41 protein-coding genes and 3 pseudogenes (1 of these 44 running past the window's edge) are annotated in these 57671 nt (G+C 58.6%); 11 read left to right on the top strand and 33 right to left on the bottom strand.

Annotated features, from left to right (window positions below; genetic code table 11):
* From Lysil_RS07840 to Lysil_RS07785, 12 genes and pseudogenes are all read right to left on the bottom strand, one after another.
* A protein-coding gene (locus tag Lysil_RS07840; protein ID WP_103075080.1) for a dicarboxylate/amino acid:cation symporter crosses the window boundary here: on the bottom strand, positions 1 to 937 show its 5' portion. Its footprint begins 398 nt before the window's first position; 937 of the gene's 1335 nt are visible here — the first part of the coding sequence; its start codon is at positions 935 to 937; the stop codon falls past the left edge of the window.
* Positions 938 to 986: 49 nt separating this feature from the next.
* Positions 987 to 2672, bottom strand: coding sequence for a BatD family protein (locus Lysil_RS07835; protein ID WP_103075079.1), 1686 nt, complete (start codon positions 2670 to 2672; stop codon positions 987 to 989).
* Positions 2669 to 4462 carry a VWA domain-containing protein gene (locus Lysil_RS07830; protein WP_165782436.1) on the bottom strand — a complete coding sequence of 598 codons (1794 nt, stop codon included), beginning with the start codon at positions 4460 to 4462 and terminating at the stop codon, positions 2669 to 2671. The genes Lysil_RS07835 and Lysil_RS07830 overlap by 4 nt, the downstream gene beginning before the upstream one ends.
* Positions 4459 to 5478, bottom strand: a complete 1020-nt coding sequence (locus Lysil_RS07825; protein ID WP_103075966.1) for a vWA domain-containing protein — start codon at positions 5476 to 5478, stop codon at positions 4459 to 4461. Before Lysil_RS07825 ends, Lysil_RS07830 begins: the two co-directional genes overlap by 4 nt.
* Positions 5475 to 5924, bottom strand: a complete 450-nt coding sequence (locus Lysil_RS07820; protein WP_103075077.1) for a DUF4381 domain-containing protein — start codon at positions 5922 to 5924, stop codon at positions 5475 to 5477. The genes Lysil_RS07825 and Lysil_RS07820 overlap by 4 nt, the downstream gene beginning before the upstream one ends.
* Positions 5925 to 6286: 362 nt before the next feature.
* Positions 6287 to 6685, bottom strand: a pseudogene (locus tag Lysil_RS13740) (DUF58 domain-containing protein); the annotation flags it as partial.
* 162 nt (positions 6686 to 6847) lie between these two features.
* Positions 6848 to 7882, bottom strand: coding sequence for an AAA family ATPase (locus Lysil_RS07810; RefSeq protein ID WP_103075965.1), 1035 nt, complete (start codon positions 7880 to 7882; stop codon positions 6848 to 6850).
* 134 nt (positions 7883 to 8016) lie between these two features.
* Positions 8017 to 9894 (bottom strand): type IV pilus secretin PilQ, encoded by a 1878-nt coding sequence (locus tag Lysil_RS07805; protein WP_103075075.1) that lies wholly within the window; start codon positions 9892 to 9894, stop codon positions 8017 to 8019.
* 14 nt (positions 9895 to 9908) lie between these two features.
* The gene (locus Lysil_RS07800) at positions 9909 to 10433 is read right to left on the bottom strand and encodes a pilus assembly protein PilP (RefSeq protein WP_103075074.1); all 525 of its coding nucleotides are present in this window, start codon (positions 10431 to 10433) and stop codon (positions 9909 to 9911) included.
* Between the two features lie 11 nt (positions 10434 to 10444).
* A complete protein-coding gene (locus Lysil_RS07795) occupies positions 10445 to 11107 on the bottom strand; it encodes a type IV pilus inner membrane component PilO (RefSeq protein WP_103075073.1) in 663 nt (220 codons plus the stop codon).
* 1 nt (position 11108) lies between these two features.
* Positions 11109 to 11951, bottom strand: coding sequence for a PilN domain-containing protein (locus tag Lysil_RS07790; protein ID WP_103075072.1), 843 nt, complete (start codon positions 11949 to 11951; stop codon positions 11109 to 11111).
* Positions 11951 to 13006, bottom strand: a complete 1056-nt coding sequence (locus Lysil_RS07785) for a pilus assembly protein PilM (protein ID WP_165782435.1) — start codon at positions 13004 to 13006, stop codon at positions 11951 to 11953. The genes Lysil_RS07790 and Lysil_RS07785 overlap by 1 nt, the downstream gene beginning before the upstream one ends.
* Before the next feature lie 188 nt (positions 13007 to 13194).
* Between Lysil_RS07785 and Lysil_RS07780 the strand changes: the two genes are divergently transcribed.
* Positions 13195 to 15675, top strand: coding sequence for a penicillin-binding protein 1A (locus Lysil_RS07780; protein WP_103075070.1), 2481 nt, complete (start codon positions 13195 to 13197; stop codon positions 15673 to 15675).
* A 207-nt stretch (positions 15676 to 15882) separates the two neighbouring features.
* On the top strand, positions 15883 to 16533 hold the full coding sequence (locus Lysil_RS07775) for a hypothetical protein (protein ID WP_103075069.1): 651 nt from the start codon (positions 15883 to 15885) through the stop codon (positions 16531 to 16533).
* 68 nt (positions 16534 to 16601) lie between these two features.
* On the opposite strand, the gene Lysil_RS07770 is transcribed toward Lysil_RS07775, so the two are convergent.
* The 4 genes from Lysil_RS07770 to Lysil_RS07755 form a co-directional block, all read right to left on the bottom strand.
* Positions 16602 to 17891 carry a citrate synthase gene (locus tag Lysil_RS07770; RefSeq protein ID WP_240600422.1) on the bottom strand — a complete coding sequence of 430 codons (1290 nt, stop codon included), beginning with the start codon at positions 17889 to 17891 and terminating at the stop codon, positions 16602 to 16604.
* Positions 17892 to 18119: 228 nt separating this feature from the next.
* The gene (locus tag Lysil_RS07765) at positions 18120 to 18362 is read right to left on the bottom strand and encodes a type B 50S ribosomal protein L31 (protein WP_103075068.1); all 243 of its coding nucleotides are present in this window, start codon (positions 18360 to 18362) and stop codon (positions 18120 to 18122) included.
* A 60-nt stretch (positions 18363 to 18422) separates the two neighbouring features.
* Entirely contained in the window at positions 18423 to 19361 is a 939-nt protein-coding gene (locus Lysil_RS07760) for a nucleoside hydrolase (RefSeq protein WP_103075963.1), read from the bottom strand.
* 16 nt (positions 19362 to 19377) lie between these two features.
* Positions 19378 to 19878: a helicase-related protein gene (locus Lysil_RS07755; protein WP_425477154.1), complete on the bottom strand. Its 501-nt coding sequence runs from the start codon at positions 19876 to 19878 to the stop codon at positions 19378 to 19380.
* A gap of 53 nt (positions 19879 to 19931) precedes the next feature.
* Between Lysil_RS07755 and Lysil_RS07750 the strand changes: the two genes are divergently transcribed.
* The 6 genes from Lysil_RS07750 to Lysil_RS07725 all read left to right on the top strand — a co-directional run bounded on the left by Lysil_RS07750 (position 19932) and on the right by Lysil_RS07725 (position 30094).
* Positions 19932 to 21965: a hypothetical protein gene (locus Lysil_RS07750; protein ID WP_129588414.1), complete on the top strand. Its 2034-nt coding sequence runs from the start codon at positions 19932 to 19934 to the stop codon at positions 21963 to 21965.
* Positions 21966 to 21970: 5 nt separating this feature from the next.
* Positions 21971 to 24271: a hypothetical protein gene (locus tag Lysil_RS13255; RefSeq protein WP_129588413.1), complete on the top strand. Its 2301-nt coding sequence runs from the start codon at positions 21971 to 21973 to the stop codon at positions 24269 to 24271.
* 560 nt (positions 24272 to 24831) lie between these two features.
* Positions 24832 to 26229: a tyrosine-type recombinase/integrase gene (locus tag Lysil_RS13625; RefSeq protein WP_103075065.1), complete on the top strand. Its 1398-nt coding sequence runs from the start codon at positions 24832 to 24834 to the stop codon at positions 26227 to 26229.
* Positions 26230 to 26519: 290 nt separating this feature from the next.
* On the top strand, positions 26520 to 28178 hold the full coding sequence (locus Lysil_RS07735) for an L-tyrosine/L-tryptophan isonitrile synthase family protein (RefSeq protein WP_165782433.1): 1659 nt from the start codon (positions 26520 to 26522) through the stop codon (positions 28176 to 28178).
* Between the two features lie 23 nt (positions 28179 to 28201).
* Positions 28202 to 28816: a GNAT family N-acetyltransferase gene (locus tag Lysil_RS07730; protein ID WP_165782432.1), complete on the top strand. Its 615-nt coding sequence runs from the start codon at positions 28202 to 28204 to the stop codon at positions 28814 to 28816.
* 21 nt (positions 28817 to 28837) lie between these two features.
* Positions 28838 to 30094, top strand: a complete 1257-nt coding sequence (locus tag Lysil_RS07725) for a DegT/DnrJ/EryC1/StrS family aminotransferase (RefSeq protein ID WP_205756921.1) — start codon at positions 28838 to 28840, stop codon at positions 30092 to 30094.
* Positions 30095 to 30252: 158 nt separating this feature from the next.
* On the opposite strand, the gene Lysil_RS13620 is transcribed toward Lysil_RS07725, so the two are convergent.
* The 7 genes from Lysil_RS13620 to Lysil_RS07690 all read right to left on the bottom strand — a co-directional run bounded on the left by Lysil_RS13620 (position 30253) and on the right by Lysil_RS07690 (position 41965).
* Entirely contained in the window at positions 30253 to 30453 is a 201-nt protein-coding gene (locus Lysil_RS13620; protein ID WP_103075061.1) for an ATP-binding protein, read from the bottom strand.
* Positions 30454 to 30901: 448 nt separating this feature from the next.
* Complete coding sequence (locus Lysil_RS07715; protein ID WP_165782431.1) at positions 30902 to 32020, bottom strand: alpha-hydroxy acid oxidase; 1119 nt, start codon at positions 32018 to 32020, stop codon at positions 30902 to 30904.
* A 24-nt stretch (positions 32021 to 32044) separates the two neighbouring features.
* Positions 32045 to 33265, bottom strand: coding sequence for a hypothetical protein (locus Lysil_RS07710; RefSeq protein WP_129588412.1), 1221 nt, complete (start codon positions 33263 to 33265; stop codon positions 32045 to 32047).
* Positions 33266 to 33311: 46 nt separating this feature from the next.
* Positions 33312 to 36431: an efflux RND transporter permease subunit gene (locus Lysil_RS07705; RefSeq protein ID WP_240600419.1), complete on the bottom strand. Its 3120-nt coding sequence runs from the start codon at positions 36429 to 36431 to the stop codon at positions 33312 to 33314.
* Positions 36428 to 39613, bottom strand: coding sequence for an efflux RND transporter permease subunit (locus Lysil_RS07700; RefSeq protein WP_103075058.1), 3186 nt, complete (start codon positions 39611 to 39613; stop codon positions 36428 to 36430). The genes Lysil_RS07705 and Lysil_RS07700 overlap by 4 nt, the downstream gene beginning before the upstream one ends.
* 215 nt (positions 39614 to 39828) lie before the next feature.
* Positions 39829 to 40782: a hypothetical protein gene (locus Lysil_RS07695; RefSeq protein ID WP_103075057.1), complete on the bottom strand. Its 954-nt coding sequence runs from the start codon at positions 40780 to 40782 to the stop codon at positions 39829 to 39831.
* A gap of 97 nt (positions 40783 to 40879) precedes the next feature.
* Positions 40880 to 41965: a glycosyl transferase family 90 gene (locus Lysil_RS07690; protein ID WP_103075056.1), complete on the bottom strand. Its 1086-nt coding sequence runs from the start codon at positions 41963 to 41965 to the stop codon at positions 40880 to 40882.
* A 621-nt stretch (positions 41966 to 42586) separates the two neighbouring features.
* Between Lysil_RS07690 and Lysil_RS07685 the strand changes: the two genes are divergently transcribed.
* A complete protein-coding gene (locus Lysil_RS07685) occupies positions 42587 to 43546 on the top strand; it encodes a UDP-glucuronic acid decarboxylase family protein (protein ID WP_103075055.1) in 960 nt (319 codons plus the stop codon).
* Between the two features lie 128 nt (positions 43547 to 43674).
* On the opposite strand, the pseudogene tnpA reads toward Lysil_RS07685, so the two are convergent.
* Positions 43675 to 44110: pseudogene (tnpA, locus tag Lysil_RS07680) on the bottom strand (IS200/IS605 family transposase).
* A 314-nt stretch (positions 44111 to 44424) separates the two neighbouring features.
* Positions 44425 to 45144 carry a 4'-phosphopantetheinyl transferase family protein gene (locus Lysil_RS07675; RefSeq protein WP_103075961.1) on the bottom strand — a complete coding sequence of 240 codons (720 nt, stop codon included), beginning with the start codon at positions 45142 to 45144 and terminating at the stop codon, positions 44425 to 44427.
* Positions 45145 to 45534: 390 nt separating this feature from the next.
* Between Lysil_RS07675 and Lysil_RS07670 the strand changes: the two genes are divergently transcribed.
* Both Lysil_RS07670 and Lysil_RS07665 read left to right on the top strand, forming a co-directional pair.
* Complete coding sequence (locus Lysil_RS07670) at positions 45535 to 46503, top strand: sulfotransferase domain-containing protein (protein WP_103075054.1); 969 nt, start codon at positions 45535 to 45537, stop codon at positions 46501 to 46503.
* A gap of 498 nt (positions 46504 to 47001) precedes the next feature.
* The gene (locus tag Lysil_RS07665) at positions 47002 to 48903 is read left to right on the top strand and encodes an ATP-binding cassette domain-containing protein (protein WP_103075053.1); all 1902 of its coding nucleotides are present in this window, start codon (positions 47002 to 47004) and stop codon (positions 48901 to 48903) included.
* 136 nt (positions 48904 to 49039) lie between these two features.
* On the opposite strand, the gene Lysil_RS07660 is transcribed toward Lysil_RS07665, so the two are convergent.
* The 8 genes and pseudogenes from Lysil_RS07660 to Lysil_RS13560 form a co-directional block, all read right to left on the bottom strand.
* Positions 49040 to 49261, bottom strand: a complete 222-nt coding sequence (locus Lysil_RS07660; RefSeq protein WP_103075052.1) for a hypothetical protein — start codon at positions 49259 to 49261, stop codon at positions 49040 to 49042.
* Positions 49262 to 49520: 259 nt separating this feature from the next.
* Positions 49521 to 50696, bottom strand: coding sequence for a hypothetical protein (locus tag Lysil_RS07655; protein ID WP_103075051.1), 1176 nt, complete (start codon positions 50694 to 50696; stop codon positions 49521 to 49523).
* 2 nt (positions 50697 to 50698) lie between these two features.
* Complete coding sequence (locus tag Lysil_RS07650; protein WP_103075050.1) at positions 50699 to 52606, bottom strand: ORC-CDC6 family AAA ATPase; 1908 nt, start codon at positions 52604 to 52606, stop codon at positions 50699 to 50701.
* Positions 52606 to 53709: a phosphoribosyltransferase-like protein gene (locus Lysil_RS07645; RefSeq protein ID WP_103075049.1), complete on the bottom strand. Its 1104-nt coding sequence runs from the start codon at positions 53707 to 53709 to the stop codon at positions 52606 to 52608. Before Lysil_RS07645 ends, Lysil_RS07650 begins: the two co-directional genes overlap by 1 nt.
* 2 nt (positions 53710 to 53711) lie before the next feature.
* The gene (locus Lysil_RS07640) at positions 53712 to 55664 is read right to left on the bottom strand and encodes an HAD-IIB family hydrolase (protein WP_103075048.1); all 1953 of its coding nucleotides are present in this window, start codon (positions 55662 to 55664) and stop codon (positions 53712 to 53714) included.
* An 8-nt stretch (positions 55665 to 55672) separates the two neighbouring features.
* Positions 55673 to 56254 (bottom strand): riboflavin biosynthesis intermediates N-glycosidase, encoded by a 582-nt coding sequence (gene ybiA / locus Lysil_RS07635; RefSeq protein ID WP_103075047.1) that lies wholly within the window; start codon positions 56252 to 56254, stop codon positions 55673 to 55675.
* The gene (locus Lysil_RS07630) at positions 56251 to 56409 is read right to left on the bottom strand and encodes a hypothetical protein (RefSeq protein WP_205756919.1); all 159 of its coding nucleotides are present in this window, start codon (positions 56407 to 56409) and stop codon (positions 56251 to 56253) included. Before Lysil_RS07630 ends, ybiA begins: the two co-directional genes overlap by 4 nt.
* A gap of 830 nt (positions 56410 to 57239) precedes the next feature.
* A pseudogene (locus Lysil_RS13560) lies at positions 57240 to 57510 on the bottom strand (transposase); the annotation flags it as partial.
* Positions 57511 to 57671 lie beyond the last annotated feature (161 nt).

The raw sequence follows: 57671 nt of genomic DNA, 5'->3' as shown, positions 1-57671 counted from the left end.
AGACCTTGCGCGGCAGCTTGAGGTTTTCCTCGGCCACGCGCAGTGTCACCGGCAGCGTCGCGGTGGACGATGCGGTGGCGAACGCTGTCAGGATCGCTTCCTGGGTGCCGCGGAAGAACACGCGCGGCGACATCCCGCCCATGAAGCGCACCCACAGCGGCAACACCACGAAGCCGTGGATCGCCAGCGCCACCACCACGGTGACGACGAACCAGATCAGCGCGCGGATGGCGTCGAAGCCGAGTTGCGCGGTGAGGTTGAACATGAAGGCCGCGACCGCATATGGCGCGAGGCGAATGAACAGGCCGATCAGCGTCATCGAAATGTCGAACACGCCCTGCAGGGTGTTCTTGAACGCTTGCGTGCCGGCACTGGGATGCATCACCAGGCCGACGCCGAACATCAGCGCGAAGAAGACGATGCCGAGCTTCTGCTTGTCATCGCCCATCGCTCCGACGATGTTGTGCGGCACGATGTTGATGATCAGGTCCATGAAATTGAGACCCTTGCCCTGCTCGATGATCTGGTCGGCCTTGCCGAGGTTGCTGCCGACCACCTTGTCGATCAGCGCGGGATCGAGATGCGTGCCGGGCTGGAACACATTGGCGCACAGCAGGCCGATGCCGACTGCCGCGCAGGTCACCACCGCGGTATACATCAGCGTGCGCCAACCGAGCCGTCCCAGCGATGCGATGTCGCCGAGTTCGGCCACGCCCAGCACCAGCGCCGAGAACATCAGCGGCACCACCAGCATGAACAACAGGTTGAGGAAGATCTTGCCGAACGGCTGGGTGCCGTAGGTGATCAACGTATGCACCCACGGCGCATCGCCGATGAAGGAATGGATCGCCAATCCCGCCAGCGTGCCGAGCACGAAACCGATCAACACCTTGTAATGCAAGGCCAATCCCTTGCCGCCTGTCTGTCCTGGGGTCATGCCCTGCTCCACGCTCGATAACCGGGGGAGCTTAGCAAAACAGCGTTTTTCAGCGCTCGGGATACAGCGGTGGCAGCAGGGATTCGGCGTTTTCCGTGGCGGCGGACGCGCTCCACCGCGGCCCATCGCGAAAGGCCTGTCGCAACGATGCCAGCGCCGCATCCGGCGCGACGCGTCCATTGCCCCACAACGCCGCCTGCAACGATTCGATCGCTTCGACCTGCTGCGTCGATCCCAGTCGCGTTTTCAGCGCATCGAGATCGGCAGCGGGTGGATTCACCATGCGCTGCAAAGCATGGGCGATGCGCGCGAGATCGTCCGACTTCAACGCTTCCTGCAGATCGTCGTTGCGCAATGGTGCAGGATTGGGAGATGGCGCTTCCGCCTGCGGCGCTCGTGTCGCATCGGCGGGTACATGGCGACGGCGCGACAGCAATGCCAGCGTGACGATCCACAACAATCCGAACACTGCGGCGACGATGCTCCAGACGAAGCCGGAATGCAGCCAGCGCGGCCAGCGTGTCTCCGATGGCGAAGCCGCCGCGTCTGCCGCGGTTGGCACTGCGAAAGCGCCGCTGCCCGGAGCGACATTCAATGTCAGCGCTTGCGTCTCCGCGGTCGCCGCTTGATCGGTTACGACGTTCCACCACTGGATCGGCGTCGCGCGCAGCTGCAATGCGCCGGGATGCGCCGGCACCACCGAGAAGCGCCGCGTCACTACCGTCTGCGGCCGCCCGTGATCGTCGCGATCCTCCACCGTCGGCGCTTCCGGATACACCTGCGCATCGTTGTCGGCCGTCAGCATCAACTCGGGCAATTGCGCGGCATTGGCGCCATCGGCCTGCGCGCGCAAGGTCACCACCGTGGTCTGGCCGGCGGTCGCACTGTTCGGCGCAGCGAGCGCCTGCACATCGAGACGATGCAATGGCAGCCACGGCTGCGCGGCATTCGCCGGCGTCGCGCGCACCTGCAACGCCTGTGGTTGTCCATTGGCGCGCAAGTTCTCGCGGCCATCGCCAAACACGTCATCGATGAAACCACCTTGGCCGTGACCACTGAAATGCGCGGCGGGTAGCGTCAATGTGCCGCGGCGGTCGGGCACCAGGATGTAATGACGTTCAATCACCGAATAGGTGCGGCCAGCGATGTCCTGGGTTCCCTGCACGTCCTCGCCGACCCGGCGCAAGGACGCACCGGAAGGGGCCTCGAGATCGAGCGCGCCATCCACCATCTGCGTGGCGTAGAACAAGCGCACCACGATGCCGACCGCTTGCTGCACGTAGGGATGGCGATCGTCCACCTGTGCCTGGATGAAGACCGGACCCTGCCCCGTTGCTGCGGGTTCCGACTGCGATTGCTGCAAATCACCGGGAGACGACGATGCCGCGGTGTTGGCGATCACTTCGAGTTGCAACGGCTGGGTGCGATCGTGCCCGACCGCGAGCGCGGGGATGGTCTGCACGCCCGCTTGCAACGCGAGCAGGCGCACGCGGTAGCGCAGATCCACCGAGAGCGAACCGTTGGCGAAATGCACCGATCGCTCGCTGGACACGCCTTGCATGCGGAAACGCGATTGCAACGCCGAATAATCCGGTGCGCCGACCTGGTCGGTGGCGATGGTCAGCACCACCGCTTCGCCCTGCGTCACCTGCGTGCGATCCAGCGTGGCCGAGGTCCTCGCCCACGCCGGCGCGACCAGCAGCCACAACGCGATCACTGCAACGAGATGTCTCATTCACCACCTCCGCGTCGGCGCCCACGTTCGATCTGGAACTTGCTGCGCAACAACGCGCCGGGATCATCGGGAATGCGTCGCAACCACGCATCGACCTGCTGCTGGCGCTCGCGTTCGGCGGGAGTTTCCTGCTGCGTTCCGCCGCCGGGGCGTTGGCCTCGCGCATCCCTGCCCTGTTTCAACGCTTCGCGCATGCGTTCGCGCTGTGCGGCATCGGCGGCTTGCTGTCCGGCGCGATCCTCCGGCTTGGGATTGGCGGATTGCCCGTTCGCCGACAATTGTCCGTTCTGTTGATCGTTGCGTTGCTGTTGGTTGCGTTGCTGCGAATTGTCTTGCTGCTGGCCACCCTGCTGCTGGCCACCCTGTTGCCGGCTGTTTTGTTGCGAACGGTTCTGTTGCGAATCGCCCTGCTGCTGGTTGGCCTGCGATTGCTGCCCGTTCTGTTGCTGATTGCCTTGCTGATTGCCCTGTTGCTTGTTCTTGCCGGACTGCTGCCCACCCGCTGGCTGGCGCATCGCCTTGAGCACGGCCTCGCGATTGGCTTTGGCATCGGCCATGCCGGGATTGCGCATCAGGGCATCGTCGTACGCCTGCACCGCTTCGCGATAGCGTTCGAGTCGCGCCAGCGCGTTGCCGCGGTTGTAGTCGGCTTCGGCGGAATGCACCTTGGTGTACTCCGCCTCGGCGCGCGCGAAATCACCCTTGCGATACGCACGCTGCGCCGATTCCATGTGGTCGTAGGCCTGCTGGTCGGGGCGCCGCCACAGGTCGCCGGCATGTCCGCTTTGCGGTGCCAGCGCAAATCCGATGACCAGCATCGCCGCCAGCGCACCGCCGCGACGGAATGCCGGCAACAGCAGCAATATCAATGGCAGCAGCAACCACGCGCCATCATCCTGCCACTGGCTGCCGGCATGGCCGCGCGCATTGCCGACGCTGTCGCCGACAGTCGGCGCATCCGCGCCAAGCTGGGCGATGTCGACGGTCGTCGCTTGCATCGTGGCGGCACGGCCACCGCCGGCAGCTGCCATCGCCGTCAACGATGCGAGATCGAGGCGCGCCATCGAGACATCGCCATTGCCATCGCGAACGGGCCGCCCGATCGCATTTCCGACGCCCAGTGCCGAGACGCGGAAGCCGTCGCTGCGTGCCGCACCAGCCATGCGGATCGCCGCGGCATCGGCGTGATCCGTCATCACCACGATGTCGCCTTGCGTGTTTCCGGATTGCTGCAACAGGTCGCGGGCAAGCCCGATCGCACGATCCGCGTTCTGGCCATCATCGGGCATCACGTCCGGCGCCAGCGCGTCGATGAACACCGCGACATTCGCCGGATCATCGGTGAGTGGTGCGACGGTGTAGGCATCCCTGGCAAACGCGACCAGCGCGACCTGACCATCGGGACGCGTCTTCAACCATTGCTGCAGTTTCGCCCGCATCAGCAACAGCCGCGATGGCGCGACGTCGTCCGCCAGGCTTGTCGATGACAGGTCGATCGCGATCACCAACGGCGATTTCGATTGCAGCAACGGCGCTTCGCTGCGATGCCATGACGGCCCTGCAAGCGCCAACACCCCACATGTCACCAGCGCTGCGGCCCACAACGGCGACCAACTTCCGCGCGCGATCGCACTGCCCTGGTCGAGGACATGCGGCCGCAATACCGGATCAATCACGCCTGCCCATGGATCGCGCCCATTGCGCAAACGCCAGGCCAGCCACGCCACTACCGGCACCGCGAGCAGGCCCCACAGCCATTCCGGTCGCAACCAGTGCAGCGACGACATCATCCGCGTCGCCTCCATGCATTGATGGCAAATGCCAACACGAACAATCCACATGCCGCCAGCAGCAATGGGAAGTAATGTTCGATGCGTGGGCGTATCGCCTTGCCCTGCGTTTTCACCGGCTCCAGTCGTTCGATTTCGCCATAGATGCCGGACAGTTGCCGGGCGTCACGCGCGCGGTAATAGCGACCGCCGGTCAGCTGCGCGACTTTCTGCAACGTCGCCTCGTCCACTTCGTCATCGCCACCCGATGTCGACACCGGGATGCCGAAGAAACTCTGTTGCAATTCGCCGCCCCCAACGCCGATGGTGTAGACGCGCACGCCAGCAATCTGCGCCAGCTCCGCCGCTTTCAGCGGTTCGATCACGCCAGCGGTCGCCACGCCATCGGTGAGCAGGATCAGCACGCGTTCCTGTGCCGGCACCGCGCGCAAACGCTTCACCGCCAGCGCGATGGCATCGCCCAATGCCGTCGATGTGCCGGGCAACCCGACCACGCTGTCGCGCAATTGCTGGCGCACGGTGGCGAGATCGGCGGTGATCGGCGCAAGCACGAAGGCGCGGTCGCCGAACACGATCAGGCCAACACGATCGCCGCCGCGACGATCGAGAAAATCGGACATCACCGCCTTGGCCGCGGTCAGTCGATCCACCGTCTCGTTGCCCAGCGCCATGTCCGGCGTTTCCATGCTGCCGGAGAGATCGACCGCCAGCATCATCCCGCGCCCACTGCTTGGCGGCAACACTGCAGGGCCGAGGCTTTGTGGACGTGCGGCGGCGATGCACAACAGTGTCCACGCCAGCCATGCCAGCCATGGCGCGCCTCGATGCACGATGCCCGCAGCACCATCTTCCACGCGTGCGAGTGCTTCGGCGTCCGGGAACTTCAACGCCGCCGCTTGTGACTGGCGCACAGGCAACAATATCCATGCCAGCCACGCCAACGGGATCGCCCACAGCAGCCACGGCCATGCCAGCGACCAGTCATGCGGCCACAGGTGATGCAACCACGCCGTCATCGCTGCATCCATTCGATGAAGCGCCTGCGCGCGATATCGCGCAAGGCGCGGACATCGGTCTCGTCCACCCCTGGACGGAACGCGCCATCCACCAGCAGGCGCCCGGCATCGCTGTCGAACACCGGCGCCTTGTAGCCGCCATCGAGAAAGCGCAACCAGGTTTCGCCCTCGAAGGTATCGGCCTCGCGTTGTCGGCGGCGCGCGGCGCGACGCAACAGTTCCGACATCGCCCGCACTTGCGCGGCCGGCGTCGGCGCGGCGTCGACGGCATCATCGAACATCGCCTCAAGCTTGCGGATCCGGCGGATCTTGCGACGACGCAGGAACCACGCCAATGCGATGATCGCCACCACCACCGCAATGACGATCCACCAGCCCGGCGCCAACGGCCACCACGATGGTGCCGTAGCCTGATGGATATCGCGCAAAGCGATCTGTGGCGCCATCACGCCACCTCGGCCTGCGCGGCGCGAAACCCCGTCAGCCACTCCGACGCCGACGCTTCGGTCGCGACCGCCTGCGCTTCGCCACCGGCATCGCGGATCACCGTCAACGCCTGCTGCAATGTCCCGGCGAAACACGCCTGCCAGCGCCGATACGCATCCGCTCCACCGAGATCGACTTCACTGCGCATGTCTGCGGACAGGAAACGCAGCCGTCGTCGTGGCGGCGATTGTTCGAAGGCATCGCTCGGCATCAGCACATGCAATGCGCCGGTCTTCGCCAGCGCGCGCCATTGCGCGACATCGATCGCGACGACGCTCGCGGGATCGGCCAACACCACGATCCGCGAACCCGGCCGTGCCATGCGCCGCAGCTGCAGCAACGTGCGTTCGAAGGAATGGGCTTGGTCCGCCTGCGAATACCAGCGCACCAGCGCTTCCAGCACCGGCAACACGCCGCGCATCCCGCTGGCAGGCATTCGTGGCGGCTCGCTGGCGCTTCCGCAGACGGCGCCGATGCGATCGCCGTCATTCAGCGCCGACCATGCCGCGCTCGCGCCCAGGCGCGCCGCCTGCACCGATTTGTAGCGAACCCTGGTGCCGAAATACAACGCTGGCGCGCGGTCCGCGACGATCCACGTGGCGCGCTCGCGTTCCGGCTGGAACAGCTTGGTATGCGGCCGCCCGCTGCGCGCGGTGACGCGCCAATCCATGTGCCGTGCGTCATCGCCGATCGCATACTCGCGCGATTCCGCGTACTCCATGCCACGTCCGCGCAAGGGCGACAGTGCGGCGCCGCTCGCGCCTTCGCGCGCACGTTTCGGCGGTCGCCGCACGGAGGCTTCGCCGCGCAGCGCCAGCAACATCGACAGGGAAGGAGCGATCGCGTCGTTCACGGCTTGTTCGTACCTGATGACGGCCGCGCGTCAGGGCAGCGGCACCACGGCCAGCAACGCCTCCACCAGGCGATCGCCCGTCCAGCCTTCCGCCAGCGCCTCGTAACTCGGCAGAATGCGATGACGCAACACGTCCGGTGCGATCGCGCGCACGTCTTCCGGCGTGGCGTAATCGCGCCCGTGCAGCCACGCGCGCGCACGTGCGCAACGTTCCAGTGCGATCGAGCCGCGCGGACTCGCGCCCCAGGCGATGCGTTTCGCCAGATCGCGGTCGTAACGCGCCGCATCGCGCGAGGCCAGCACCAGCTCGATCAGATAACGTTCCAGCGCAGGCGCGACGTGGACATCGAGCACGGCCGCGCGTGCCGCGAACAGATCGTCAAGCGAGACCGGGACCGGCGCGTCCGCAGCCTGCCCGAGCACCGCGCCACGGGCGGCATCGCGGGCGATGCGCAGGATCTCGCCTTCGACCTGCGCATCGGGATAACCGATCCGCACGTGCATCAGGAAACGATCAAGCTGCGCTTCCGGCAGCGGGAACGTGCCTTCCTGCTCGATCGGATTCTGCGTCGCCATCACCAGGAACAGTTTCGGCAACATGTACGTGCGTCGCCCCACCGTGACCTGGCGTTCACCCATCGCCTCCAGCAGCGCCGACTGCACCTTTGCCGGCGCGCGATTGATTTCGTCGGCCAGCAACAACGAATGGAAGATCGGACCGGGTTGGAATTCGAAGCTGCCGTCCTGCGGCCGCCACACTTCGGTGCCGGTAAGATCGGCGGGCAGCAGATCCGGGGTGAACTGCACGCGCGCGAACTGCGCGTCCAGGCGTGCGGCCAGGGCGCGAATCGCGGTGGTCTTGGCCAGTCCCGGCGCGCCCTCCACCAGCAGATGACCATCGGCCAGCAACGCGATCAACAGGCGCTCGATCAGCCGCGACTGCCCGACCACCTGCGCCGACAAGTCATCCGCCAACGCACGGAAGGTGGCGTGCAACCGTTCATCAACCACGGCGTGCGATGTCCGCACCGGCACGGGAAGTTCGGGAGGAAGTGTCTGGTTCATCATTGCGTCGTGGGGGGAGACGAGCGCAGTTTGACCGATCTTCCGTCGATTGGTTCCTCACGCCGGAGCGCGCCTGAAAATGGAAACGGGAGCCGTGGCTCCCGTTTCGCGTTGCTGCCGGCAGAGCCGCCCGATCAGTGCAGGGTCTGCTTGACGCGGATGATGCGCGGCGTCAGGAACACCAGCAATTCGGCCTTGGAGTTGCTCTTGCTCTTCTGGCGGAACAGGTTGCCGATCACCGGCAGGTCGCCGAGGAACGGCACCTTGTGCAGGGTGTCGGTGTTCTTGAACTCGTAGACGCCACCGATCACAACAGTCTGTCCGTTGTCCATCAGCACGGCGGTATCAACCGCGCGCTTGGCGATGATCGGCACGTTGCCGATCGGCGTCTGCAGCCAGCTGTCGAGATCGTCCTTGGTCACCTTGACGATGAGGAAGACGCGATCGTCGTTGGTGATGGTCGGGGTGACGCGCAGTTCCAGCAGCACGTCCTTGAACTGGACCTGCGGCAGCACCGCGCCACCGCTGCTCGACGTCACCGTGACATAGCCGATCTGGCTGCCCTGCTGGATCACCGATTCGCGCTGGTTGGTGGTGAAGATACGCGGGTTGGCGAGGATTTCGCCACGGCCTTCCGCCTGCATCGCCGACAGTTCCAGATCCAGCGAGAAATTGGCACCAAGGATGGAATAGCCGATAGACGCGGCGGTGGCATCGGAGGCTGCCGGCAGGTTGAAGTTGAGGCCGCTGCCGCTGTTGCTGGTGACACCACCGATATTGGCTTGGGACCCGGCATTGGTGCCGCCAACGCCGTATTTGTAGCCATTGTGGTTGAACGTGCCGCCCATGCCGATGCCGAACTTGGCACCCAGGTCACGCGCGAAGGTTTCGGTCGCGATGACGATGCGCGATTCGATCACCACCTGGTCGACCGGGCGATCGATCTCGTTGATCAGGGCGCGCATTGCCGCGAGTTTCTTCGGGATGTCGCTGACCATCAACGTGTTGGTGCGGCCATCGGCGACGATGCGACCACGCGGCGACAGGAAGCCGTTGTCGTTCTGGGACTGGTTGTTCCCACCACCGCCACTACCACCATTGCTGCTATTACCGATGCCCTTGGCTTCAGTGATCGCCTTGTAGATCTCGTTGGCGTTGTGATAGTTGATGCGGAAGTATTCCGTGGTCAGGTCCTGGCGGTTTTCCAGGGCGATGCGCGCGTCTTCCTTTTCCTGCTCGCCCTTGGCGATCTCGGCCTGCGGCGCCACCCAGATCACGTTGCCGTCGCGGCGCTTGTCGAGGCCCTTGGTCTTGAGGATCACGTCCAGCGCCTTGTCCCACGGCACGTTCTGCAGGCGCAGGGTGATGTTGCCCTGCACGGTATCCGACGCCACCACGTTGAGACCGGCAGTTTCGGCGATCAGCTGCAGCACGGTGCGCACCGGCACGTCCTGGAAGTTGAAGTTCACCGGGCGGCCGCTGTAGGTCGACGCATCGCTCTTCGCGCGCGCGCTTACTGCTGCCGTCGCGACCATGGAACTCATCATGCCGCCAACGGCGTTCGCACTGGCCTTGGGCGAGATCTCGACGATGTATTCGCGGCCGTGCTGGTAGGCCATCGATGCGAACGGCGCACGGGTGCTCAGCACCAGACGATTGCCGGCGGCATCGACGCGATCGACCGGCGTCGCAAAGTCACTGACGTTCATGATCTTCTGCAGGCTGGCCGGCAGGCGCGCGCTGCCGAGATCGATGATCACGGTGTCGCCCTGGTTGCGCAGGTCGGGCATGGCACCGTCACCGCTGAAGCCGAGGATCAGCTTGCCGGAACCGTCTTCGCCGCGCTTGAAGTCGACCTTGTCGATCGACAACGCCTGCGTCGATGCTGCCGCGCCGGCGGCAGGCTTGGCGACCTGTGCCTGCGCGCAAGCCGCGGTACCCAGCAGTCCTGCGAGGAGCGCAATGCGACCGGCCTGGAGTGCGCCGCTGCATTTCGTGTGGTTGAACTGCATGTGCTTTCCCCTAATCAAGGACTATTGAGTGCGATGGAAGCCGGGCGCTGCAACCAGCCGCCGGCGCCGTCGGACGTCAGTTCGACGATATCGATGCGGTTTTCGGTGACAGTCCTGACGCGCCCTTCGGACTGGCCGATGTACATGCCTGGACCAACCCGGTAGGTGACCTTGTCCGGCGTCATCACCAGACCCACCATGCCGGCGCCCTTGCCGATGGTGCCTACCATCTTCAGCGCGTCCAGCGGGTAATGCTCCAGCGGCTGCTTGCGGCGCACGGCATCGGGATGGAGGCCGGCGGACGTCACGCCCGCGGCGGCCGATGCCATGTCGAACGGATCACGCAAACCCTGCGCATCGTAGTTGAAGGTTGCAAACGGCGTGATCGGCGGCAGCGGCTGCAACGGCGGACCCGGCTTCGCACGGGTCTCCTTGGCCCACTTGGCCAGATCGGACGGATCGTTGGGAGAATGCTCGACGCTGCGGCCGCAACCGGCCACCAGCACCGAAGCCGCGAACAACCAGGCGATGCGTGTCATCGGGCGGGCGCTCACTTGGCACCTCCGTCGGGCTTGGCCGGGGCCGGGACGGGCTTGCCATCCTTGCCCTTCACCGGCGGCGGCGCGCGCTCGCTTTCATCAAGATAGCGATAGGTCTTGACCGTGCCGGCCATCTGCAATCCGGAATTCTTGTCGCGCGGTGTCAGCGCGATGTTGTTCATGGTCATGATCACCACGCGTGGCAGCGACGCCACCGAACTCATGAAGGCACCGAACTGATGGAAACCGCCGGCGAAACGCAGGTCGATCGGCTTCTCCGCGTAGATGTCCTTCTTGACCTCGGCCTGCGGCTTGAACAGCTCCACGCGCAGGCCGCTGGCCAGCGCCGACTGCGAGATGTCGGTGATGACGTCCGGCATTTCGGTCTTGCTCGGCAACTGCCGCAGCATTTCCTGCAGGTCCTTTTCCATCGTCGCCAGTTGCTGCTTGAGCGGCTCGAGGTTGGCGGCCTTGCCGGCCTTGGTCTCGAGATCCTGGCGCAACGACGTTTCGGTGCCTTCCAGCCCCGTCAGTTCTTCGCGCTGGCCGCGGAACACCAGCAGCCATGCCAGCAGCAGGATCACCGCTGCGATCACGGCGGCGGCGACCGCCTGGTAAGCAGCCGGCCAGCTACCCATATTGTTGATGTTGAGGCTCGTACCCTTGCGCGCCATCTCAGCGTCCCTCCGCCTGTCCAGCGCTTGCAGGCGCCTGGGCTTGTGTCTGTGGTGCGGCGGCGGGCTGCTGTCCCTGCGCGGCCGGAGCGACCGGTGCAGGCGCGGCGGGTGCCGCGGCCGGCTGCCCATTGGCCGGAGCAGGTGTCGGCATCGGCGCAGTCGTGCCTTGCGGCGACGCCGGTTGCAGCGGCGCATTCGCCGGCGCTGCCGTGGTGGTGATGGTGCCCGGAGTCGCGTTGGGATCCTTCGCGGCGTTCGGGTTGCTCAGCTTCACCTTCATCGTGAACTGATACGGCAGCACCGAGGCCGGCGTGTTCATCACCGAGGACCCAGGTGTGGGTGCCGGTGCAGTCGAAGGCGCGTTTTCAATGACGTTGATGTCGGGACTGATCATCCAGCCCGAGCCTTCGATGTTGCGCATGTACATGGCCACGCGCGCGTTCGATTCGGATCGCCCGTCGATGGTCAGCATGTCGCCTTCCTGCTTGAGCTGGGTCAGGACGATGCCATCGGGCAGCGTGCGCACCACGGAATCGAACAGGTGCACCATCTGGAAGCGGTTCGACTGCAGTTCCTCGATCGCCTGCTTGCGACGCAACAGGTCGGCCTTCTTCTCGTCGAGTTCCTTGATCTCGGCGATCTGGCGATCGAGTTCGGAGATCTGGCCTTGCAGGTAGGTGTTGCGATCCTGCTGGCCGGAAATCTGCCCGTTGTAGTAGATCCAGATCAAGCCGCTCAGCAGCAGGCCAGCGAGCGCGGCAACGCCGAGCATCATGGTGAACTGCTGTTTGCGCTGGCGCCGGCGTTCCGCGCGCCACGGTAACAGGTTGATGCGCGCCATCAGTCGAAACTCCTCAGGGCGAGACCGCAGGCGATCATCAGGGCCGGGGCATCGAGCGCCAACGCCTGCGCCTGCACACGACGATCCAGCGTCATCTGCGCCAGCGGGTTGGCGACGATGGTCGGCACGCCGAGGTTCTCCTCGATCACTTGTGCAATGCCCGGGATCGATGCACAACCACCCGCGAGCACGACCTGGTCGACGCGGTTGTATTCACTGCTGGCGTAATAGAACTGCAGCAGGCGCCCGACCTGTTGCGCCAGCGAGTCCTTGAACGGCTCGAGCACTTCGACTTCGTACTGCTCGGGCAAGCCGCCAAGGCGCTTGGCGCGACCGGCTTCCTCGTAGCTCAAGCCGTAGCGGCGCATGATTTCCTCGGTGAGCTGGCGCCCGCCGAACATCTGTTCGCGCAGGTACTGGCCGCGACCGTTGCGCAACACGTTCAACGTGGTGGTGGTGGCGCCGACATCGACCAGCGCGACCAGGCCATCCTTGGGCACGGTGAGCTGCGGCGCGATCAGGGCGAACGCGCTTTCGATCGCGAACGCCTCGACATCCATCACCTTGGCATCGAGGCCGCCGATCTCGAGTGCGGCCTGGCGCGCCTCGACGTTCTCGGAGCGCGACGCGACCAGCAGCACCTGCAGCGTGTCCGCCGCATTCGGCATCGGCCCCAGTACCGAGAAGTCGTAGTTCACTTCCTCGATCGGATACGGGATGTAGTTGCCGGCTTCGAGTTCGACCTGGGCTTCCATGTCGTCCTCGCTGAGTCCGGCCGCCATCGGGATCACTTTCGAGATCACCGAAGCGCCCGGTACCGCCGCGGCTGCGCCCTTCGAACGCACGCCGGCACGATCGGCTGCGCGCCGGATCGCCGCACCCACCGCATCCACGTCGGCGATGTTCTTCTCGATCACTGCATTCGCAGGCAATGGTTCGACCGCGTAGTGCTCAACACGATAGCCGCCGCCGGAACGCGACAACTGCAGCAGCTTGACTGCGGTCGAACTGATGTCGACGCCCACTAGGGGCGCACTGGCTTTTTTGAAACCCACCGTGTCTCCCCCTTTTGGAGAACTTGAGACGACCGTCATCCCAACGGAAGTTAAATAACGAACTTTTCACGACAATGCAAGACTTTACTTTAGGTTTCGATGACAAGACCACCGCACCCCACCCCCGAATGGTCGCCCACGGTGGGGGCTTCGTATACTGGCCGGCCGTTCTCCCGCTCCTCTGGCCCATGCCCCCTGTCGTTCGTCGCCTCCTGAAGTGGGCCGTGCTGGCCTGTGTCGCGCTTGCCTTGATTGGCGGGCTGGTCTTTGCCGGGTTCTATATCACCGTCAGCCGGGGCCTGCCCGACGTCACCACTCTGCGCGATGTGCAGTCGCAGCAACCTTTGGCGGTGTATTCGGCCGACGGCAAGCTGATGGCAGTGTTCGGCGAGATCCGGCGCATCCCGGTGGGCATCGACAAGGTGCCCAAGCAGGTCAAGGATGCTTTCATCGCCACCGAGGACGCCGACTTCTACACGCATGGCGGCCTCGACTACAAGGGCATCGCCCGCGCGCTATGGCTGATGGCGACCACCAGCGACAAACGCGTGCCCGGCGGCTCGACCATCACCCAGCAGGTGGCCCGCCAGTTCTTCCTCACCCCGGAGCGCAGCTTCACGCGCAAATTCCGCGAGATGCTGCTGGCGCGCAAGATCGAGCAGAACCTCAGCAAGAACCAGATCCTGGAGCTGTATCTCAACAAGAGTTTCTTCGGCAATCGCAGCTACGGTATCGCCGCGGCGGCGCAGTTCTATTACGGCAAATCGCTTGACCAGCTGACGTTGGGTGAAACCGCAACGCTGGCCGGGACGCCGAAATTCCCGTCCACCGGCAATCCGATGGACGATCCCGATCGCAACCGCGACCGTCGCAACAACTACATCCTGCCGCGCATGGCCCAGCTCGGGATGGTGAGCAAGGCCGATGCCGATGCCGCCGCCGCCGAGCCGATGCACGCCGCGCCACACGAACGGCCAGTCGAGGTCTACGCGCCCTACGTCGCCGAAATGGTGCGCCAGGACATGCTGACCCGCTACGGCGCGCAGGCGCTGGAACAGGGCCTTGAGGTCACCACCACGATCGATTCGAAGATGCAGCTGGCCGCCGACATTGCCGTGCGCCACGGCCTGCGCACCTACGACCATCGCCATGGCTGGCGCGGCCCGGAAAAACACTTCGACCTGCCTGCCGGGGAAACGCCGGAGCAGACAGCGAAGCGCCTGGCGCCGTTCCCGGTGCAGGCGGCGCTGGTGCCGGTGATCGTGCTCTCGACCGAAGACAACGGCAGCGCGCAGGTGGTCAACGCCCAGGGCAAGATCCTCACGCTGCCGGCATCGCTGGCGTCGAGCTGGCCCGGGCGCACGCCGGCATCACTGTTCAAGCGCGGTGACGTCGCGCGCATCACCGAAACCAAGGAAAACATCTGGGCGATCGAGCAGCTGCCGCGCGCGCAATCGGCGCTGGTGTCGATCGATTCCGACAACGGCGCGCTGAAGGCGCTGATCGGCGGACTCAGCTTCAACGGCAACTCGTTCAACCGCGCGACGCAGGCCCGCCGCCAGCCGGGTTCCAGCTTCAAGCCGTTCGTGTACGCGGCGGCATTCGAGCGCGGCTACAACCCGTCGTCGATCGTGCTCGACGCGCCGGTGGTGTTCCGCGATCGCAGCAACCACATCTGGCGTCCGCAGAACGACGGCGGCGGTTTCGCCGGACCGATCAAGCTGCGCGAGGCGCTGGTGCAATCGCGCAACCTGGTGTCGGTGCGACTGCTCGACGCGATCGGCGTCGATTACGCGATCCGCTTCATCACCCACTTCGGTTTCAACGAGAAGGAACTGCCGCGCAACCTGTCGATGTCGCTGGGCGCCGCCTCGTTGCGCCCGATCGACATGGCGCGCGGATACGCCGCGTTCGCAAACGGCGGCTTCCGCGTCAACATCTGGTTCGTCGATACCGTCAAGGACGCCAGCGGCAAACTGCTGTTCAAGGAAAACCCGGCCACCGCCTGCCGCGGCTGCGCCGGCACCAGCCTGCCGCCTTCGGTCGATGCATCCTCTTCCGCACCATCCACCGCCAGCCAGCAACCCGACGTGGTCGATGGCTTCAACCTCGGCGGCCCGCAGGCGGAAAAACCCAAGCCGGCGGCAACCGCCGAAGCGAAGAAGGAAACCCCCAAGCCGGTGACGCCAGCGGCGGGGTCGACCATCGCTCCCCGCGCCATCGACGAGCGCATCGCCTACCAGCTCGTCACGATGATGCAGGACGTGGTCAAGCGCGGCACCGCCACCGCCGCACGCGTGCTCGAGCGCGACGACATCGGCGGCAAGACCGGCTCCACCAACGATCATCGCGACGCGTGGTTCTCCGGCTTCGGCGGCAACCTGGTCACCGTGGTCTGGGTCGGCCGCGACGACGACGATTCACTGGGCTATGGCGAATACGGTGGCAAGGCCGCATTGCCGATCTGGATCGACTACATGCGCGATGCGCTCAAGGACACGCCGCTGGTCAAGCGCGAGGTTCCCAACGGCATGGTCCAGGTCAACGGCGAATGGCTGAAGGAAGAAGACCTGCAGAACAACCCGGACATCGTCGATTACAGCCAGGCACCCAAGGATGACCAGACCACGCAGGAAGCGCCCAAGGAAGATGCTTACGATATTTTCTGAGAACCTGTTCCCGATCCAACTGCGCTCGTCCTGCGGTCCGCGTGCGGTGCTCGCAATGCTCACGTATCAGCACATACGCTGCGCTTGCTCCGCTCCGCCACGAACCGCAGGCCTTCGCTCGTAACGGACCGTAAACAGGTTCTGGTTGTGGTGGCGACGTCACCGATGCTGCGCTAGAGTCCGGTGAACCTCGCAAGGGAGTCCGCCATGCATCGCGCGCAACAGCATGCCGAGGCCCGCACTCGCGAACGGCGCCAGCGACTGGCGCATGAAGCCGCCCGCCTGATGTCGGAAAGCGGCATCCGCGATTTCCACCAGGCCAAGCTCAAGGCGGCCGAGCGCCTCGGCTTCCACGACGACGCCTCGCTGCCGCGCAACCGCGAGATCGAGGAAGCATTGCGCGGTTACCAGCGCCTGTTCCATGGCGATGAACTGGAGGACCGCCTGCGTGCTCGGCGCGAAGCCGCGTTGCGCGCGCTCGACTTCTTCGCGCCATTCGAGCCGCGGCTGGTCGGTCCGGTGCTGGAAGGCACCGCCGACGCCAACACGCCGGTACTGCTGCACCTGTTCTGCGACGATCCGCGCGACGTCATCGTCTGGCTGCAGGAACATGACATCCCCGCCGACGCGCGCACGCGCCGCCTGCGCCTGGATCGCGAACGCAGCGACGATTTCGACGTCTGGGTGTTCAACGCCGACGACGCCACCTTCGACCTCACCGTGCTGCCGCGCGACGCCTTGCGCCAGGCGCCGCTGTCGCCGGTCACCGAAAAGCCGATGGCGCGCGCATCCGCCAACCAATTGCGTGCACTGCTGGCGCAAGACGAGATCGCCGGTTACGAAGCACAGGCACGCTGAGTCATCCCGCCCCGAACGAAAACGCCCCGCACATGGCGGGGCGTTTCGCGAATCAGTCGAAGTGAAACTCAGCGCTTGTCGATGGCGACGTAATCACGCTTGTCGTGGCCGACGTAGATCTGGCGCGGACGACCGATCTTCTGCTCCGGATCGGCCTGTTGTTCGAGCCAATGCGCGACCCAGCCGGAGGTGCGCGCGATCGCGAACATCACCGTGAACATGTCGGTCGGGATCTTCAGCGCCTTGTAGATGATGCCGCTGTAGAAATCGACGTTCGGGTAGAGCTTGCGCTGGATGAAGTAATCGTCCTTGAGCGCGGCTTCTTCCAGCTTCATCGCGACATCGAGCAGCGGATCGTTGACGCCGAGCTCGTTCAGCACCTTGTAGGTCATCTCGCGGATGATCTTGGCGCGCGGATCGAAGTTCTTGTAGACGCGGTGGCCGAAGCCCATCAGGCGGAAACCGGACTCCTTGTCCTTGGCCTTGTCGATCGCGTTCTGGACGTTGGCCGGCGAACCGATCTCGTTGAGCATCTTGAGCACGGCTTCGTTGGCGCCACCATGCGCCGGCCCCCACAACGCTGCCACGCCCGAGGCGATGCAGGCGTAAGGGTTGGCGCCGGTCGAGCCGACCATGCGCACGGTCGAGGTCGAGGCGTTCTGCTCGTGGTCGGCGTGGAGGATGAACAACAGGTCGAGCGCCTTGGCGGCCACCGGGTTCATCTGCAGCGGCTCGGACGGCACCTCGAACATCATGTGCAGGAAGCGCGTCACGTACTCGAGGTTGTTACGCGGGAAGCGCAGCGGCCAGCCCATGCTGTAGCGATAGCAGGCGGCGGCGATCGTCGGCACCTTGGCGATCAGGCGGATCGCGGCGAGGTGGCGCTGTTCCGGATCGTCGTAATCGTGGTTGTTGTGATAGAAGCTCGCCATCGAACCGAGCATGCCCATCAGCATCGCCATCGGGTGGGCGTCGTGGCGGAAGCCGCCGATGAACTGCTTGAACGCTTCGTGCAGCATCGTGTGGTGGGCAATGTCGTCGGCGAACGAGGCGAACTTCTGCTCGGTCGGCAGCTCGCCGTTCATCAGCAGATAGGCCACTTCCAGGAAGCTGGAGTGCTCGGCCAGTTGCTCGATCGGATAGCCGCGATACATCAGCACGCCGGCATCGCCGTCGATATAGGTGATCGCCGATTTGCACGACGCCGTCGCGGTGAAACCGTTGTCGTAGGTGAAGCAGCCGGTGTCTTTCGGCAGCTTGGCGATATCGATGCAGGGCTGGCCCAGCACCGGGTCGATCACGGGGAGGGTGCTGCTCTTGTCGGCAACGGCAATCGTCGCGGTCTTGGCTTCGGTCACGGCGGGAGTCTCCTGTTCGTCCACCGGTCTGCACTCGCGTCGAACCGGTTTTGCATTGCGTCAATTATCGCACAACGACTGTTTGAACATTCACATGCGCATGGAGCACACGGCGCCCGGCGGACATGATCCCGGAGAGATTTCGGAAACACGAACGGCCGCACATGGCGGCCGTCGGCGCTTCGGTCAAGCGGCGCGGAATGCGACCGCGCGACCATCAACCAGATCTTACTTGGCGTAGCGCTTCTTGAACTTGTCGATGCGACCGCTGGTGTCCATCACCTTGTTCTGACCGGTGTAGAACGGGTGCGAGGCCGAAGAGATTTCGACCTTGATCAGCGGGTAGTCGTTGCCGTCCTCCCACTTGATCGTTTCCTTGGACGCCATGGTGGAGCGCGTCAGGAACTTGAAATCGGAGGTGACGTCCTGGAAGACGACATCGCGGTAATTGGGGTGAAGATCGGCCTTCATTGCGGCACCGACAGTAGGTTCAGAGTGAGCCGAACATGATAGCGGCACAGCCCGGCTTGGTCAACCGGCTGCCAAAGCCGCCCGGATCATGGCCTGGTAGCGCTCGCCGTCGTAGGTCTGGACGATGCGGGCGTTGTCCGGCCGGCCGCTCATCCGGTTCCAGTCGACGATGCTGAGGCCGCGGGCCAGCCCCTGCCCCAGCTGCACCGCCAGCGGGCGCGCTTCGGTGGCCTCGATGCCCTCGGGGGCCAAGGCGCAGGCCATGGCATAGCCGTCGGCGGAGTGCCAGTACGAGCCCCGTTTCTCGCGGGACCAGCGTCGGGTATGGGCGGAAATGGCGTCATAGAAGCGGGCGCGCGGCGAATCGACCTGCAACCACTGGTCCATCGCCTCGTGCGGGAAGCCGTGGCGCAGATTGGCCTCCCAGTCGCAGAGGTCGAACTGCGGGAAGGCCTCGAAAACGATGTGCGCCGCCTCGGGATCGAAGCCGGTGTTGAACTCGGCGCTCGGGGTGATATTGCCGTGGCCTGTCACCGCACCGCCCATCACCACCAGGCGCGTCACCCGCTGCGGCAAGGTCGGATCGAGCTTGAGCGCCAGCGCGATGTTGGTCAGCGGCCCCAGCGCGACGATCATCAAGCGTCCGGCATGTTCGTGCGAGAGACGCAGGATGGCGAGCGCGGCGTGTTCGGCTTCGGGCTGGCGCGCGGCCGGTGCGTAGCCGATGTCGCCGAAGCCGTCGCGGCCGTGGACGAAAGCGGCATCCTCGGAGCGATGCAGCAGCGGCTGCGGCGCGCCGGCGAAGACCGGCACGTCGGCGCGCTCGGCGACTTCGCACAGCTTCAATGCATTGCGCACGGTGTAATCGAGGCCGACATTGCCAGCGGCGATGGTCAGTCCCACGACGTCGTGATCGGGCGAGTTGAATGCCATCAGGATGGCGAGGGCGTCATCGACGCCGGGATCGGTATCGATGAGGAGGGGGATCTTGTTGGTCATGCGGTCTTCCTTGCAGTCAAGCCGAAGCATAACGCGCGGCGCCGCCGACCCAGCGCTGGACGATGCGATCGGCGCGGGTCGCATCTTCCTTCAACAACCGTTCGGCGATGCGCTGCACCTGCGGCAGCAGGTCGGCGTCGCGGGCGAGATCGGCGATGCGGAACGCGGCAAGGCCGGTCTGGCGGGTGCCGAGCAATTCGCCGGGGCCGCGCAGTTCCAGATCCTTTTCGGCGATGCGGAAACCGTCATTGGTTTCGCGCATGGTTTCCAGGCGCTGGCGCGCGATCTGTCCCAGCGGCGACTGGTACATCAACACGCAGGCCGATGCGGTGGCACCGCGCCCCACCCGCCCGCGCAACTGGTGCAACTGCGCGAGGCCGAGGCGCTCGGCGTTCTCGATGATCATCAACGATGCATTGGGCACGTCGACGCCGACTTCAACGATTTCCCTAGAAAGTATATTTGTCATTATTATTCTATCTATTTGTTTTATATACTTTATTTTGATATATATCATATTGACAATTGTCATAGTATGCTTCTGTAGGCGTCATAGCAGCGAGGTTCCACATGACGAGGGCTCAGCGGGCCGACCACGCTCAACTAAGCGTCGCCTTGTCATGCAAGGACGGTCATAGAAAGGTCAATGTCAACCTGTCGCCGCTCCTCATTTTTGGGTGGCCATTTGCTGAACAACTCGCAAGGGAGCTTGGCCATTTCTCCCAAGGCCGAGCTATTCCCGCCGGCACTACCGCATACGCACTCAATCGTTGGGGGATGTGTATTGCAGATCTGGAAATAGACTTATCGAAGTTCGACCTTTCCGATGCGGGTTCACTTGACGAACTCCACCTAATTTTTCTTGAATGGTTCTTCACTCGAAACCCCTCGGTTACAAAGGCACGTCTGCAAACACTCCGACTTGACTGGAACAGGATCGGAAATTTCATTCGGTTCTGCCAGAGACGCAACACACTTCCCCTATGGAATTGGTTTGCGCTCCCTACAGAGGACGCAAACTCAGCCCGTGAGGCCTATGTTCGAGCGCATCCACGGGAATTTATTGGTCAGCCAAAACTTGAGCTCGACCATTCTGACTTTCTCGCACGAGTTGTATCCGCACGACCCTTGGCAATCAGCACGGACGAGTGCCTCAAACAACTTTCCAACGAGCTCAAATCGAACCTCAAGCGCATCGAAGAAGCATGCTACAAGAATATTGACGCCATCCGTAATTCTTTCGCGGAGGGAAATCGCCTCGCTGCTCAGGCAGATGTTGAACTATTGAATGCGCTCACGACGGAGAGCCCGCGTGAGTCATTTCTGGTCTATATCAGTCGCGATGTGAGCACAGCGAAAGGCAAGTACGTTGCACAGTTCAAGCATCACGTCTTTTCTCCCAACCACCCAAATGGTCTTGCTAACCTGATTTGGTGGATAAAGAACCGACATGGAGGCTGTCTTGATCGAGTCGTCCTCGAAAAATTCGATCCAAACATGATCTCGTCAATGACCAAGCATGATCCTTTCGATCTAAGAAGATACTTGGGGGCACTTAGATTCGACGATTTGTCATGGTTTATCACTGCAATTGCGTGCCGTTGCCCCGAGGTAAGCAATCTCTCAACAATCCTCAATATTGGAATTGACGAACTAACTTGGGCTGAGGACGGATCTCTGCGCATCACTTCCGTCAAGAACAGAGCCGGAGAGGAACGCAGCAGTCTTGTCGATACCAGGCTTCAAGCAGCACTACTGTTGCTCCGAGATTTGACCGCTAGCTGTCGGCACGCCGCCAAACTGCACCCGTTCTATGCAAATGCTTTGTTCTTGGGATGGCGCTCCCATCAGCAGCGCGGACTCCCCCACAGATTGATTGAAAGTAACGTCGTTGGAAAACTGCTTCGCGCGAATTTATCCGCTGACCCAGAACTAGTCGACCTGCGTTTCACGACGTACTCAATGATTCGCAATAGCCACGCTATCATTGAGTTCATTCGCAGCAATGGCGACTGGAACTCTGTCTCCAGAACCTTGGGCAACTCAGTTTCAATATCAATGCGTCACTATGTCCCTCCCGAAATTAAGAACTTGCTTCGCGAGAGAAGAGTTAGGCAGCACCAGAACGAGATGCTCTATGTAGCAAGCGTCGGCCAAGATTTCGACCCACTCTTATCCATGGACCTTTCGAGTCGTGAAGAAATCGAAAGTTTTCTAGCAAACTCGATAAAACTGGATGCTACCAAGACAAATGTTCTCTTGCATGCTCTCGCCAAAAAGATCGAGGGCTGTTCGGGAACTCAGGACACCGCCAGCACTGCAGAGATACACAGCGCGATATTCTCACTCTCCGAGCGCAGTCTGGCCTTGCTCTTTCGATATGAGGAATGCCTAAGCGCTTCGAGTTTGCCACAAGATGTCTACGCTCGACCAAGCGAAATTACAGGAGTTGCGCCAAACTTCTGGTGCAGCCTTGCCACCTATATTCGTGCACTCTTTTCAGCAGATCACTACGATAACTTCGAGCATCAAGCAATCCTGAAGCATTCCTTGGAGTTGCTGCCATCATTGCGCGCTTCCATTGTGTTCGATGCCCCGTGGTGAGCCCAGTGAACGCAGAAAAGATCATTGGTGTCGACGAGCTTCCTTCATTTCTACGTGCCTTGAGGGTCAACTGGGACGACCCGCATCCATCGGCACCGTGGCTCTTGAATGACTTTTTTGACAACGTATGGGAGCTTCGCACAAATGATGGAGCATGCGTTCGGATGAATTGGCATCGAATGATGGCCACCGGCGTTTGCTTGACAAGCAATGGATATGAATCACGCAGTGCTAGCAGTTTACTTACAACATCGCCCGCCAAAGTTTCAGGAAACCCATATCAGGCAGAGCTTGATTATCGACATGCCCTGAATCGGGTGAAACGGATCGTATTTTTCTATCGCCATCCGCGAATCAGTCGACGGTGTGGAACGACTCACTATTGTCAGTTCTTTCAGTGGATAATGACCCTTACAGAGTGGGTGTTCTTACACTCGGAACGGTTTAAACCCCAGCTTCATCTCTTCGAGAATATCGATACTACTGATCTTGACCACGAATTTCTGTTCAAGTGGGCGTCGGGAGGAAAAACAGAACTACTGGATCTAGAAAGCCGAATAGAAAAAGCACTCATCAACGTGCTCGCTTCCATAGAAGGGGATCCTGAGCTAGCCGAACAAATCGATTCGTCGCTGGCTGACCTTCCCGGCTTAACGCTCCCAGACCATCGGGTTAGTGAATGGCTAATGTTCCCCCCAGCGCAAACTACGCGACTGAGAGCATGGCTTGAACTGAAAGGCTATTTTCGCGCGAATGGTGCCTCTCGCGGGCGTCTCGCCATACAGCCACTGTTTCGTGACCTAATTAATCAAGACGTCAAAGCTGACCATCTTTCGCCACCCCTGCTCTTGAGGCTTGGGACCTTAAATCAAGCTGATGCTCCACAACAAGCCGGCTTTACGTCAAGGCATTCACGAGAAAAGCCTTCCATCAACATTGAGCAAGTTGATCAGGGAGTCCGAGATCAAACTCCACCACTTCGAATGGAGTTCGTAGATATGAGCCGCCTCCATATTCGCAAACTATCCCTACTTTCCGCAAATTGTGACGCCGGCCTACCGCCAAGTACTGTTTGGTCCCAAGTCACCTTTGCGCCCACGCTTACTTTAGACCTTGAACCCAAAGGCAGCACGCCGACCGCCCCACCAGAAGTCGCCCTGCACTGTCTTGGGCATGCCATTCGATTTGTCCTCAGTTATGGCGATGACCTCGTGGACTATGCAATAAAGGTCAAGAACCGTTTGCATGCGGAGCAGGTTCGCCGCGCCCCACTGGGCATCTCACGGCACGTCTCATATCTAGACAAACTACCAACTCTTTCGCTGCGGTCGGATATTCCGACGTCTCTTGCGCCTCTTCGAATAGACCGAATTCACAGTATCTTTCGTGGGAAATCGACTCCAATCTTCTCTAACGATGGAGGAAAACCAATAGCCGGCACCATCCGCGAGCATATGGGCTTGGTGGACGCTCTGCATCTTCTAGAAGCTTGCATGTTTGTCATCGTTGGCACAACCGCTGCTCGTCGCCAAATCGAGTTGCGAAAGCTCGAAGATGATTGTCTCGCCAAGATCGTTGGAACAGGCTGGTATCTGAAATTCGGTCTGGGAAAGGACATCTTAGGAAACGCACAGGGTCAGCTGACGCGATGCATTCCCAACTTGGCAGCCACGGCAGTTGGCCAAATTCGACGCCTGAATCGAGCTTGGCGCTCTTTGCACCAAGCAGCATCTAAGAAGTTGCTGTATGGAGTCACTGGTAATTTTGATGCATGTGGGAACACTACAGGCATGCAAATCAACCAGCGACTTGATCTATTCTGCGACTATATCGAGGTTCCACTTGATGAAAATGGGCACCGTTGGTATTTGCGCACGCACGAAATGAGACGTTTCTGGGCTTACTCCTTCTTTTATAAGTTTGGTCTAGGCGAACTTCATACTATCGGCTGGTTTCTTGGGCACCGCGAATCGGAACAAACATGGGCTTATATCCGTGAAAGTTTTGATGGTCGCGACAATGAAATGCGTCAAATAAAGGCGGCTTATGCCTCGTCCATTCTTGGCGGAAGGCACTTGGCACACGATGAAAGCGGCCAAGCCGTTACAAAAATTCGCGAGGTTGTCCTTAAACATTTTGGCTGTAGCCAACTTACGCTCATTGATAGTGGTGATCTTCAAGCTTACCTTGAGAACATTCTTGAAGACGGTATTTTGGAGATTGAGCCAAAGTTCATTCGCGACGTAAATGGCGCTGACTACGAGATTATGTGGATTGTGCGACCTAAGGATGCATTCAATGACTAAGGCTTCACGCACCGAGAGATCTTTCCGTTACATTCAATCTGTACGTGCTCTTCATGACCTACTTTTGGCGCATTCAAGCGACCTAGCAGTGATTGACAGCCGCATCATGAAGAGTTGCCAAAGTCAGGGAATGTTGGCAAAACTTGATGCGCCTGACTTGTCTATCCACGGGATGTCGCTCAATACGCTCAAGACAGTCAGCGACAATCATTTGAGCGGAGGTTTTCTAGAGTTGGACAGGTTGCGCCGATTGGTCGCTAGAAATCGCAAATCAAGAAAGCCAATCGTACGCGACGGCGATGCACCTTCTGCTACCCCAGCCAGGTCTGAAATGGCAGATTTACGAAATCAGCGACAGAGCCTAATTAACAGTTGCGCATTCATGGCAGACCAGTACAACGACCTTCTCTCCATATATCGGCGAACTCTCGACCGACTGGAAAGGGGGCGGGCTGAGCCAGCCAATGAACGAAGGTTGCTCGAAGGCCATCTGAGTCGCTTCAGAGGCCCCAAAGGACAACCGATGGTTCTAGTTGACACCACCGATAAGCTGGATTCCGATGATGCCACCTAGCCTACATAGAGACGCCGATGCCCGTTACGATCGTTCACCTCAGGTGACTCTTTCAAGACTTGATCGGAATCGATTGCAACACGATGTGCCAGTAAGCCTTTGGCCCGATGGGACTGTTTGCTGGCCGACGACCTTATACCTCAATGTTCAATTTCGCGAGGGAAAAAGCACTCGCACCCGAGGCGGAACATTGGGAACTTACGCTAAGCAGCTTGGTCATCTTCTACGCGTTTGCTACCAGCTACGTTGCGACTTCCGTCAAATCGATGACGTAATCTTTGGTCAGTGGATTCACGAACTTGGAGCCGAGCAAGCCGTCAACTCGCAAGGTCGCGCCAATCGTGCGAGAAGTGCAAATCAGGTGAACGCGATTGGTCGTAGAGCGCTGCACTTCCTCCTATGGTTTCAGTCGACGCTAGCGCCAGGCGCTGGGTTGATAGGACAGTGTGGTGAAGGCTGCAGAATCACTGTGGAATTCAAAACATTCATAAAAGATGGTAGATCGTATCGTTACGTACATCACAGCTCGTTCCCCCACCGCGACGCCGTTCGACGCAGAACGCCCGTTACCGGCGATCAGATTGAACGGATGTTTGCAGCCAATCTTGCCAGCACTCAGTCAGCGTATGTAAAACGTCGTAGGTCAACCATGATGCATTTGGCGCTGGCCCTAGGCAGCAGGCGCTTTGAGTTAGCGACCGTTACCGTCAAACAAGTTCGCGATGCTAAGGAAACTGGGCTAATTGCCGTTCAAGTAGTGAAGACCAAAAAGCGCAAAATCCGCGAGATTCCGGTAGTACGATCTCGACTCGAGCCCATTCTTGGCTTTGTCGATGGGCATCGCAGCAAGCTCATCAGATCAACTGTTGGGGTTTCCGGTGATACCGGCCATCTGTTTCTTACATCCCAGGGGAAGCCCCTCTCGGAAAATACCCTTACCAATGACATGCACGACTTGGCCACGTTGGCAAAGCTTGAGGTAAGAGCGTGTCTTCACATGTTTAGGCACCGGTATTTTACCGATATGGCCTACAACTTCCTCCTCGGGGTTAGAGAGTTCGCGGAACGAGGTGAGCTGACCGTACCATCTGAGCTGATCGTGCTACAAGAGATGCGGAATTTATCTCAGCACGCGAGTGATGCCTCGCTCGTGCGTTATATTCATTCTGCCTATCGCGAAGCTAGCGCATGGTCTTCTAGTGAAGGGCACTGGAGGATGAGCCAGCTCCAACGCTCGATGTCCGATTGTCTCGTCGAATTGGATGGTCAACTTCTAGAGGGTTCAATTTCGTCATCGAGGGCTAAGGCATTGCTACAGCATTGGATAGCTCTATGGAAGAATGAGCTAACCGCCATCGTCAGCGAACCGGATAGCGACAGATAACATTCCTACCAAACTCACCGCATAGCTGAATACAAATTTATTAGTGCGCAGGTCATCCTTTAGATCGGTTTGAGTGGCACAGTGAGACCTGTACTCTTCAGGTACGCCCTTCGAGGGGAAGATGCTGTAACCAATACGTGAAGCCGTCAAATCCGGCGATCCGCCGCGACCGGTCCGGACTGGCCGGTGGTTGGCTTTTTAAGAGGAACACACCCAATATCGCGGTTCGACATATGCTTGCGCTGTATGCTTCCTAATACCATCATCGGGCGATTGCCATGGCTCTTCGGATGAAGACCTATTCGATGGGAGCTGTAGCCAAGTCATTTTCAACGGGTTGTCACAATCCCAGAAAATGGGAATTAATGAGGAACACTTGGAAGGTGAAGATGGAACGGCTGCCGAGTCGACTTGGGTACCGGGTCGGCCTCAATAGGATTCAAGAGAGCGTGATCAGCTCTCATTTCATGCATACGATGTCACAGGATCCGACGCTCCGTCTTTATGAGCGGCATGATTTCCATGCAAGGCTTCTTACAATCGACCAAAGGCAGGTCCTCAATGGACTAATCCCCATCCTAACGACGGCCAGCACCCGGTTCTGCGAGGAACGGGCCAAGGCTGCGCGCGCTCGCGCATTGGACAGGCGGGAGGAATATGGCCATGGCAACACGAGCACGATAGGCGCGTCTGAATCGATCACGGAAGCGATACTCGACAAGGAATTCTCCCGGAGCGGCGCTCGTTACAACGAAAGGGCCCTGCTTAACCAGCGAATCAAGGAAGCGATCGATCAGAGGCTTCCGATCGACATGGTCATTCCGGCTCTACCGTTCAAGATTCCCTCTCCCCTCAAGTCACGCGGGCCGCTGCCCGACCTAGGCGAAGCTAACTTTCTCCTCAGTCTCTACGAGATCGTCAGGACCGTAGAAATCATCTACCGGACGGAACACCCTAACCATGAAGGGCTGTCGGCTAGGTTCACTGTCGTTGCAGACGGCTCTCGCTTCAACGAAGCGGTGAATAAGTCCAGCCCGGAGATCGTGTCGTACCAAGCAGAACTGTCTCGCTGGACGAAGATTCTCGGACTAGATGAATACGTCCGCGTCGTCGATTACCGGTCGCTTATGCAAGAAGGCCTACCCCAAGAGATATTGAGTTCGAAGCAGGAAGTGCTCCACCAGGCGAAGACCGGCTACTCGGATGCACTCTGGCCAATTTTCGACCCTGGTGACATGAACGCCACATTTCAGTCTGCGACCGAGGCGGAGCTGGACCCCGAGCTTGGCAATTCAGAGGGTCGCTTCGTCTCGCTGCTCAAATCGCTTGTCTATACAATGAACTATCGGTCGCTGCAGAGCCTGCACGGGCTGAACGATGAAGCCCGGTCGGACCTGTATCGCGAACTGACCGCACACATCTTCCATCCCTATACCGAGGATACGGCCCTCGGAAGTCTCGACACCTCGCGCAGACAAGGCGCGGGCCAAGCATCGGGATTTCCACCCGAATTCAAAGAAGAACTGCGTCGTGCGATGTTAAACGAGGTATGGGGTGCCGCGATCCACTACATCGCCGAAATAAAAAGCGATCGTGACCTCGACGAAGATCCCATCCTCACCTGTCTTCCGGGCTACTTGCGTTGGACGATCCACGCCAAGCAGGGCCAGATTGCGATCGCTACGCCTCCCATACTGGGCGTGAGTGTCCAGGCATGGGCGGGCAGCGCCGTATTCCGGCCAACAAGCAAGGGGAAGGTACGTCTGTGCAGCCTTCCGGTGCTTCTGCTTGAGGCCATGGGCGCGATTCCCGTTGCCGTGAGGTTGAATGATAGGAGAGGCACACCGTCGCAGCCGCTTTTCTATATCGACAAGGAGATTGGCGTGGGCAACATGGATGGCCTTCTGGCTGTCCTTCGCGATACATTCACCCGTCGCCGCTTCAGTTGATGCCATTCGTGAGCGAGCCAGAGATGACTTTCACACGCCCCGAAACGCTTGCAGGCCCCTTCATCACGCTCGAACCACTCGACGCGGGACACCGGGAACCGCTTCGGGAAGCTTCGGCAGGCGACGAGGCCATATGGACCTATTTCCCCCGCACCTTCAACGGCGCCTGCGAGGATTTCGACCCATGGTTCGACTACGCACTGTCGCGCTCCGCTGAAGGCACCCACTATCCTTTCGCCGTGAGGAGGAAAAACGACGGGAGAGTCATCGGCACCACTCGCTTCTATGACATGTCCTACGACCATCGTAGGCTAGCCATAGGATCCACCTGGTATTGCCGGGAGGCACGCGGCACCCTCGTTAACGCCGAAGTCAGGCTCCTGACCCTCAGTCACGCCTTCGAGCGGCTCGACGTCAATCGGGTCGAGCTGATCACTGACCCGCGTAACTTGAGTTCGCGTGCGGCCATGAAAATTCTCGGCGCCGTGCAGGAAGGGGTGATTCGGAACCACCTCATCTACAAGGATGGGCGCATCCGTGACTCACTCCTCTTCAGCATCATCAGGAGCGAATGGCCAGCGGTGCGGGAACGTCTGCTTGAAGGGCTCGGTTACGACGACAAACAATTGCACTACTGATGTGGCACCATTCCGTCAAACATGATGGATAACCGCCTAGGAGACGGCTTCCAGAGAAAAGAAAACCGCACGTCTTTAGCTATATCCCGAGTAACCCAGAGTCAAATCGTTTTGGTTCCATATTTCTTTTCAGCGATTCAACCTAGGGGGCAAATAAATACTATGGAAGTTACGTCTTCATACCTCCCAAGCCTACAAAAGTATGTTGGCTATCTTGAGGGTATCTATGCCCGATGCCGTCTGACAAACAACGGTCCCCTCGCCTGCGAGCTGGCGGCGCGCCTAGAGGACTACCTCGGCGTTCGAAACCTCATCCTCGTTAGCAATGGCAGCGCCGCACTCGAACTTGCTTATCATGCTCTCGATATCTCAGGCAGTGTTGTAACGACGCCCTTCAGTTTCCCGGCGAGCAGCAGCGTACCCGCTTGGAACGGGATCGATCCGTCCTTCGCCGATATCGACCCACACACATGGAATATCGATCCGGACCAAATCGAATCAGCAATCCGATCTGATACCACGGCGATCTCACCTGTCCACGTTTATGGCAACCCCGTCGATGATGTTCGCGTGAGCGCGATCGCACGACGGCACGGCCTCCGGGTGATCTACGACGCAGCCCATTGCTTTGGGACGCGAAAGGCTGGGCGCAGCATTCTGGATCAGGGCGACGCCTCAGCAATCAGCTTTCACGCGACTAAGACCTTCCACACAATAGAAGGGGGCGCAGTCATCTTCCGCGACGATGCTATCTGCGAACGCGCACGCCGCATGATCAACTTCGGATTTGATGCGGTCACGGGCGACATCGTAGACCTTGGAACCAACCTCAAGATGAGCGAGGTGCACGCGGCCATGGGACTGGCCGTCCTCGACGACGTGGATTACATTCTGAGCCATCGTCGGCACCTCTTGGCCCTCTACATGCACAAACTGGGGGATTACGTGCAATGCCAGCGCATTGACGCTGAAGTCACGAATGGCGGGGGCTATATGCCCATCGCGCTTGCCGATACGGCTACGTGTGAGAGGGTCTACCAACACCTCGGCAATTTGGGGATTGCTACGCGGCGCTACTTCCATCCCTCGTTGGATACCACCGTCCCGTACGCTCGCTTCGGCACTACTCGCTATTCTAGAGACATCGCCGACCGCGTCCTTTGCCTACCGTTGCACACGAAGCTCTCACCTAACGACGTGGAGACGGTCTGTACTGCTGTTCTGGCTGGGATAAGAGACACGGCGCCTAGGCTGGTCTCATTAGCCGGCATTGTCTAACGAAGGGCTTCGACATAGGCAGAAATCACAAGCCTGTGGGATGGTTTCAAGCTGGGAATAGAGACGTGACCCAAGGGTGGGCAGGAAGTTGGACCCAGCGGGCACGTGATCCAAGGTAGGACGTTGACTTCCGTTTTAAACTGAGCCGGGATTTTCTACTAAATTTGAGCCGCCGGTTGGGTGTAGTCTAGGTCATCCGCGTCTTTCGGATTTCCCGCTTTTTGCATTGGCGGTGTTGTTGCAGCGGTATTGTTGCTGAAGCGATAGCTATCGTTCCCGGTTTCGATGATCTGGCAGTGATGGGTATGACGGGCTAGCAGCGCGGTCGTCAGCTCGGCGTCGCGAAGACGCTGAGCCATTCGGCGAAGCTCAGGTTGGTGGTGATGGCGATCTTCCGGCCAGCATGCCCCGCTTATCCTTCGCTTTCTCCTGTCCCAGTTGGTTGACCAGTTCGATGGTGGTGAAGAAGCACACGCGGCGTTGCCGGTAGGCAATGGCTTGACCCCCAAGCGCGACCGCCAGATTCTTCCCGGGCCAGGACCGCAGACGAAGATGAAGATAAGGTTGTGGCGCCATTGCAGGAGATCGCCACGATCTTATCCCGCCCGAACAATCAACGGGAGGCAGTGGTGGGAAGTGTGGCTCAAAATTCGACGGAAACCCCAGCTGAAGTGGCTCAGTTTTAGGTGGCAATCAACAGGTCAGTTCAGAGTGAAACTTCAACACGTGCATGAATCGGCAGCCGCTAGGACAATAGAAACGGCGAGCTAGGATGAACGGTCCTCAACGGCAGCATCCCGTGAAAGCCTATATCCAGCGAAGAAGCGAACCAACCTTGCGTCTAGCCTCCGCAGGACTAGCGCAACCCGACAGTTGCATAGCAAGGCGGGCTTCATCCGCCAGCAGCTTTACCATCGCCATAACGCCCTGCGTACCACCGGCGCTGAGTGCCCATAGCACTGGACGACCGAGGAATACCGCATCCGCCCCAAGTGCTACCGCCTTGAGCACGTCCGTCCCGCGGCGAACACCGCCGTCGAGGAAGATAGGAACGCGACCTGACACGGCTTCCGCGATTTCAGGAAGCGCCCGGATCGTTGAAAGGCTGCCATCCAGCTGCCGGCCTCCGTGGTTGGAAACCATCAGCGCGGACAGCCCAGCATCCATCGCAGGGAGTGCATCGCAGGCATTCATAATGCCCTTACCGATCACCGACAATCTGGTGGCCCCGCACAGCGACTCTACATCCCTCCAACTAGCGGAGGGGTCGAGCTCCGCGTCTGCCAATGCGTAGATCGGGTTGTTGAAATCGGTTGTATTGCGGCGTGCGAAGTTGGCCGCGCTTACGCCTTCGGGCAGAGTGAAACGGTTACGCAAGTTAGCGGGGCGTTTCCCCAACGCCGGGCAACCCAAGCCAAGCGAGATCGCCTCGAACCCGGCGGCCTCCGCACGACCGATGAGTTCCCGTGTCACCGCCCTATCCCTGAACAGATAAACGTGCAGCCACAGCCGCGCGCCTTTCGCAAGCTTGGCGATATCCTCAAGCGGCAGGCTGGACATTGCGGAGACGATCATTGGAATGTCGTTGGCATGGGCAGCTTGTACGGTGGCCGCTTCGCCGGACGGATGTGCCAGCTGATGAAAGGCCGAGGGGCTGAAGCCGATAGGAAGGGCCGATGTCCGTCCCAAGTAAGTCGCGGCGAGGTCGACATGTGATACGTCGCGCATGACGAAAGGAGCCAGCAACAGGCGATCAAAATCCGTGCGATTGTTCTGATACGTCAAGCCATCGCCAGCCCAGCCCTCGATATAGTCGAACACGGGCCCGGGCAGCGCTGCCCGGGCCTGTTCTCGATAGTCGTCGAGCAGCACTGGGACCGACTCGTCCGTTGCGAACGAAGACGTGCCATGCGCTTCGTTGTTCATACTCACGTCTCCCGTTGCCCTCATTCAATGCCCGGCGAACTGCGCGTCTAGGCATCTCTCCAAATCGTCCTGAACCATCCGGGCGATACGGACAGCGCCGTCGGTGCGCAACTCAGTTCGACCGTCTTTTACTGAACCCTCCCTGCAGTCGTTGATCGCTGCTTGGAGCAACATACCAAGTTCCCCGATCTCCGTGGCCATCCGCAAATCGATGTACGGTTGCAATAGCGTAGCGTGATGGAAAGGCTCGTCCCGACGATCTTTGCGGTAGGGGATGCAGAGGATACGCGCCTGCCCCTGTATCGCCTCCAGCAACGTGTTATAGCCGCCAGCCGTGATCACCACGTCGCTCGCGGCATGCAGGTCGGCGAGGTCCGCACAATTGGCGTGCAGCCTGATGCGCCCTGCTGCGTGGGCTTCCGGCCGGGCCAACCGCGAACGGGGCCCAATGACAATATCGAAATGCACATCGGGGTGATCGCCAGCAAGGGCGATACACGCCTCGATCAATGGCTCTCCCCATTGACCGCTACCGACAGAAGCCACAACCCACGGCGTAGCGTCGTCAATACCTCGCGAAGACCTTATCGATGCGCGCCGCCCCGCCAGCGCCGCGGGCGCCACGTATCCGGTCGAAAGAATCTTGCTGACCACTTCAGGTGGAAGGTTGTAATGCTTCGCCAAGTTGAAGATTTTGGGATCGATTGCGGAAAGGATCCGGTGATAGTCTTTACCCAAGGCTGAGAGAGCGGCCCCACCTAGTATCAGGCGATGCAGATCCTCCGTTTCGTTCTGGATGCCACGGGTAATGAGATACTTACGGCAAGGCGCGGTACGCAGCACGGCCACCAGTTCCGCGTGCGCGCCCAGCGGTAGGTGATCCACCAACATCACGTCTGGTTGGAATCCCTCGACGATGCCGAGCAAAATGGCACTACGCAATCTGACGGCCTCGTCCAACGGCACGTCCAGGAACGGTACGCGCCCCCAATAGGCGGACTTAGCCGCGATCAGGTTGTCCCAAGAAGGCAGACGAACGTACTCGCATCCTTGGGGCACCATCCACTGCAGTCCGACATCATGCCCAGTAACGATCAAGCAAGAGAAATCCTTCCTCATAGCTTCGGCTATGCGTGCCAGCCTGCGCAGGTGACCGATGCCACTCCCCCCGTCGAAGACATAAAACAGCGCCCTGCGACGGACAGCCGGCGAAGAATGTGAAATGTTAGGAGGCGAGAGTTTCATCATTGCTCCACTACCCGTTATGACGATCCATTCGCTGCCGACGCGATCATGCCCCCGGCGCGAAATCCTGCGCTGCAGGAGAAATTACGCGAAACTTGCGTTTGCACCATAATCGGAAACGATCCATGTACAGGTAGACCACCGGCGTCGAATACAGGGTCAACACTTGGCTGACGAACAGTCCACCGATAATCGAGATGCCCAGCGGCTGACGCATCTCCCATCCCTCTCCGCCCCCAAAGGCAAGTGGCAGCGCGCCGAGCATTGCTGCGAAGGTCGTCATCATGATCGGGCGGAATCGAAGCAAGCATGCCTGGAAAACGGCGTCAGACGAGCTAAGGCCCAAGTTCTTCTCTGCATCCAGGGCGAAGTCGATCATCATGATGGCGTTCTTCTGAACGATGCCGATCAGCAGGAGGATCCCGATGAAGGCAATCAGGGATAGCTCGATGTCGAATAAGCGCAGGGCCAGAAGTGTGCCGACGCCCGCGGAAGGAAGAGTCGAGAGTATTGTCAGCGGATGTACGAAGCTTTCATAGAGAATGCCGAGGACAATGTAGACGGTCAACAGGGCAGCAAGGATCAGCCAAGGCAGGCTGCTGAAGGTCTTCTGCGCTTCGAGCGCATTGCCCTGAAAACCACCATGTACCGAAACCGGCACATGAAGTAGCGCCATTGTCCGCTCGATGGACTCCCTCGCTTGGCTCAGGGTCACGCCTTTCGCCAGTCCAAACGAAATGGTGCTGGCGACGAACTGGTTCTGGTGATTGACGGAGAATGGGTCGAGCCCGGAGTGATATCGAGCAAATGCCATGAGCGGCACCATATCTCCGCTGGTGCCCCGAACGTAAATGTCCTTGAGGGCTTCCGGAGTCTGCAGATACTTCTGCCCCACACCCATAATCACATGCTGCTGGTTCCACGGTCCGTAGATTGTAGATACTTGGCGTTGGCTGAAGGAATCATTGAGGGTGTCGTCGATCGCTTCCATAGTTACGCCGAGCCGCGAGGCTCTTGCCCGATCGACTTCCAGAGTCACCGCCAGGCCCTCTGTCTCTTGGTCGCCGCTGACGTCGGCTAGTTCTGGCAGATTCTCGAGCGCCGCGGTGACCTTCGGCGCCCACTCGTGCAGCGCGTCCAAGTTGTCGCTCTGTAGGGTGTACTGGTAGCTCCCATTGCCCATCCGCGCCCCGATACGAATGTCCTGTGCAGGGACCATCGAAAGGCGCGCACCAGCGACGTCATTGGCTTTGGATTTCAGCCTATCAACTACGTCATCCGTGGAGATCCCTCGGACATTCCAAGGCTTGAGTGCGGCGAACATGCCGCCACCAGTACTGCCCACCGAATAAGTAGCGACTGCGTCCACTGCCGGATCGCCCCTGATGACGTCCATGAATTCGACCACCTTTTCCGAATAGGCCTTGAAGGAAATGGCTTGGTCGGCTTCGACACTCGCATACAACCGACCGGTATCCTCGGGCGGGAAGAAGCCCTTGTCGATCTTGATATATAGATAGAGGTTCAGGCCAATCGTCACCAACAAGATGAACATCACCAACGGCGACTTAGACAGGGCGAACCGCAGAGTACGTTCGTAGAACCGCAGCACGAATCCGAACACCTTCTTTCCCCAGCGGGATACGGGCCCTTGCTTCCGATCCCTACGCGCTAGCACTTGCGCACAGATCATCGGCGCCGTAGTCAGCGACATGACCAAAGACACGACGACAGCGATGGACAAGGTGATTGAGAACTCCCGAAAATAGCGCCCCACCATTCCGGGGAAGAAGAGGATGGGAATGAAAACCGCAATGAGCGACAAGCTCATCGAAACAACCGTGAAGCTCACTTCACGTGTACCCAAAAGCACAGCCTCCAGGCGTGACATGCCCGCCTCTATGTGCCTTGATATGTTCTCCAGCACGACCACCGTATCGTCGATGACGAAGCCCGTGGCAATAGTCAGCGCCATTAGCGTGAAAGTGTTGAGGCTGTAGTCGAGTAGATACATCGCGGCAAATGTCGTCATCAGTGACATTGGCACGACGATGGTAGGCACCAGCATCGCTCGCCAACTCCGAATAAACAGGAATACGACTGTGATGACGAGAAGAGTCGATACGATCAAGGTACGCTCGGCATCATGCAACGAAGCACGGATGGAACTCGTCCGCTCGATCGCCACATCGATTGCTATGCCCGACGAGACCGAAGCCCGCAGTTGTGGCAGCAAGGCGAGGACGCGATCGACGGTACCTATGATGTTGGCATCCGGCTGCTTGCTGACCACGACAAGCACGGCCCTGTCGCCGTTGTAGAAGCCCTCATTGCGAATGTCCTCGACCGAGTCGGTCACCTCGGCGATATCTGATAGCTGCACGTCGGCACCATTCTTCGAATCGATAACGACATCACGGTACTGGGCGGCCACCGACAGTTGGTCATTGGCAAGAATCTGCCAGTGTGTCGTGTCGCTCTCGATGAAGCCCAATGGCCGGTTCGCGTTGTTGTTCTGCAGAGCTGCGCGAACCGTGTCAAAGTCAATGCCATATTTATTCAGTGCAGTGGGGTTGAGGTCGACACGAACCGCCCGTGGCGAAGAGCCGACAACCTTTACCAGGCCTACGCCGACCACCTGCGACACCTTCTTGCTTATTATCGTATTTGCTTCGTCGTAGATCGCCTCCGGAGTCAACGATCTAGAAGTCAAGGCCAGGACCAACACCGGCGACTCTGCTGGATTGACTTTGCGATACGTCGGATTATCGGGCATGCCACTCGGCAACTGTGCACGGGCGGCGTTCAGCGCTGCCTGCACGTCGTCGCCTGCCGCATTGATGTTTCGCGACAGATCAAACTGTAACGTTACGGTCGTCGAGTCCTGCGTGCTCTGCGAAGTCATCTCCGTTATACCCGAGATGCGACCCAACTGTCGTTCGAGGGGGGTCGCGACAGATTGCGCCATCGTCTTCGGACCGGCTCCGGGTAGAGAGGCCTGCACCACGATAGTCGGAATGCTCACTTGAGGTAAAGGCGCGACGGCTAGGAGCCCGAAGGCGGCAATGCCGAGCAAGGCGAGGCCTATCGTCACGAGCGTTGTCGCGACCGGCCGTCGGATAAACGGCTCCGACAGGCTTGACATGCCTTGGCGGACCTTGCTCATGGTCCAACGGTTTCGAGACGCAGAGACTTGTCCCCGCCACGCCCGCGTGAGAAACGACGTGCCAAGCGACCGAGCACCAGATAAATCACCGGCGTCGTGAACAGGGTGAGCACCTGGCTCACGAGCATGCCGCTGACAATGGTGATGCCGAGAGGCTGACGTAACTCCGAGCCCACGCCACTGCCCAGCATCATCGGCAGCGCCGCGAACAGGGCCGCGAAGGTTGTCATGAGAATCGGACGCAGGCGCAGCAGGCAAGCTTGATGGATCGCCTCGCGGGGAGATAAGCCTTGGCTGCGTTCCGCCTCCAGCGCAAAGTCCACCATCATGATCGCGTTCTTCTTTACGATGCCGATCAGAAGGATGATGCCGATCACCGCCACGATATCCAATTGCTTGCCGGCGAGCATGAGTGCCAGCAGTGCGCCTACTCCCGCCGAGGGAAGTGTCGAAAGGATGGTGATCGGATGAATGAAGCTTTCGTAAAGCACGCCTAGGACGATGTACATCGTCACAATCGCGGCCAGAATCAATAACACTGTATTCGTCAGCGACGCTTGGAAGGCCGCCGCAGCGCCCTGGAACTCCGTATCGATGCTCGCGGGCATCTTCAACGCTTTTTCCACCTCTCGGACACGTTCGACCGCGGCGCCCAACGAAGCTCCCTTCGCCAGATTAAACGACACCGTCGCGGCCGGAAACTGACCGAGGTGATTGATCACCAACGGACCGGTCCGTTCGCTAATGTTCATCACCGAATCCAAGCGCACCTGTCCTTTGCTCACCGCCGCTTGGTTTGGCGGTGTCGTCACGCCCGGGGTAGCTCCCGGCGGCATCTGGACGATCTGGTTCGCATTGTTCAGCGCAGGCAGGAAGACCTTATTGAGCGCCTTCATATTCCGCCGAAATTCCGGCATGACCTCTAGGATGACCCGGTAATCGTTCGATTCGGTGAAGATCGTCGAGACCTGACGCTGGCCGAAAGCGTCATACAACACCTGGTCAATGGCCGCGGGCGTGATGCCCAAGCGGCCAGCTGTTGCACGATCTATGTCCAGATAGGCCTGAAGGCCCTGTGACTGTAGGTCGCTCGTGACGCCAGCGAATTCGGGCTGCCGGCTAAGCTCATCGACGAGACGGGGTACCCACGTGTCTAGGTCCGCCTGCATGGGCGAGCCGACCGCGAACTGATACTGCGTCCGACTGATGCGATCCTCGATGGTGAGATCCTGGACCGGCTTCATGAACAGTCGTATACCGGATATGTCTCTCGTGCTCTTATTGAGCCTAGCGATGACTGTTCCGACATCGTCTCGCTCGCCGTGGGGTTTCAAGTTGATGAGAAAACTGCCGCTGTTAAGCGTTTTATTGGCGCCATCGACACCGATAAACGAAGACAACGACACGACGGCCGGATCCTCAAGGATGCGTCGCCCAAGTTTTTCCTGTTCAACCCGCATAGCGGAGAACGAGATCGACGGGGGTCCCTCTGACATCCCTTGGATGACCCCCGTGTCCTGGAGGGGAAAGAATCCCTTTGGCACTATGGTGTAGAGGAAGACTGTCAGGACCAGCGTACCGGCAGCCACAAGCAGGGTGAGCCCTGGACGATCCAGCACCCAATCGAGCCAGCGGCCGTATCCAGCGAGGATGCGATCAAAGATACCCGGCTCTTCGTTCCTCTGTACGGGCAACTTCTCGCGAGAAATCCTCAGCATCTTCGTGCATAGCATCGGCACTAGGATCAACGAGACTGAGGCTGAAATAACTAGCGCCACCGCCAGCGTGATCGCGAACTCTCGGAACAGCCGTCCAATCACATCCCCCATAAATAGCAGCGGGATCAGAGCGGCGAGCAGCGACACGGTCAACGACACAATGGTAAACCCGATCTCCTCAGAACCTTTCAGTGCGGCCTGCACCGGCGTTTCCCCATCCTCGAGATGGCGCGATATGTTCTCGATCACCACGATGGCATCGTCGACGACAAAGCCCACCGATATCGTCAAAGCCATCATCGTGAGGTTGTTTAGGCTGAAACCGGCGAGATACATCACACCGAACGTGCCGACTAGGGACAAGGGAATGGAAAGGCTTGGAATGAGCGTTGCCGGCAGGCTACGAAGGAAGACGAATATCACTGCGACGACGAGCACAACGGCAAACGTCAGTTCTAACCTTAGATCGTCACCGGAAGCGCGCACGGTGATCGTGCGATCGGTCAGTATCGAAAGGTTGACGGACGCCGGCATCGACTGCGCTAGTCTCGGCAGAGCAGCCTTGATGTCGTCAACGACCCGGATTACGTTCGATCCTGGTTGTTTCTGGATGCTCATGATGATAGCGGGCGATGTGTCCTTCCACGCACCAAGCCTATCGTTTTCAGGTCCCTCGATGACGTCGGCTACATCGGACAGATGTACTGGCGCGCCGTTTTTGTAAGCGATGACGATGCTTCTATAGTCTGCTGCTGACTTGAGCTGATCGTTGGCGTTGATGGCGTAAGTGCGTGCTGGCCCATCGAAGCTGCCTTTCGAGCCATTCACGTTCGCGCTACCGATGCTGCTGCGAATGTCCTCTAGGCTCATGCCATACGAGGCTAGCGCGGCGGGATTGGCCCTTACACGCACAGCAAGGCGCTGACCTCCGAGCAAGGTCACCAGTCCTACTCCGCTGATCTGCGAAATTTTCTGAGCCAGACGCGTATCTGCCAGATCTTCGACCTGGGTTAGCGAAAGCGAGTTTGAGGTCAGTGCGAGGGTGAGGATGGGTGCGTCGGCCGGATTGACCTTGCTATATATTGGAGGCGTAGGAAGGTCGTTCGGCAATAAGTTGCTCGCCGCGTTGATTGACGCCTGCACCCCTTGCTCCGCTACATCCAAACCAAGGCCCAGGTCGAACTGAAGAGTGATCACCGACGCACTGGCCGAACTCGTCGACGACATCTGGCGTACACCGGGCAGCTTGCCGAGTTGACGCTCCAAAGGGGCGGTGATGGACGTCGCTATAACCTCGGGACTGGCACCGGGGTACAGCGTCGTCACCTGAATCGTCGGGTAGTCGACATCTGGTAGCGCAGATAACGGCAGGAGACGGTAAGCCAGCACGCCGACGAGCAATAACGCCAACATCGATAGCGTGGTAGCCACCGGGCGGAGGATGAAGATGCGCGACGGGTTCATTTCTCAGCCACCGACAAGATGTCCTGTCATCATTACCCGTACAGAAATTGGCGGGGATATCCGGCGATCGCCGGCCTCGCTCATTCCTTTATCCGCTCGGTTTCCCTCTCCCAGCGCATTGACGACAAGCTTCATCGCTCCGGTGTTGATCTTGACCCACCACCAGAACCCTAGCAGACATGGCGGACGGCCGATCATCACACAACGGTGCATGGTTAGCCCTCGGTATTGGCGCCTGCGCCGTCCTCATCGCGAGAGCGGAAGCCCCCCGCAGCCCAGTTCCGCAACGCCGGGGATGCTTCGGCCCATTCCCAGAGTCCGTTCGTACCCACCCTGATGTCACGATGGGGATCGAACTCGAAGCGCTTGAACTCCTGATTGCGTTCGAAGTACTGGCGCTTCTCGAGCATGCCATGCCACAGGTGCAGCACCCTTCCCGGGACGCATCCCAAGCGTCCTTGGCACAGAGCATGCGCCCGTTCGGCCCAGTCGTGGAAGTGATTGGCATAGGCATGCCCCTCGCCAATCATCTTGGAAATGCAAGGTGACGAAAGCGCACCAGCAAAGACATGTGCCATGAGGTGATCGCCGCTTCCCGTGATGCAGCCATCATAAAATCCGCATGCCCCCAGAAAGTCACGCCGTGCCGCCCAGGCGAAGCCGGTGTGACCGTGATTAGCATAGATTTCGCGGCGTGAAAGGGACGGATCGCGCAGGTAGCATGCCGCAAAAGACTCCCTCACTTCTCCCCCTTCCTGGGTCTCGCCCTGATAGTCCAGATGTCCTTCCGGAAGCCAGAGACAGTGGTCGAAGAGCTGCACGACGACGTGGTCCTCCAGCATCCCGGATGTTTCCGCCAGCCAGTCGGCGGACTCGAATATCAGGTCGCCGTCGGACCAGACGATCTTACGGCACTCAGGCGGTAGGTGCTTTAAAGCAACATTGAGCATCCGCTCTTTCTGCCAGATTAGCCCATTGCCGGTCACGCGCACACAATGGTAGCTATCCGTGTCAAGGTCGAAGCTGCCATTGGGGGCCGCCAGTTCGATGACTAGAAGCTGTCCTCCCTGCTTCGCGATCGATCCAGAGAAATGCTGGAAATTCTCCCGCCTCGAGCGGTACCCCAAAGGATTGAAATAGCAGGTGATCACCCACGTATCGTTAACCATCGCTCAGGTCTCTAGGCCAGCTAATCATGCGATGCGGTGACTTGATCATCAGGTTATGTGATATACCAGCGAGCACTCACGATCGGCACGCACGCGATTAACGGTCGACATGGAGCAAGGTAGCGCACGCGTCAATCACCGCCACGAAATAATCATCGACCGCCTGGATGCTTATCACCTCTTCGGCAAAACACCGACCTGCGCGTCCGATACGCTCAGCTTCGTCCGGTCGATCCTGTAGCCAGGCATAGCGCTCGAACAGATCCGACAGATCGAGTGCTACGGGAACATAATGCTCCCCAGCGACGAGCCCAGGATAGAAGAACTGCTTCCATCGGATCGGCAGGAAGAGCACAGAGCCAGTACGAAGCGAGTTGGCGACTCGCTTCCAAGTCGCTACTACGCCATCAAGTGAGATCAGGTACTTGTAGGCGACGAATTCAGCGGGCGCGATTTCCGGGGACGTGCCACCCAGCGAGTCCCTGACGTGACGTAACAGGGCTTCTCCCGCGGAGGTTCGGGCGAAGTTGTCGGGATGCGTCAACCGAGCGTCCAAGATATCGGGCCTGGATGCCGCCAAGTGCAGCAGGTGATACCGGGGGAACAGATGACGGTTGTGTATATCCGGGAACCCAGGCCCTGTCAGCCGCCCGCGCCACTTGATCACATCCTTGCGATCGGCGAACGAAGTACTCGTAGCGGCCTTGTCAATCTCTGCCACGTCGGTCGCGTATTCCGCGTCCATCAAGGTGAAATCGGGAATCGGGATCGCATGGCTGCTGATGGGATCGTCATCGCGCCAGTCGCAACGCAAGAGCGGTGCCTGCTTCAGGAACTCGACACATTCCGCCTTCCTCTCTTCGGCTACATACATCGTATCACTCACCAAGATCAGGACGTCGGCAGTCCCCTGCAACCGGTGCCTGAGTCTTTCCAGGAACGGCATGAATTGTGTTGACAGTCTCCATCGCGACTTGGGCTTGTCCACCACGACATGACAATTCACCGAGCCCTCGCTGAAGCGACAGCGAATGATGAGGGAAGGGGCGTCCAGAGTACCTGGCGATCGAAGGAATGCCTCGAATGCATCCACGGACGCGGTGCTCGTGCCGCCATTCTCGCGGAGGTGGAGGAAGCATTGCCAACGAGCCTCGTTGATACGTTCCCGCGCAGTCGCCGTCATCGTGAAGCCCCTCTCGGGGTATGGCCGAATCTAATCAACGGCAGCCTCAAGCCCCCGCCTTCCGTGTCAATTTCGTGCTGTCCAGCTGGACGACCGAGCGGGTGGCTTCCCGCGAGCCCACCACGTCCGAAGACCTTGAAGTTCACTAGTGCCCTCTGTAGTTGGAATGTCTTCCCACGGCCTTTTTTCAGTGCTCTGCCCATTGGCCAATGGGCGACTGGATTGTCAAATCTTTGCCCCAGAAGGGGAGCTTGAACATTAGCACACCTGTCAGGGATTCTTGGGATCCCTCAGAAATTTTGAGATGGGCTGTATAAGCCCGAGGTGGTCCATCGGCGGTCGACACATACCCGGGAAGCAGCAAAGATATCCACCCGCATGAATAGGATAATCCCCGTCAGACTGCATGGACCGTTACGACCGCAAGCGATTGATGCGGCCGATCAAGAACATACCGCAAACAGGAGCCGAAATTACTTACTATCGACAACATCGCGAGTCAAAGCCAAAGCGGTGTGATTCAACCCAAACAGCCTCCTAGACTCTCGGCAACTCAGGAAACGAATGGATTACATTACTGGTTAAACATAATCTAAATCCAACCATAAGGTCAAAGCCATCGTGAGAAAATACGGACTAAGCAAGAAAATCCTTGTGACTGGCGGTGCTGGTTTTCTCGGAAGCCACCTCTGCGATCGTCTTCTGGAACAGGGGCACGAGGTGCTGTGCGCCGACAACATGTTCACCGGTTCCAAGCGCAATATCGAACATCTGTCGGGCCACTCGCGCTTCGAATTCATGCGCCACGATGTGACCTTCCCTCTTTACGTCGAAGTGGACGAGATCTATAACTTGGCTTGCCCAGCATCGCCGATTCATTATCAGCACGATCCGGTGCAGACCACAAAGACCAGCGTGCATGGCGCCATCAACATGCTGGGTTTGGCCAAGCGCGTCCGCGCGAAGATTATGCAGGCATCCACTAGCGAGATTTATGGCGACCCTGAAGTCCATCCGCAGCCAGAGTCCTACTTGGGGAAAGTGAACCCCATCGGCCATCGTAGTTGCTATGACGAAGGCAAGCGCTGCGCCGAGACCTTGTTTTTCGATTATCACCGGCAGCATAAGATACGGGTCAAGGTAGTTCGCATTTTCAACACCTATGGCCCGCGAATGCACCCCAACGATGGTCGCGTCGTCAGCAATTTTATCATGCAAGCTTTGCGCGGCGTGGATATCACCTTGTACGGCGACGGCGAGCAAACTCGCAGCTTTTGCTACGTGGATGATCTGATCGATGGATTTATTAAGGTAATGGAAACCATGGACGATTTCACCGGGCCAGTCAATATTGGTAACCCGAGCGAATTCTCGATGCGGCAATTGGCGGAACTGGTGGTCGAGTTAACTAATTCGCGCAGCAAAATCGTGCACGCCCCACTGCCGCCAGATGATCCTAGACAACGCCAACCGGACATTTCTTTGGCAAGGCAGACCTTGGGCTGGGAGCCCAAGGTAAAACTGCGCCAAGGTCTGGAAAGAACCATTCAATATTTCGAGCAACTTCTGGGTGCAGCATGAAAACCCGCGCTGACACTGTAAATATCTTCCGGCTGAGCGGGACATTTGAGTGTGAGCCGCTCAAAGCGGCGGGCGGTATGTTGCGTACTCCCTATTAAATTAAGTGTGCCGCCTGAAGGCGACTATGATCACCTCAATAATTGAAGCTGATCCAATCGGCGGTCTTCTGCCTCCCGCCTCCTGATTCTGAATATGCGCCTGAATCACTGTTTCATCCCCACCCACCGTCGAAACAAAGTAGCCTACAACCCAAAGCTCTGATCCACTAAATTTCGCCAACGATCTTCAAATGCCCGCGCCAAATGGATCGCACACTTTCCTTTGATATATCCAACCACTTGCGACACTGCGTGCTTCGGTGGAATTTTCAATAGCATACGGACGGGCTGGCATCAGGTGCTCATCTTCTATCCGGCTCTCCTTCTGCTCGGCCAATTGTCGGAATACTTCCTCCAAGTACTTTCGCAATCTCACGTACAACGTCTTGCGTCGACACTTCAGGATAAACACCACGTGGCAAAGGCCCTCCCACTGGTTGTAATTTGAGCTCTCATACTTATCAATCTCCGTTTCGTTCGCTTGGCGGCTCGCGGCTCGGAGCCGCGGAACGGACTGCCGTAAAGGTTACGTGTCCGGCAGCGCCGGAGGATTCACGTGTTGGTCTAACCTTCAACTGTTGTTCCTTCATCGATCAATGAGTCAGGCGTACCTCGAGAATCGAGGGATTCGCCGCCGCTAGCTCTGGCAAGCAATAACGCCGAACTGTAATGGTTTCCATACAAGAAAGCCCGAAAGCTTCACCAACCTGCGTTAGTGAGCGGAAAATTGATAGTAAAATCGCGCCTTCAAAGGCCAATGCACGAAAGCGCCTCTGCTGGTCACCATGCGCAACTCGTAAGCAAGACATCCGGGCGTACTTCGATCCAGCACAGAGTATAGCGTTGCCCGGCAAGCAGCGCCGGTGCAAGGGTATCGACAATCTCAGCCTCAAGCCTAGCTTCGATGGGATCGCAGTACACGATCTGCAGTGTCCTGAAGTCGAAAATCCGACCGATAGTGGATGCTGTGGCCTTGTAGAAACTTTCCTTTGTGGAGAAGGCGACGGTCAGTGCGTACGGCCAGCCCTTTAGGTTGGCAAGTGCGGCCAAGTGCTCGCATTCGCCACAAGTGACCGCCATGTTTCGTACCGATGGTATTTGATCGGACGCGATGAGTTCTTCAATATCGATGCCGACGCAGGTCACGCCGGCGTTCATGCGCATCGCTACCGCCACCGCGAGGTTGCGAGCGTGCGAAAGGCTACCGATAAATCCGGCAGGCCATGCCGGCGATCGATCGGCATGGATGGGCAAGTCTGTTGCATGATTGCCTGCTTCGCGAAGAGCGGCCAGTGCTGCACGTCTTCCGGCAAGGTATTCGGCTTGTCGTTTAGTCACGCTGCGTACAATGGAGGGTGGTCGAGCAATTCCATAACGAGTGAAGTCTTGCTCGTGGAATGTCGCCGCATCGAAGGGAAGGATAAACGCCGGCGGGAGGGCCATATTGTGGGCACCCAACTCCACACTGGCAAGCCCTGCTAGCGTAGAGACTGCTGACATGCTGGATGGAAACCTCCTCATTTGCCATAGCATAGCTTTCCCGTGACGGATCAATCGCAGGTGTTGCCTGACTATCGCCGAAGCCAGATGGGACATGTTCGATTAGATCGAGTGTTTCCACAATCCGATCGTCCAACGCTGGCTCGATGCCCGTGATTGGGCATTTAGACTCTTATCCAACCAGTCCGTGGAAATGGGCTAGAACCCCCGCGAAACAAATCCGCTACGGTTGGAACAAGGGCGTTGCCTTATGATATCCTCGCCGCTGCTCCACAAATGTAATGCATTGGCGAGCAACGGCGAATGGAGTGCCCACTCGAAGAGGCGTCACCCGACGATCATCGTGGCTGACATCGATCTCGGCACGACCAGATATCAGGATCGCGACACATGCCCACTTTAAAAAAAAGACTCGCACAAAGCGAGCTCGCGCGCTTGATAGATAGCGCGCTTGCACATCACATCGATCCCAAGGACTGTCTCTTGATCACCGGCTTCTGGCGAAGCGGAACGACATGGCTACAGCAGTTCTCGGCGCGCGCGTTAAACGCCAAAACCGTCTTCGAACCAATCTCCCCGGATCAAACAGATGCTCACGGAACAGGACTCAAAGACGTGTCACTGTTCCACATGCCCTTCGCAAGCGCGAATTTCTCAAATAACCACCGACTTGGCACCTACCTATCTAAAGCAGTGAGATCTTCCGTTGCGGACAGGTGGACGAGACATCTGAGAAAAAATATAACCGAATCATTCCAACAGAGAACAGTGTTAAAGGATGTTCGTGCAAGCCTGTGTGCGCACGCCATAGTCGACATAATGGACATTCGAGCCATCCATTTAAGGCGAGATCCTCGATCCGTGCTTGCGAGCATTCTACGAGGGCACTGGGGAAAATGGCTCGAACCCCTTTCGCTAAAAGCGCAACTTCTCGAGATTGACGATGGCCGATCAGAATATTTCGAAAGATGGCGTAGCGAAATCGAATTTTACGACAAGAAGTGTCTATTGAAGCGAGTGACCGCGTATTGGGCGATGACCGAACTATTCTTGGAGTATTCGTTCTCGACAAAGAGGAACAAAATCGTTCTTGAACGTTACGAATCATTGGTGCGCAACCCTACATCGGGCATCCCCGCCATTCTTCGCCGACTTGGATATCCAGTCCTGGACGACGCGTCCGGACTAAGTTATCTCACGAGCGCCACTGCCGTTCCGGGCCGATGGAATGCCTCCCTCGACGATCTTACCAACGGGTGGAGGCGCGAACTCAGCGTTGCGCAGTCGTCGGATATCGAATCAGTCATTCGCAGTTTCGACGGCTTCCTACTAGAATGCGAATCTGTTGATACACCTTAAACTTATTGGTGGCCAATGTTGGTAGGGTTCATGTCGAAGATAGCGTAGGTTACTCGACGACCATCGCCAACCAAACCACCGGAGGGGGCACGGTCTTTTGATCGATCCTTGATGCTTTTCGGCCAGGCCAGCCACGCAGCTGAAAGCTCAATCCGAAGAATCAATTTCGACGAATGCATGTGAGGGGAAGAAATTGGCGATGAAGACGGAGGAGGTGCTGAATCGGCTTCGATATCGGGTTTGTCTGAAGAGAGTGTGACCGCCCCTTCATGCACAGGATGTAGCAGAACCAAAAAGTTCAGTCTGTACCAACAGCAGAACCGTCAGGCAAACCTCTCATGAATTGGCCAAATACAATTGGTTAATGGATTGATCCTCGCCGTGGGGATGCCTCCGGTGCGATAGCCTGACAGGCTAACATGCGTTGACAACCCTTTAATCAATCACTTGGCCATTGCAAGCTCGTTTGGATTCGGTGTCACGCACGGGAGTCAAAGTATGTCGGAAGAAACACTAAAAGAAACTTCTTGGCAGAAGCGCGATGAAAGTCAACGCAACGGTCGGGCGTCTCTACTGCGCACTTATATCCGCGCATTGGCGCTGCTTGCGCGTGAGCGACGATTGGCGTACTTGCTCGTTCTGACGAACCTCGGATTAGCCGCCGTCTTCCTTCTCGAGCCTTGGTTCTTCGGCAGAGTGATTGACGCGTTATCGGCTGGAAAGTCCGCCGACGCGTGGAAGAATATCGGCTTTTGGACGGCGATCGGCGTGGCGGGCATTGTGACGGGCGTTTTCTCATCCCTGCACGCTGACCGTCTGGCGCACCGTTGTCGAATGGAGGTTATGGCGCAATACATTGAACATGTCATCTCGCTTCCGATCTCTTTCCATGATCGCAACCATTCCGGAGGCCTACTTCTCACGATGCATACAGGAACTTCTTTTTTGTTCAATGTATGGCTGACTTTTTTCCGGACGCATTTGAGTACTTTGATCTCCGTATTAGTCGTGATTCCGCTTACTTTGTATCTGAACTGGAAATTGGCGATTCCGTTACTAGGAATGATGGCCTCATTCCTAGCTCTCAGCATATTCATGGTTCGGCGAAACACCAAGGCCCAGATGGCCGTTGTGGAGCTGAACAAAAGGATCGGCGATCGGGCTGGCGATCTTTTTGCGAATGTAATGGTTATTCAAAGCTATTTGCGCGTCGCGAGTGAAATGAAAGTGGTTAGGAACATGCTCGAAAACATGTTGAATGTACAATATCCTGTATTGCGCGGATTCGCGCTCTCGTCGATTGCGCAGCGTACTGCGAGCACACTCACTGTAGTTGTGATATTTGCCTTGGGGGTATGCCTCAACGGAATTGGCGAAATTACCGTCGGAGGCATCGTGAGTTTCGTCGGATTCGCCATGCTAATGCTCGGCCGACTGGAGCAATTGGCATACTTCCTTTCGGACCTTTCTAGGCAAGCCCTGTCTATCGGTAGATTCTTCACTATTCTCGATACCTGCGAAATAAAGCAGGATAGGCTAGACGCGCCAGATCTTCACGACGTGCGTGGCGAGGTCGTATTTGACAACGTGTCCTTTCACTACGAACCCCAGCATGGTGAAGATCCTCGGTATTCCCTTAAGGATCTGAGCTTCAAGGTGCTGCCGGGACAGATGGTGGCACTCGTAGGTGCAACCGGATCGGGCAAGACAACCGCTCTGTCTCTTCTTTATCGCGCTTACGATCCCAGCCGCGGTTGCATTTTTGTGGACGGGGTCGACATCCGGAACGTGAGCAGAGAATCGCTTCGCCGCCAAATGGCTGTTGTTTTTCAGGAACCCGGACTGCTCAATCGCTCGATTGCCGACAATCTTCGGATGGGCTGGCCGGAAGCTAGCGACGCGGAGGTGGAAGCCGCGGCGGTTGCTGCGCAGGCGCACACATTTGTGACCATGAAGCCGGATGGCTATGGGACCATGGTAACTGAACGTGGCCGCTCGCTTTCTGGCGGTGAACGGCAGCGCCTAGCAATTGCTCGAGCGCTCTTGAAAAACGCACCGATCTTAGTTTTAGATGAGGCGACGAGTGCGTTAGATGTTGTAACGGAGATGCATGTCCAGAAAAGTCTCCGTAACATGACGAAACCTAGGACGACGATTGTCATTGCTCACAGGTTGTCCACCATTCGTCATGCCGATGTCATTTTGGTGCTCGATAATGGTCTGTTAACAGAGCAGGGAACCTTTGATTTCCTCGTTCAAAAGAACGGCATGTTCGCCGACTTAGTACGGAGCGGAGAGTTTTCAATGGATGCGTCCGCCTCTCCGGCGAACGCAACAAGCGCGCCAGGAGCGAGCACCACTGAAATGTCCCGCAAAAGAAAGCCTAATCCTCAACGGTAGATTCCAACGTCAGTTCCAGCGAACAAGCGAAGCGGTCTGACAGCCACCCACGACGGACGTCCCAAACCAATGTAAATTCCAACGATAAGCCGGCTAAACATGTCGATCACAACGTACAGGACCGGTCGCCCGATGATCAGATTAGGTCAAGTCGCGGCGATACCAGATAGATGTCGGCAATCGTGGCGTCGATTTGATACCTGCTGCCAAGACCCATTACTTCTGCGTTCGAGGTTCCCAGCAAGCCACGCAGATCTTTGTCGTACAGCTTGGCGTCCATCCGCTTACGTTTGATCTCCAGACGCAGGTGGTCCTTGTTGGTCCAGTATCCGAACTGATCACACGTTGGGATACCCATTGAGTCTCGATCTCCTCCTTTCGGAGGTGCACGACCCGCCCGGTGTCTGGATCGGTAGTCTTAACCGCAGAGAAGTCCCCGACCATCCGCCTGAAAGCACCGATGAGCATGTGCTTCCCTTTTCCATTGCGAGTCAAAAAAACATTGGGCGGAATACCTCGTGGCACAGAGATTATTTCTCCGAGCTTTATTACGACCTGAGCTGATCAGGCGGTTACACGCATCAAGAAACAAGTCAGCATGTTGCTCATGCATAAGTCTAAGAGTCCGGTTCTGCTGAGGTATAAGCCGCGCCGGTTAAGAGCAGGCTGCAAATGTCTGGCTTGGAAGCACTGACGGCTTGTGCAGGGACGACGTAGCGCGTGGGTTCTGCATGGGGAATCGCTACGCCGTACTGCGCACCCAGGTCCTGTGGCCGCATCTCAAAGCAGGCCAAGCCGGCCCCGAGGGTAATGAGCTTGCTACCAAACGGCGTTACCACGAGCCGGCAGCCTCCCAGAATGGCCATGCTCTCGCGGTAACGCTTCATCGCTCCCAGCAACTGTCGATACGCTTCGAACGGCTGAGCTTCGTGCACGTAAAGGACATTGCTGGTAGGGGTGCGCCGTGACTCAAAGAGCACCTCCTTGTACTCGACTAGCAAGCGGTCCGCCCGGCGTGGATCACGCGAAGGGTGAGGCACGACTGGGCATACTTCCGCCTCTCCCGGAATGTCGCTGCCTTTGACAATCTGCTGCAATTGGTTGAGCCGATGCTCGCCCAGAATCGGAAACCAGACCAACGGCCAGTCTTGGACGCTTTCGGCTTGCATGGCGCTGGAGAAGCCGGGCACCCAGACGATCTCACTGCTAGGATCCTCCGCCATGATCTGCCCGTCTAAGGCAGCGTCTTCGGCCACGAGCACCTGAAAATTGACCCCGCCGGCGGCCAAGACGTTCTCCGCCTCCTTGTCGGGGATTAAGTGGTGAAGAATGCTCGTCAAAAGCGCTAGGTAGATGACCCTGGGCAGCGAGCTGGCATCAAGGATGATGTCCGTCTGATCGGTCACCATTTGCAGGATCGCATCCCTACCTGCGCGCAGGGCGCTGCTGGAGCTTAATTCTTCTCCCTCTTCTGAAATTCCGAATCGAACATGCTCGACATTGCCTATCGTCGAAAATATGTCTGTCAGCTTTTGGCCGTTTTCTACGGTCAGCTGTTCTAGGTCTTCGTCCAGGCTGTAGTTGGAGAAGTTGATCAGCGCCAGACAGGCAGATTCGACCGTTGCGCTCGATTCGAGAATGCTACCAATGCATTCACGCATGACGACTTGCGCCCTGACGTCGAAGCCACTTCCGCCTATGTACAGCAATCGCACAGGGCGATTATCGAACATGTGCTCCCAGAGTTCATTGGCCTCCGACCCGCGCCGGAAAACGTATTGATCCCACAGCATCCCTAGCTCCCCATCGCAAGTCGCTGCCGCGGTTTCCAGCCCCGCAGCATCCAGTCAATCAAGTCCAGGCAGGCCACGTCTTGCCATCCCCCCATTTGCAAGGGCAGGCCGAAGTTGGCGCACAGCGTGCGGTTGAGGTAGAAGATGGAACCTGCATCCCGCGCAGTGCTTGCCGAGCTAAGACGCAAAATGAGCAGGTTTTCCGCCACACATTCGGAAAGGACCCGCTTCAGCAGGCCACCATGTTCCCCCAGCACCTTGCTCTGCAACTTCTCCATCTCCGTTTGCGACAACCTCACACCGGTCACACCCGGCGCATAGGGGGCGTTGGGCAGGAAGGTCCGTTCGCGGCAGTAACCGCCGATAGAGGTAATGAGCTTCTGAGCTCGTGTTCCCTCCATATGGTGCTTGGGAACGAATTTGAGACGCCGCGCCGCGGCATCGCTAAGAATCTTCTCCTGATCGACAGGAGATAGTTCCGGGCTACGCTTTCTCAGAACTTGGCTGGCAACGATGCCATCGTAGAGAGCGGCTGCCATCGATAGCAGCTCCTCAACGTTACAGGTCGCCATGGTGCACAGGCGCTCAAGGCCGTAGTAATACGGTAGCCCAAGCTCTTCATGGCATTGGATTTCGGCCGCTCCACGCAAGGCTGAGCTGTCCTTGTCGTCAATCTCCTCTGCTGGCAGGACCAGATCGAAGCTCATTTGCTTCTTGCCGGCATCGCGGGCCATGAGAATCCGCGTGACGAACAGCTCCAGCAACGTGTCAACTGTCTGGTCCGCAGACTTCTTCTCCGCCCGAGCGATCCACTCGCTGTAGCGCTCAGTCTTCTCATACGGCTGGGTTGCGGCTCGGAAGGTATCGATTCCAGGCTGGATGAATTTCCGGATTTCTTCGGGTTCGAGTTGCTCTCTCAGGCGTTGCGAGAAGTTGCCGGTCACCGCCACTTGGCGATTCATCCGCCGGTCCAAAACATTCAGCGCAAAGGGTATGAACTGATGACCGCCCTTCAATCCTCCCCACAGCTCTTCAAGCGAGTACTCCTGGATGTCCCTGCCTGTTCGCGCGCCTTGCGAAAGAAGCGACTCTTCAAGCACTACCGTTCGCATGGCGAGCCAAACGGGGATCTGCGGGCGTTGAACGGTCAACTCGTCGATCAGCAACTCGCGCTGTTTGCGGCGAAGTCGGTGTAGGTCATCGATCATTAATAGACGATTACCACCCACCGCCACGCCATCACGAAGGAACTTGACTGACTGAAGCCAGAGCACGCTTTCGAAGCGGCTGCTCGAAGGTAACGCTTGCGGGTTTCGTCCGGAGAACGCATCCAGCTCGGCGTAAATGCGTTTTTCCTGCGTCTCGGCCCACTTTGCTAATGCGCTAGCTGAAGTGAGTTTTGGAATGCCTTGAAGATCCTGAGCACCATCGTCGTACTCAAGCTGGATGGCCTCTAACGACTCTTCGACTCCCAATCCGAGAAACGCACCCAGACTCCGAATGGTACGCAGTACCACGCGGCAATCCAGCAGAGCACGGAACGGGCCTTCGTCAATGGCTGCGCCAGGGGGAAGATCCGCATACCCAGACGCACAAGAGATGAGCACCCCAAGCAGTTGAGGACCTTCCAGATCGTCGAGAACGCCTTTCTCGACAAATAGGGGGAAGGATTCCTTCAATTCATTGGCACCCTTACCACGCCAGAAGCTGCGAAGAACGCTGGGAGTAAACGCGCGAAGAATCGTGGTCTTGCCACCGCCGGGTGCGCTACGGAAAACATGCAGCCCGCCCTTGAAGGCTTCACCTGAAAGCTTCTCGAGAATCTTTGGTGAGAAGACCAGCGCAAATTCCTGATCCGAGGTCGTCCGCTCCGACCGGCGCTCCAAGAAGGGATTTACGTTGTATGCCATCAGAAATCTCTGTGCCTTGCCACGCGGGGGAATAAGCCCGAATACTTTAAGTGCTCAGGTCCCCAGAGCAGGTAGATCGAGTTGTTAGGGGTGTTGTGGGACAGCACGACCGGCAACGCACAATTGGCAAAGCCCATGCGGCCATCGGAGCCGCCCACCTTCATGTGCTCATCATCGACTTCCGGATCAAAGTACTTTTCCTTGGCCAGTAGCGCGGAAAGCGTCCCGGCCGGGGCTTGAGTGAGGGCAAGATTACGTTCCAGGGGACAGAGCACACGCAACTGCAGCGGCTTGAATCCTCGTTCGGAGGTAAAGCGTTCACACCAGTACTCGATGTGATCAATGGCTTGCCGTGTGGCCACGTACAACACCAGAAACACTTCATAGTGGGTAGGGTCGATTAGCCCACCCCGATGAAGCTGGTCGTATATCTTTTGTAGCTTTCCACCATAACTCTTCTCCTCGCTGTCGTAGCGGATGTAGGTGTTGCCGCTTCCCGAAAAATCGTCGAGCAGCCAGATGAGATTAAAATGTGGCTGCGCCTCCTCAAAGCCGGCTTTCCCAAGTTCAGTCTTGAGATCCTTGCGCATGGAGGCAGACTTCTGCTCGCCTAGTTCGTACGCCTGCCAGATCTGCTCGTTGCTGATTTGATGGTTGCTGGCACGGCGCAATTCGTTGGTGCGAGCGCCATCGCTCAACCCCAAGTAGAGGGATTTCAGTCTCAGCTCCTTGAACCGCCGGTGCCCGCTCAGCCTGCCGACCTCGTGAGTCGGTATATCGTGCTCTTCGGCAACCAGTCGCAGGCGCTCCTGGACGATGATATCTGGGTAGACCATGTCGACCAAGTGGGATATTTCTCGGTCCGAGAAGAAGACGAGCTTGTCCTTTACCAATGTAAGCGCCGCCTGCCGGTCCTCTACATCAAGGCGATTGAGCCATAGCGCTAAACTTTCGATGAACCGGCGACCTGGCCCGAACCGCTGGTACTGGTCGTACTTGAAAAAAGCGAGCAACTGCAGTTCAGGCACATGATCTCGGACGGGCTCTTGATCCTGCCATCCCATTACCCGTGCCAACAGCTCTGCTGCATTGAGATCCTGCATGGCTACTCATCGGTTGCTGGTTCGTGGGAAAGCCAGACCTTGAACCATCCCTTATCACCCGTCTGGAATCGGTCTAGGTACCAAATCGTTGCATCGACGTCGCGCTTGTGGCCTGGAGCGAGCTTCCATCCCCGATCCAATCTGCGGGACGGCATGTCCACGCTCAGCGAGAAGCGGTGTTCAAGCAGAGAAACATCGTTACCAGGCCAAGCCCCCTGGTCACCCACCGTAAGAATCTGATGAGGATCGATCTTTTCCTGCTGGATGATGTGCGCAATGAGCCCTGATTTGCTCACCCCGGGTGCCAGTACGTCGACTGAATGCTTGCTGCGAAAGAGCGTGCCAGTCGTTAGGCCCGCTTGGCGCAAGGCATCGGCAACTACGAACCACATTTGGTCCGTAGGCAGTCCGTCCCTGAAGCGAATGCTGACCTGATACGGATGGGTGGGTTTGATGCGCTCGATCGGCACACCGAGGGACTTCAGTTTCCGGGCAATACGGGTAACGTGACTAAGGAATTCCACTGTGCCGGTTGGCACACTCATGGCCGTCGCCGCCGTACCGATCCAACCACCGTTGTAGAGTCCTAAATACAGCTTCTCCAATATCTGGATCGAAAGCACCTTGGCCAGTTCCTCTTGGATGGAGTCCCCGCGACCGGAGGCAATACCGACGAAGACCCCTGCTTCCACGAGGCGCTTGATGTGGTTGACCACAGGTGCCGAGGGGGGGGCAGTCTTGCGCTGCGAAGCAGTCAAGGTGCCGTCGTAGTCGAAGACTACCGCGCGGAAATCCTGCTGTGCAAGGGAGCCAATGAACGCATCGCGAGCGCGCGCCATCCCGCTACGCCGCCGTTGCGAAGGCCATCGCGCACCGAGCGCGTCATATTTGGATTGCTCTGCCGCGGAAACTCGCTCGCGGGGAGGCGGGATAACCTCGGGCAAGTCTATGTAGTAAATTTCACGGCCAAATTGGGGCACCTCCGGTCGACCCGGATCCTTGCCCAGCTTGCCTGCAATGGCCTGCACCAGATGCATCTGACCAATGAGCCCTGCGATCAGGTCGCGTGGCGACGCGCCCTGCAGGGGCATGGCGTACATCGGTACCTCTTTGGGAAACAGCGCGCTCATCTTGTTCCAGAGCCCGCCCAAGGACGGCTCTATCAAGGCCAAGATCGCAATGTCTCCGGGACGTTCGGCCAACCAGAGATGCCGTCCATGAGCAAAGGAACGCAGATCAGCCAACTGGCAGTGGAGCAGCGCGCCCTCGGAAAGTTTCGACTCCAGATCAGCGGCGATGGGGTGCAGCAACGGCGAATAGGTCACCACGATCGCGCCGCGCTGTGTGGCCGCGTCTACGAAGCTGGCTGCCGATTGGATCCATTGTGAAATGGTTTGGCTACCCAATCGAAGCTCGTCCATGGTCGCTGGCAGTGCATCTGCGCTGCCATCAAGCTCGTTGTAGGCACGCGCCACCAGCACCGCATCGAGCAAGAGACTGTTAGTGGCGAGATAACCGTCCTTCTCTTGCAGCTCAAAGGTGTGTGCGCTGACGTCGAACAGTTGCGACACCCCATCCATCAATGGGCTCACATTCCGGTTGGTCAAGACGTGAACCTGTCGGGCGCTGTGATGCCTTGCGCGCTCTAGCGCTTCGGTAATATCGGGGTTCTTGCCCTCGGCCGAGATCAGGAACACGGGGCTTGACGAGGCAAGCGTCGGGTTGCAGATGATCTCCAGCGGTGTCGAAGGGCGAGACACGCGGCCGGTGTAGGTCTCGTGCAAATTGCACAGGAGCGATGCGACCGTAAAGGAGCCGCCAGAGCCCACACCGATGATGCTCGACTCACTCGCCCCCGCGATGGCTTCCTTCAGGCGCGATACGTCTGCCCCCATGGCCGCGGAGTAGGTGGCCGAAAGCTGGTCCAACTCAGTCTGGTAACGACTAATCCGCATCTATGTGACTAGGCCACCGCTCGCAGGGGATCGCGAGCGCGAGTGGAGGGTTTGCTCTTCTTGCTGGTGGCTTTGACCGGCAACTTGGCATGGCTGCGGAGCTCTTCACGCACCTCCATCAAGAGAACTCCAAGCATGTTCTGTCCTTTCCCATTGACTTCGCCCCATGTTCGATTGACGAGATTGTCCGTGCGGCCAGCTTCCACGAGTCGTGCATCGCCCGTGGCAAGCAACAGCGCCTTCAGATCCTCATGCTGGGTGAATTTCGCCCTCAGTACCTCTCGCATCCTACCGAACTTTGTTTTCGACCAGTTCGGATTGATATCCCAAGTGTAGAGACCATGTGCTGCCATCGCCACCAAGGAGGGCGTAGGTGCGCTTAGAATCCATTCGCGCACCGACTCTTTCCTCGCCTTGCCGGCTTGGTAGGCGTGCTCGGCGGTGGGGAATTCGCGCCCTTCAAAGACCATCGAGCGCCGAAATAGATTGCTGAAGGCCCCGTAGGGCTTTTCGTTCGATCGATAGAAGAGTATCTCAGCCTGTTTGCTGGCGGCCTTCTTCGGCTTCTGCGATGCCGCAGTTCGGGTCATGTGCTGGTCTCCTTCATTGGGTCGCTAACAGGGATGTCCTGGTTCTTGCAGTGGTTGAGGATCAAGACCTCGATCAGGCCCGTGAGGCTGCGATGGTCCAAATGCGCGGCCTGTTCGGCAGCGGCCTTCAGCCCCGGGCTCACCCGAAGCGTCATGGTCGTGGTCTTGGTTTTGGGGCGTCCCCTTGGCATGAAAGAAATGTACTGCGTTTTAATGTACTTAGATAGTACCTTGTACTGCGTTCCTGCCTAAGGCTACGACAAGACACATAGGCATATCTGAATCTCAGGCAGCGCGCCGCTGCAGCGGGGCAGACCGTCACTGACCGCGGCGAACTGTCTGGGCGCTGGTGTCTTGAATGAGGCGAAACCGCAACATGCCCGGTGAGCCACACCTTTCTAGCCGGAGGCCTGACGAATTGGCGGCGGCGCTCTTCATTACGCCAACGCTATCTACAACCCACCCAAGCACCGCCGCTTACATGCTCAATTCCATGAGCATTCCCGTGCCGCTAATTCCCGGAAGATACGCGCGTCCATCAAGGTCACGTCTCGTTTGACACGCTTGAATTCAGTGATGGCCTCTTCCGAATTCAATGCTTGGGCAAACGAGCCCCCATGTGGCCGAGATACGACGAGGTCCTGGCCCGGAGGACAAGAAGGCATCAAGGTGCGAGGCGTCTTTACATTCGAGCAGACCAACTAACATGTCGGTCGGATACTTAGCTACCCCGGCACGGTCGTCGTCACTGAAAATCGACGGTCAGTGCGTTTTGATTCTCACAGTAGATGGAACAACGGCTCTGACGATTGAAATGGGCCCAGCACCGCTCGCAGAGCGAAAAAATTGACAATGGTTACCTACTGCTGTTGTTCCCGCATATCGACCACCACATAGAAACGAATCTAACCACGCTGGGACAGGTGCTGTCCCCTTCAGTGAAATAACCGAGCTCGATGAGTTTTTTGAAGCGGCGGTGGAGTTCCGGCGGAGTTGTCTTTTTTCGGACGATATCCTTCATTCCGTCGATCACCAGCATCTGTTCGGCCACCAGCCGCTTAGGCGACTGTTCTCCGATTCCAGATCTATCAGCCGGCGGCCATCCGGCACATCCCGACCGCCGAACTTGTTGCGCCAGCGAAAAAACGTCTGATCGGTGGTGTTGTGCTTCTTCCACGGCGCCTTGATCGTCAGCGCGCCTGTCTCGGCTTCGCGCAGGATCAGATGATTTGCTCGTCGGTGAAACGCTTCTTCATGGAGTTCTCCTTGCCTGTTAAGGATAAAGAACTTTGGACCGCCCAGAGTTTCATAGACACTCAGTTGCCGCTCTGCGCATAGCGCCTTTCGAACTCTACAGGTGACAGGTCGCCAGCGGAACCATGTCGTCTGATCGGGTTGTAGAACATCTCGATGTAGT

It is taken from the genome of Solilutibacter silvestris (assembly GCF_002895945.1).
GTDB classification, from domain to species: Bacteria; Pseudomonadota; Gammaproteobacteria; order Xanthomonadales; family Xanthomonadaceae; genus Solilutibacter; species Solilutibacter silvestris.
Note: the sequence above shows the minus strand (reverse complement) of the source record. Positions and strands in the feature narration are given on the sequence as shown.

What these genes read in the sequence shown, in the direction of transcription:
- Lysil_RS07730 (WP_165782432.1), top strand. Translation starts at nt 28,202, where the DNA reads ATGACTTTCACACGCCCCGAAACGCTTGCAGGCCCCTTCATCACGCTC.
- Lysil_RS13620 (WP_103075061.1), bottom strand. Translation starts at nt 30,453, where the DNA reads ATGGCTCAGCGTCTTCGCGACGCCGAGCTGACGACCGCGCTGCTAGCC.
- Lysil_RS07650 (WP_103075050.1), bottom strand. Translation starts at nt 52,606, where the DNA reads ATGGCATACAACGTAAATCCCTTCTTGGAGCGCCGGTCGGAGCGGACG.
- Lysil_RS07640 (WP_103075048.1), bottom strand. Translation starts at nt 55,664, where the DNA reads ATGCGGATTAGTCGTTACCAGACTGAGTTGGACCAGCTTTCGGCCACC.
- Lysil_RS07800 (WP_103075074.1), bottom strand. Translation starts at nt 10,433, where the DNA reads ATGACACGCATCGCCTGGTTGTTCGCGGCTTCGGTGCTGGTGGCCGGT.
- Lysil_RS07750 (WP_129588414.1), top strand. Translation starts at nt 19,932, where the DNA reads ATGACGAGGGCTCAGCGGGCCGACCACGCTCAACTAAGCGTCGCCTTG.
- Lysil_RS07765 (WP_103075068.1), bottom strand. Translation starts at nt 18,362, where the DNA reads ATGAAGGCCGATCTTCACCCCAATTACCGCGATGTCGTCTTCCAGGAC.
- Lysil_RS07775 (WP_103075069.1), top strand. Translation starts at nt 15,883, where the DNA reads ATGCATCGCGCGCAACAGCATGCCGAGGCCCGCACTCGCGAACGGCGC.
- Lysil_RS07755 (WP_425477154.1), bottom strand. Translation starts at nt 19,878, where the DNA reads ATGATATATATCAAAATAAAGTATATAAAACAAATAGATAGAATAATA.
- Lysil_RS07805 (WP_103075075.1), bottom strand. Translation starts at nt 9,894, where the DNA reads ATGCAGTTCAACCACACGAAATGCAGCGGCGCACTCCAGGCCGGTCGC.
- Lysil_RS07795 (WP_103075073.1), bottom strand. Translation starts at nt 11,107, where the DNA reads ATGGCGCGCAAGGGTACGAGCCTCAACATCAACAATATGGGTAGCTGG.
- Lysil_RS07760 (WP_103075963.1), bottom strand. Translation starts at nt 19,361, where the DNA reads ATGACCAACAAGATCCCCCTCCTCATCGATACCGATCCCGGCGTCGAT.
- Lysil_RS07655 (WP_103075051.1), bottom strand. Translation starts at nt 50,696, where the DNA reads ATGCTGTGGGATCAATACGTTTTCCGGCGCGGGTCGGAGGCCAATGAA.
- ybiA (WP_103075047.1), bottom strand. Translation starts at nt 56,254, where the DNA reads ATGACCCGAACTGCGGCATCGCAGAAGCCGAAGAAGGCCGCCAGCAAA.
- Lysil_RS07810 (WP_103075965.1), bottom strand. Translation starts at nt 7,882, where the DNA reads ATGAACCAGACACTTCCTCCCGAACTTCCCGTGCCGGTGCGGACATCG.
- Lysil_RS07830 (WP_165782436.1), bottom strand. Translation starts at nt 4,462, where the DNA reads ATGATGTCGTCGCTGCACTGGTTGCGACCGGAATGGCTGTGGGGCCTG.
- Lysil_RS07825 (WP_103075966.1), bottom strand. Translation starts at nt 5,478, where the DNA reads ATGACGGCGTGGTTGCATCACCTGTGGCCGCATGACTGGTCGCTGGCA.
- Lysil_RS07660 (WP_103075052.1), bottom strand. Translation starts at nt 49,261, where the DNA reads ATGGGTATCCCAACGTGTGATCAGTTCGGATACTGGACCAACAAGGAC.
- Lysil_RS07725 (WP_205756921.1), top strand. Translation starts at nt 28,838, where the DNA reads ATGATGGATAACCGCCTAGGAGACGGCTTCCAGAGAAAAGAAAACCGC.
- Lysil_RS07780 (WP_103075070.1), top strand. Translation starts at nt 13,195, where the DNA reads ATGCCCCCTGTCGTTCGTCGCCTCCTGAAGTGGGCCGTGCTGGCCTGT.
- Lysil_RS07665 (WP_103075053.1), top strand. Translation starts at nt 47,002, where the DNA reads ATGTCGGAAGAAACACTAAAAGAAACTTCTTGGCAGAAGCGCGATGAA.
- Lysil_RS07835 (WP_103075079.1), bottom strand. Translation starts at nt 2,672, where the DNA reads ATGAGACATCTCGTTGCAGTGATCGCGTTGTGGCTGCTGGTCGCGCCG.
- Lysil_RS07675 (WP_103075961.1), bottom strand. Translation starts at nt 45,144, where the DNA reads ATGTCAGCAGTCTCTACGCTAGCAGGGCTTGCCAGTGTGGAGTTGGGT.
- Lysil_RS07790 (WP_103075072.1), bottom strand. Translation starts at nt 11,951, where the DNA reads ATGGCGCGCATCAACCTGTTACCGTGGCGCGCGGAACGCCGGCGCCAG.
- Lysil_RS07670 (WP_103075054.1), top strand. Translation starts at nt 45,535, where the DNA reads ATGCCCACTTTAAAAAAAAGACTCGCACAAAGCGAGCTCGCGCGCTTG.
- Lysil_RS07700 (WP_103075058.1), bottom strand. Translation starts at nt 39,613, where the DNA reads ATGAACCCGTCGCGCATCTTCATCCTCCGCCCGGTGGCTACCACGCTA.
- Lysil_RS07705 (WP_240600419.1), bottom strand. Translation starts at nt 36,431, where the DNA reads ATGAGCAAGGTCCGCCAAGGCATGTCAAGCCTGTCGGAGCCGTTTATC.
- Lysil_RS07710 (WP_129588412.1), bottom strand. Translation starts at nt 33,265, where the DNA reads ATGAAACTCTCGCCTCCTAACATTTCACATTCTTCGCCGGCTGTCCGT.
- Lysil_RS07715 (WP_165782431.1), bottom strand. Translation starts at nt 32,020, where the DNA reads ATGAACAACGAAGCGCATGGCACGTCTTCGTTCGCAACGGACGAGTCG.
- Lysil_RS07820 (WP_103075077.1), bottom strand. Translation starts at nt 5,924, where the DNA reads ATGGCGCCACAGATCGCTTTGCGCGATATCCATCAGGCTACGGCACCA.
- Lysil_RS07630 (WP_205756919.1), bottom strand. Translation starts at nt 56,409, where the DNA reads ATGACGCTTCGGGTGAGCCCGGGGCTGAAGGCCGCTGCCGAACAGGCC.
- Lysil_RS07735 (WP_165782433.1), top strand. Translation starts at nt 26,520, where the DNA reads ATGAAGACCTATTCGATGGGAGCTGTAGCCAAGTCATTTTCAACGGGT.
- Lysil_RS07695 (WP_103075057.1), bottom strand. Translation starts at nt 40,782, where the DNA reads ATGGTTAACGATACGTGGGTGATCACCTGCTATTTCAATCCTTTGGGG.
- Lysil_RS13625 (WP_103075065.1), top strand. Translation starts at nt 24,832, where the DNA reads ATGATGCCACCTAGCCTACATAGAGACGCCGATGCCCGTTACGATCGT.
- Lysil_RS07690 (WP_103075056.1), bottom strand. Translation starts at nt 41,965, where the DNA reads ATGACGGCGACTGCGCGGGAACGTATCAACGAGGCTCGTTGGCAATGC.
- Lysil_RS07645 (WP_103075049.1), bottom strand. Translation starts at nt 53,709, where the DNA reads ATGCAGGATCTCAATGCAGCAGAGCTGTTGGCACGGGTAATGGGATGG.